Origin of the sequence: Nocardia sp. NPDC059154, assembly GCF_042755705.1 — a bacterium.
Classification (GTDB): Bacteria; Actinomycetota; Actinomycetes; order Mycobacteriales; family Mycobacteriaceae; genus Nocardia.
Genome location: NZ_JBHZCS010000041.1, coordinates 1 through 56,392, shown reverse-complemented (window position 1 = coordinate 56,392; position 56,392 = coordinate 1). Strand labels below are relative to the sequence as shown.

Below are 56,392 nucleotides of genomic sequence, written 5' to 3'. Positions count from 1 at the left end.
GAGTATGAGCGCTCACTCGCACGAACAGGCAGGCACGCACGGACATCCGCATTCCCACGGTCACGGACATGGGCACGGTCACGGACATGGGCACGGCCACACCCACGACGGGATCGACTGGGCGGCCATGGTCGACGATCTCCGGCGCGATGACGCCATGTCGGCCGACGCCAATGCCGAGATCGCGCGGCGGCTGGTCGCCCTGATTCCGGCCGGCGCGGAAGCGACCGTGCTGGACATCGGCGCGGGAGCGGGCGGCCAGAGTGTCGCGTTCGCGCGGGAACTGCTGGCCCGCGGCGGCGGGAGTCTGGTGATCGTGGACGCGGTGCCGGAGCTGCTCGAGGCGGCCCAGCAGGCGGTGAAGGTCGCGCTGGACGGGGACGATCGGGTGCGGGTGCGGACCGTGCACGCCGACGCCGCGGCCGCGGACTTCGGCGCCGGGATCCCGGCCGCGGATCTGGTGTGGGCCTCACGCATGGTGCACCACCTGCCCGATCAGCAGGCGGGCACCGCGCGCCTGGCCGGGCTGCTGCGGCCGGGGGGCTGGCTGGCGCTGGCCGAGGGCGGGCTGTCGATGCGCTGCCTGCCTTGGGAACTCGGCGTCGGCGCGCCCGGACTCCAGGACCGGCTGCTGGCCCTGCGCGACGCGGGCTTCGCCCAGATGCGGGCCGACATCACCGCCGCGACGCCCATGCCCTACGGCTGGAATGTGGCGCTGAGCCGGGCCGGGCTGGCCGACGCGACCTCCTTCAGCGTGCTGATCGATCACCCCGCGCCGCCCGCGCCGGCCGTGCGCGAGAGCGTCGTCGCCTGGCTGGGCGGCTTGAGCGAGCGGGTCGGCGAACGCATCGGCGATGATGATCGGGCCACCCTGGCGGCGCTGCTGGATCCGGCCGCCGACACGTTCATCGGTGCGCGCGAGGACATTTACATTCTCGGCGCCACCACGGTCTTCCTCGGCCGCCGCTAGCCGTCACCGCGACCGCACGCGGGGCGGGACCGCGTTCGGGCACGATCGTGATCTGGCCGTGCCCGAACCGACACCGTGTTGTGGCCGCAGCGGCCGCTCCGACCTCCCGAAATGCCCTGCTATGCGGCATAATTCGAGCTCCCATGGCATAACCCACAAGATCGTTTCACATGCCGGGGGAGGAGTTTCGGTGACCCGTACCAAGGAGCAGCGGCACACGCCCGCGACCCGTGTCGACGATATCGAGCGCAGGTTCGGCGCCCGCCGATATCAGCCCACCGCCGACACCCCTGCCATGGAACTACAGGTGACGAGCGGCACCAAACGCACCGACGACGACTGGATCGTCCCCAAACAGCTGGTGGCCGACTGTGTTTCGGGCAAGCTGGTGCTCGACTTCACCCGGGCCCGGTGCTCACGGCGGGAAATCGACATCCGGGTCGAGGCCGATGCCGGGACGATCGTGCTGATCGTGCCGCGCGGCTGGCGGGTCGACACGGACGGCGTGCAGCCGGGCGCCGGCTCAGTGGCCAACCGGGTCAAGCTGCCGCGATTTCCGGGCGCGCCGCTGATCCGGGTCACGGGTGAGGTGGATACCGGTGCGGTGAGGGCGCGTTACGCCTACCGCTCGCCGCTCAGGTGGTTGCGCCGCTCCCGCTGACCGTTTCCGCAGTTCCCGGCATTTCGGGAGACCATGCGGTATGACGGAGGAGTGACGCGCTGGCTGCTGCACGTCGACCTCGACCAATTCCAGGCCGCGGTCGAGTTCCGGCGGCATCCGGAGCTGCGCGGGCAGCCGATCATCGTAGGCGGCAATGGCGATCCGGCCGAACCCCGCAAGGTGGTGTCCTGCGCGTCCTATCCCGCCCGGGCCTTCGGGGTGCGGGCGGGCATGCCGCTGCGCACGGCCGCGCGGGTCTGCCCCGACGGCGTCTTCCTGCCCCAGGACCTCGCCGGCTACGCCGAGGCGTCCGAGGAGATCATGGCGCTGCTGCGCACCTTCCCCGGCCGGGTCGAGGTGCTCGGTTTCGACGAGGCGTTCCTGGCGGTGGACACCGAGGATCCCGGGGAACTGGCGCGTGAGATCCGGTCCGCCATCGCGGAATTGGAGCTGACCTGCGCGGTCGGCATCGGGGACAACAAGACCCGGGCCAAGCTGGCCACCGGCTTCGCCAAGGCGGTCGGCAAGTCGGTTCGGTCGGCCGACGAGCCGCCGGCGGCGGACACCGGAACCGGAATCTTCCGGCTGACCAGGGACAACTGGGTCGAGCTGATGGCGCACCGGCCCACCTCCGCGCTCTGGGGCATCGGCGCGCGCATCGCGAAACGCCTGAGCGGCTTGGGGATCGAGACCGTGGCCGACCTGGCCGCCGCCGACCGGAAGGTGCTCGCGGCGGAGTTCGGCCCCAATACCGGGCCGTATCTGTGGGTGCTCGGGCACGGCGCGGGCGACACGGACATCGCCGAGCCGCGAGAACCGGTGGGCCACAGCCGATCCGAGACCTTCCCGCAGGATCTCACCGAACGCGCCGAGATCGATGCCGCGGTGGTGCGGCTGGCCACCCAGGTGGCCGAGGAGACCCTCGCGGCCAGGCGGGCCGTCGGGCGGGTCAGTGTCACGGTGCGTACCAAGACCTTCTTCACCCGGAGCAAGCAGCGGAAACTATCCACACCGACCACCGATGTCGACGAGATCGTGCGGACGGCGCTGGAAGTGCTGCACACCTTCGAGCTGGATCGGCCCATCCGGCTGCTCGGGGTCCGGGTCGAATACGCCATGCTGTGATCAGGTTCCACCCGACGGAAGGCACTCGAATGAACTCAGCATCGCGCAGCGATTCCCACAGGGGTGGCGGCGGGGCGACGGGCGGGCGCGACTACGAGAACATCCTGTTCGAGCACGACGGCCCGATCGCCCGCATCACGCTGAACCGGCCCAATGCCGCCAATGGCATCGATCAGGCGCTCGCGGACGAGCTGGAGCGCGCGGCCACCTACTGCTCGGAGGATCCCACGGTGAAGGTCGTGGTGCTGACCGCGGCCGGACGGTTCTTCTCCGCGGGCGGCGACGTGCGGGCCATGGCCGCCAGCGCGGACACCGGGGCATTCATCGAGCAGCTGGCCGGGACCCTGCACCGGGCGGTGTCGGCGCTGGCGCGGATGGACGCGCTGCTCATCGTGGGCGTGAACGGCACCGCGGCGGGCGCGGGCATGAGCCTCGCGGTGGCCGGCGATCTGGTGGTCGCCGCCGAATCCGCCGCCTTCACCATGGCGTACACCAAGGTCGGCCTGAGCCCCGACGGCGGCGCGTCCTACTACCTGCCGCGGATCATCGGCCTGCGCAAGACCCAGGAGCTGATGCTCACCAACCGCACCCTGTCCGCCGCGGAGGCGCTGGAGTGGGGTCTGCTGCACCGGGTGGTGCCCGATGCCGAGCTGACCGGCGCCGTCGAGGCTCTGGCGCAGGAATTCGCCACCGGCCCCAAGGGATCCAACGCCAATGTGAAGAAGCTGCTGCTGGTGTCCTCGCGGCACACCCTCGAGGAGCAGCTGGACACCGAGGCGGCCTTCATCACCCGCTGCGCCGATTCCGCCGACGGGCAGGAGGGCATCGCCGCGTTCACCGGCAAGCGCGCACCGAAGTTCGCCTGAGGACAACGGGTTTCGCCCCCGGCCGAGGTCGGGGGCGAGTCATGCCTGGGCTCTCGGTACTCGAGTTCGCCGTCAGCCCTTGATGAAGTCGAGGATCTCGGCATTCACCTCGGCCGCGTGGGTGATGTAGAGACCGTGCCCGGCATCCGGGTACTCCTTCAGCACCGCGTGCGGGGCCAGCTTCACGACCTGGCGGCTCGCGACATCGATCAGGATGGACTGGTCCGGAATGCCGTGCAGCAGCAGCGTCGGGACCGTCAGCGCGGCCACATCGGGGCGGTGATCGGTGGTGAACGCTTCGCGCTGCATGACCTGGATCGCGTACGGCGAGGCCGACAGGCAGCGCCTGATCTCCTCGTCGATGACCGCCTGCGTGACGCCCGGACGCAGGTGCGTGGCGAAATAGCCCTGGGACCGCTCGACGAACCACTTGGGCCGGTCGGTACGCAGCTGTTCCAGCAGGCCCTCCAGCGCCTCGATCGGGATGCCGATCGGATTGTCGTCGGTGTGCATCATGAACGGAATCGCCGGGGCCAGCAGCGCGATTCGCGCCACCCGATCGGAACCGTGCCGGCTCAGGTAGCGCACCGTCTCGCCGCCACCCGCCGAGTGCGCCACGATGGTGAGATCCCGCAGGTCGAGGTGCTCGATCAGGGCGGCGACATCGTCGGCGCGGGTATCGACGTCGTAGCCGGTGGCCGGGGTGTCCGAGCGGCCGTGGCCGCGGCGGTCCATCATGACGCAGCGGTAACCCTGCGCCAGGAAGTAGTGCATCTGGTATTCCCACTGGTCGCTGTTCAGCGTCCAGCCCGACACGAACAGGATCGGGGTGCCGGAGCCGAAGTCCTGGTAGTAGAGGGTGGTGCCGTCGGTGGTGGTCTGGAAAGTCGGCATATCTGCTGCGCTCCTTCGCAATTCGATCGCTGATTCGACAATCGCAAAGCGCGGGAACGAAAGCGATTACCTGCCGGGTAATGGGTGCGATCGGTCCGGAAGGTCACGCGTCCGCGCAGGTGGCGACCTATGCTCTGGACATGGAGTTCCAGGCGATGGTGGCACACGAAACGGACAGTGGGATCGCCCTCATCCGGGAGGAGGTCGCCGACGACTTCCTCATGCCGGGCGACGTGACGATCAAGGTGCACTTCTCGAGCGCCAACTACAAGGACGGGCTGGCCATCACCCCGCGCGGCGGCGTGGTGCGGCAGTATCCGCTCATCCCCGGCATCGACCTCACCGGTGAGGTGGTGGCCTCCACCGATCCGGAATTCGCGCCCGGCGACCTGGTCGTCGCGCACGGCTACGACATCGGCGTGGCCCACCACGGCGGTTTCGCCGAGTACGCACGAATTCCGGCCGGGTGGGTGGTGAAGCTGGACGGACTGACCCCGCGCGAGGCGGCGGCCATCGGCACCGCGGGCTACACCGCGGCCATGAGTGTGCAGGCGCTGCTCGACCGCGGTCTCACCCCCGACTCCGGCCCGGTGCTGGTCACCGGCGCGACCGGCGGCGTCGGCAGTGTGGCGGTGGACATCCTGGCCGGGCTCGGATTCGAGGTGGTGGCCTCCACCGGCAAACTCGGTGCGGGCGAACTGCTCTCGGCGCTCGGCGCCGCCTCGGTCATCGGCCGGCAGCCCGGCGAGGGGGAGAAACTGCGCGCGCTCGGCAAGGCGCAGTGGGCGGGCGCCGTCGACAGCGTGGGCGGTGCCTCGCTGGCCCACATTCTGAGCACCGTCAAATACGGTGGGGCGGTGGCGGTCTCGGGCCTGACCGGCGGCTCCGACCTGCCCACCACGGTCATGCCCTTCATCCTGCGCGGCGTGTCCCTGATCGGTATCGACTCCGCGCACTTCCCGATCGCCCAGCGCCGTGAACTGTGGGCGCGGCTGGCCAAGGACCTGAAGCCCCGGCATCTGTCGCTGCTGGAGAATTTCGCACCCATCACCGAGGCGGAGTCGGTGCTGCGCTCCATCCTGGACGGAACCCACTCCGGCCGAACGATTCTCGGGGTCGTGGGCGAGTTCTAGCCGACGATCGCGCGCACGAGGTTGTGGTCGGACGCCCCGGCCACATCCTCGACCGCGACACCGCGCACCGGCACACCGCGCGCGACCACATGATCGATGAACTGGGATTTCGAACCGGCCGTCCGGGGCCGGGTGGGAACGGAATCCGGCGGGAATCCGGGGATGGTGAAGCCGGCGCCGAGCGCGGCGGCGAGATCGTCCCGGCCGATATTGAAGTCACCGAGCAGAACTGCCGGGCCGTCGCCGGCGACGGCGGCCAGGCGCTCGAGCTGGCCGGCCCGGCGCCGGTCCCCGCTCACATGGGTGGCGATGATCAGAATGCCGTCGATCTCGGCCGCCAGCAGGCCTTTTCCCGGATCGACCGCGTGCGGCTCCGCGGTGACGAACCGGCTCGGCCCGCGCACGATCAGCACGAGATGCTCGGAGCGATCCGCCAGGGTGTTCGGCACCCGGCGCGGGCTCGGAATGCGCGGGTAGTCGAGGACGTGAAAAGTCCGGTCGGGCAGCGCCTCCCACAGGCTCGCCAGCTGATCGCCGCTGACCTCCTGGAGCGCGATGACCGCTTCGGGCCGGGCCGCGACGGCGGCGGTCACGACCGCGATCCGCTTCGCCTCCTGCGGCCAGCGCGCGGCCACCTCGCTGTCCCAGTTGTCGGCGTGAACGCGGTGCAGGACATTCCAGGTGGCAATGGTGATCACCTACGCACCCTACGAGAAACCAACTGACCGTGCGGGTTTCGTTTCATGTGAAACAAGGGATATTCGCCGGTTGGTTGCCAACCGGCCCGCTCTCGATGGTCGGTTCGGCGCTTGTTCGACATTCGGCTCAGCCCGGACCCGCGAGAACGTCCAGCGCCGCCGAGAGGTGGGGCAGCGCGGTCGGACCGTACGAGGCGGCGATCTCGGCGAGCGCCCGGGCCAGGTGCGGGGCGATGGTGGCGGCCGGCAGCAGCTCCTCGGCCAGCACGATGCCGCCCACCACGTGGGCCGCGCGAATCCGCTCGTCGGAGGTGACCTCGTAACGCCACGAACCGATCTGGACCCGCTCCGGCTCGGAGCGGAAGAGAGATTTGCGGGGCGGTGTCCGGGTCACCCCGGGGACGCCCGCGAAGACGGTGAAGACCAGTCCGAGGCCGCCCGGGCCGCCGAGCGCGGCATCGATGGCGCGGGTGGCGGCCCCGGTATCGAAATCGCTCACGAGTTCATGCCGAGGGTGAACTGCGGAATGATCGGGTCGCCGTCGCCGATGCGGCGGATGGCCGTGCCGGATGCATAGAACTCGACCGTGTGATATCCCCACGCGTAGTTGGAGATATCGACGCTGACGCCGGTGACGCCGTTCGCGCCGTCCCGTTCGGCCTCGGCCTGCATGCGGGACATGGCCAGCTCCCGGGCCTGATAGTTGCCCTGGGTCCACTGCGGCATCTCCATATTGCGGCCCATCTGGCTGAGCATCTGCCGGAAGCCCTGCACCGCCACGTGGAACACGCAGTTGCCCATGACGAAGGCGATCGGGGCGTAGCCGGTGCGCATCAGCGTCACCATGTCCTGCCCCGAGAGGTGACTGGTGAAGGCCTGCCCGTTCGGCCGCCGATAGCTGCCCGGCGATTTCGCGAACCGCACCGCGGTCCCCACCGCGATGAACTCCAGATGCTCCATCGACTCCCCGTGCTGCCGCCACTCCAGCCGGACCCCCACCACCCCGTCGGCCTGGAGCGAGTCCGCCTCGGCCTGCATGCGCGACATGGCATTCCACCGCGCCCGATAGGTGGCCTCGGTCAGCACCGGCAGCTCCTGCTGCTGCCGGATCCCGGTGAACTGGAACCCGACGTGATAGACGGACACGCCCATCACCAGGTCGATGGGTTCGAAGCCCGCCCCGTGCAGCAGCGCGAACTCGTTGACCGACAGATCCGAGGTGAAGATCCGGTTCGCGTGCGAAAGCCGCTCACCCGCGACCTGATCGAGCTGGTTCGGTTGATTCGGCTGACTGGGCTGGTTCGGTTGCATGTCGTTCGCCCTCCGTCGGATCCCCGGTGGATCCCTAACGAGGGTACGACCCGGTCTGGTTCGGGGACTGCCGAAATGGCCGGGAGCCGTGCGTGTTTACAGAACACGCACGGCTCCCGTTCTCGATACCTCAGGCGGTGGCGCTCAGCGCGCGGCCGTCGTAAGCCGGTTCGGCGACCGGCTCGATGGCGTAGGCCAGGATCTCGGCCACGTCGGCGACGGGGCGGACATCCAGCGCGGCCAGCACCTCGGCGGGGACCTCGTCCAGATCCGGCTCGTTGCGGGCCGGGATGAACACGGTCTTCAGGCCGGCGCGCTGGGCGGCGAGCAGCTTCTGCTTCACGCCGCCGATCGGCAGCACCCGTCCGTTCAGCGTGACCTCGCCGGTCATGCCGACATCCGCGCGGACCTGGCGGCCCAGGGCCAGCGACACCAGGGCGGTGACCATGGTGACGCCCGCCGACGGACCGTCCTTCGGGACCGCGCCCGCCGGGAAGTGGATGTGGATATTGCGATCCAGCACCCTCGGCTCGATGCCGATCTCCTCCAGGTGGGAGCGGACGTAGGTCAGGGCGATCTGCGCGGATTCCTTCATGACGTCGCCCAGCTGACCGGTCAGGGTCAGCGAGCGGTCGCCCTCGGCGGCATTGGCCTCGATGTAGAGGACGTCGCCGCCCGCGCCGGTCACGGCCAGACCCGTCGCGACACCGGGGACCGCGGTGCGCTCGACCCCGTCGGGGGTGAAGCGCGGACGGCCCAGGTAGTCCTTCAGGTCACCCAGTCCGATCACCAGCTTGCCGGAACCGACTGCGGCCGGACCGGATTCGGCGTCGTAGCCCAGCTCGCGGTCGTAGCCCAGGCCCTCCGGCACGAATTCGCCCTTGCTGACCAGGCTTTCGGTCGCGGCGATGTCCGCCGACTCCGACAGCTTGGTCGCCGCCTTGCGCAGCGCCTTGGCGATCAGCCGCTCCATCTGCCGCACCCCGGCTTCCCGGGTGTAGTTCGCGGCGACCTCACGCAGCGCCTCGTCCGTGATCGAGACCTCCTCGGCGGTCAGGGCATTGCGCTCCAGCTGCCGGGGGATCAGGAAGTCGCGGGCGATGGCCACCTTGTCGGCCTCTGTGTAGCCGTCCACGGTGATCAGTTCCATGCGGTCCAGCAGCGGGCCGGGAATCGTCTCCATGACGTTCGCGGTCGCGATGAACAGCACGTCCGACAGGTCCAGATCCAGGTCCAGGTAGTGGTCGCGGAAGGTGTGGTTCTGCGCCGGGTCCAGGACCTCCAGCAGGGCCGCCGCGGGATCGCCGCGGAAGTCCGAGCCGACCTTGTCGATCTCGTCCAGCAGGACAACGGGATTCATCGATCCCGCCTCCTTCATGGCGCGTACGATACGGCCGGGCAGCGCGCCCACGTAGGTGCGCCGGTGACCGCGGATCTCGGCCTCGTCGCGCACGCCGCCCAGGGCGACGCGAACGAACTTGCGGCCCAGGGCCCGTGCCACCGATTCACCCAGCGAGGTCTTGCCGACGCCGGGCGGACCGACCAGCACCAGCACCGCGCCGGAACCGCGACCGCCGACGACCTCCAGGCCGCGCGCGGCCCGCCGGGAACGGACGGCCAGGTACTCGACCATGCGGTCCTTGACCTCGTCCAGGCCGTGGTGGTCGGCGTCCAGCACCGCGCGAGCGGCCGAAACATCGGTGGAGTCAGTGGTTTTCACGCTCCACGGCAGTTCCAGGACGGTGTCCAGCCAGGTGCGGATCCAGCCTGTCTCCGGGCTCTGATCGCTGGAACGCTCCAGACGCCCCACCTCGCGGAGGGCGGCTTCCTTCACGTCCGCGGGCAGGTCGGCGTTCTCGACGCGGGTGCGGTAGTCCTCCGCGCCGTCCGGCTCGTCCTCGCCCAGCTCCTTGCGAATGGCGTTGAGCTGCTGGCGCAGCAGGAATTCCCGCTGCTGCTTCTCCACGCCCTCGCGGACATCCTCGCTGATCTTCTCGGTGATCTCGGTCTCGGCGATGTGCTGAGTGGTCCACTCGATCAGCTTGCGCAGCCGCGCGGTGGTATCCGGGGTGTCCAGGATCTCGCGCTTCTGCTCATTGCTCAGGTACGACGCCCAGCCGGCCGCGTCGGCCAGGGTGGACGGATCGTTCATCTGATTGACCGCGTCGATGACCTGCCAGGCCTCACGGCGCTGCAGGACCGACACGACCAGCTTCTTGTATTCGGCCGCAAGCTCTTTGGTGCGTCCGTCGGCAGCCGGAATCTCGACCGGTTCGGCCTCGACCCAGAGCGCCGCACCCGGCCCGGTCACGCCGTGGCCGATCTTGGCCCGGCTCTCCGCCTTCAGCACCGCCGCGGGAGCGCCGCCGCGCATCCGGCCGACCTGTTCGATGGTGGCCACGACGCCGTAGGTGGCGTACCCCTCATCGAGGCGCGGCGCGACCAGCACCTGGTTGACCTTGCCCGCGCGGGCGGCATCGATGGCGGCCTGCGACGACTCGTCCAGCTCGATCGGCACGACCATGCCGGGGAGCACGATCGGATCGGTCAGGAACAGGACCGGCAGGTTCGTTGGTGTAGTCACGTCTTCGACCCCTTCCAAGGTTGAGCGTTACCTACTCAACCCGGGGGGTATACCGATTGTTCCGGACCGATGTTCGCCGGGGGCGAACATGCCTCGAGTTGCGGATCGGAATCGGGAACGGCGGCATATGAGCCGGTCAGAGCGCTATCAGGGAGTCGAGCTCGGCGGCGAACAGGTCGGCGGGGTCGAAATCCATGCCGTTGAAGTGGCCGGCGAGTTCGAGGGAGAGGACGCCGTGCAGGCGGGTCCAGAAGGACAGGGCGCGGCGGGCGGCCAGAGGGAGATCGGCGGCGAGCGGTGTCGTCGAATTGGCTTGGGGCAGTGCGGAGAAGGCTTCGACCAGCAAGGTCATGATCTCGTCGGAGATCTCGGTGGTGTCCGCGGGGGCGTGGTAGCCGGGGACGGGGGTGCCGTAGATGACGAAGTATCGCTGGGGATCGGTCAGGGCCCACTCCCGGATGGCGTGTGCGAGTCCGGTCACACCGGAGTCGCGCACGGCTCCGAGGGTGTCGGCGAGGCTTCGGTAGGCGTCCCGGACCAGTGCGGTGATCAATTCGTCGCGGCCGGCGAAGTAGCGGTAGAGGGCGGGGCCGCTCATGCCGACCTGCTTGGCGATCGCATTGAGTGAGAGCGCCGACGCTCCCGCCGTAGCGATCTGCCGCCAGGCACACTCCTTGATCTCGGCCCGCATCTGCTCGGGATCGCCCTCACCGCCGGAATCGGTTGCGCCACAGTGGCGCCCGCGCTCGCCGATGGACCTGCGGCGGATACCTCACCGCTGACCTGCGCGGGGCAGAGCATCGATACCGCCGCGCCGATCCACTACCGCACCGAGGCGCTGATCAAGGCACCGCTGGACACCATCTGGAATCTGCAGACCGACGTCGAGGGGTGGCCGTCCTGGCAGCAGCCCGTGACCAGCATGCGGCGCTTGGATTCGGGACCACTGCAGCCGGGCTCGCAATTCCGTTGGACCACACCGGCTCCCGCCACCGCCGCCACCCCCGCGACCACGCTGACCATCACCTCCACGGTCCAGCAGATGCAGACCGGCCGGTGCATCCGCTGGAGCGGGCCGGCGGACGGCGACGGGATGAGCATCGACGGCGGCATTCACGTCTGGACCTTCACCCCGGTCGACGGCGGCGTGCTGGTGCGCACCGAGGAGAACTGGAACGGGACCCAGGTCGAGACGGATGTGCCGACCTCGACCCGGTTCCTGGGCGCCGGACTGGAGGCCTGGCTGGCCGACCTGCGGACCGCGGCCGAACGCTAGAACGCGATGCGCCACGCCGGTCGGACCGATTTTCCGGATAGGGGTTGACGGCTCCAGCTAAAGCGATTAGCTTTATGGCTATCGCAGTTAGCTACTCCCAGAGAGTGAAAGACCATGACGCAGTACGTGGACATCGACGGTGGCCGGATCGCTTACGACGAGATGGGTGAGGGTCCGCTGGTCGTGCTGTCGCACGGCATGGGGGTCGATCGCAATGCCTACCGGCACCTGATGCCGCTGCTGGCGGCGGCGGGGTACCGGGTCGTCAACACCGATATGCGCGGCCACGGCGAGTCGAGCATGGGCTGGGCGTCGGTCACCGGCAAGGAGGCCATCAGCCGCACCGATGTCGCCAATGATCTGCTGGCGGTCATCGAGAAGCTGGGCGGCGGACCGGCCATCGTGGTGGGCCACTCGCTCTCGGGCGGGTCGGCCACCATCGCGGCGGCGCAGCGGCCGGACCTGGTGCGGGCCATTGTCGAGATCAACCCGTTCACGCTGACCCAGAAGGTCGACATCGCAGCGCTTTTCACCAACTCCCGCCACCGCAGCGGCATGATCCCGCTGATGGCCACCATGATGTTCAAGAGCCTCGGCCAGTGGCTGAAGTACCTGAAGGTGGCCATCCCGACCAAGCCCGCCGACCTCGACGAGTACCTGGCCGAGGTCGCGGCCAAGCTGCGCGAGCCCGGCCGGTTCGCCGAATTCATGAAGACCGGGCAGTCGACCCCCGCGGACGCGGAAGCCCAGGTGCCCAACGTGACCCAGCCCGCGCTCATCATCATGGGCACCGCCGACCCGGACTTCCCGAGCCCCGAGGCCGAGGGCCAGCGCATCGTCGCCGCCATGCCGGCCGGACTGGGCAGCCTGGGCCTGGTCGAGGGCACCGGCCACTACCCGCAGTTCGAGGCCGCCGACCGGGTGGCCGAGCTGATCCTGCCGTTCCTGAAGGAACATCATGCCTAGGGTGGGCTTGAGCCGGACCGACGTCGTCGCCGCGGGGGCCGCCCTCGCCGACGAGGTCGGTTTCGGCAATCTGGCGCTCGGGGCCCTCGCGCAGCGACTCGGTGTGCGAACCCCCTCGCTGTACAAGCACATCGAGAGCCTGGCCGACCTGCAGCACGGCATCGCCGCGCTCGCCATGGCCGAAGTCGACCAGCGGGTCCGCGACGCCATGCACGGGCTTTCCGGCAGTGCGGCCCTGGCCGCCTTCGCGAATGCCTTCCGCGACTACGTGGTCGAGCATCCGGGCCGGTACACCGCGACCGTCGGCGCCACCTTCACCGGGCCGGATGATCCACTGCTGCAGTCGGGTGCACGGGTGCTGGAATCCATGGCGGCGGTGCTGCGCGGCTACGGGGTCGGCGAGCAGGAGATGGTGCACGCCCAGCGCACGCTGCGCTGCCTCTTCCACGGCTTCGCCACCCTGCAGGCGTCGGACGGCTTCCAATGGAGCAACGACTCCGAGGACAGTTTCGAGTGGATGATCCGCTTCCTCGACCGCGGGCTCACCGAAATCGGCTCGCACTGAACCGGTTTGCGGGACCATGAATCCAACACTGGCAACGAAGGTGTTGGAGTGTCATGGAAGACTTCACATTCGAGGGCACCCGGATGGCGTATGTGCGGCAGGGGGAATCCGGTCCGCCGGTGGTGATGTTGCACAGCGCGGGGTCCTCCCATCTGATCTGGACGCCCCAGATCGCGGCGCTGTCCCGTGCATACCGGGTCTACGCGGTCGATCTGCCCGGTTACGGCGCCTCCTCCCGGCCCGCCGACGGCTACACGCTCGAGCGCTACACCGAACTGATCCGCGCGTTCATCGAACACCACGAGCTCACCGAGGTCGGACTGGTCGGCAACTGCGTCGGTTCGGCGGTCGGCCTGACGCTGGCCCGGCGGCATCCCGAGCTGATCCGGGCGGTGGTGGCGATCAACCCGCTCACCGAATCCACTGCCATGCACGGTGATTGGCGGCAGGCGGCACGCCTGGCCCGAGCGCTGCCGGACGACTCCGCCCGGAAGCTGAGCGGCTGGCACACCCCGCGCTGGGTCGCCCGCCGCACCGCCCGATCCTGGTTCACCACCCGGCGCGCCTACCGCGAATGCCCGTACGTGGCGCCCCTGTCCTCCGGCTTCCCGGCGCGGGCACTGATCTACCTGGTCCGCGACCTGTCTTCCTTTGCGACACTCGACGATTGGCCCGATCGCGACGGCTTGCCACCGATCTGCGTCATCTGGGGCAACCAGAACCGCGTCCTCTCCGCCGCGGCCGGGCGAACGGTCAATGCGCGACTGCGCCCCGACCGCGCCGAATACCTCGACGGCTGCGGCCACGTCCCCATGCTCGAACGCGCCCCCGACGTCACCGCCATCATCACCGAATTCCTCACCGCCCACCTGCCCGCCGACAGCGTGCACTGAGCACCACACCGACTCGGCGGTTCGGGCAAACCGCCCGAGCAGGCGCGGGTGCGGCCTACCATGGCGCCGGGGAGGGGGCCGCCCGAATCGGATACCGCGAGGAGTCATCGATGACCATGCTGGCCGCACGACTACACCTGGGGCCGAACCGCCGACTGGAGCTCGAGGAGGTGCCGATTCCGGAGCCGGGACCGGACCATGTGCTGGTCAAGGTGGAGGCAGCGGGAGTGTGCCTCTCCGACGTGCACCTCATCGACGGCACGCTGACGCCGCTGTTCCTGCGCGACGATGCGGTGACGCTCGGGCACGAGGTCGCCGGGACCGTGCACACGCTCGGGCCGGGAGTGACCACCGCGAAGGTGGGGGATCGCGTAGTGCTGCAGGCCGGGGAGCTTCGCAACGGGGCCACCTTCACCCGCGGCGTGGACTACGACGGCGGCTGGGCCGAATACACCCTGGCACGGGTCGACACCCTGGTGCCGATACCGGACGACCTGCCGTTCGAGCAGGCCTGTTTCATTCCCGACGCGGTGTCCACGCCGTGGGCGGCCATCACCGCTACCGCCGAGGTGAAACCCGGTGAGGCCGTGGGCGTCTGGGGCGTCGGCGGGCTGGGCGCGCACGGGGTGCAGCTGCTGCGCCTGGTCGGCGCCGCACCGATCATCGCGGTGGATCCGCTGCCCGCCGCCCGGGAGCGGGCGCTGTCCTTCGGCGCGGACCTGGCCTTCGATCCGGCCGATCCCGACCTGCGGCGCAAGGTGTTCGAGGCCACCGGCACCGGGCTGAACGCCGCCTTCGACTTCGCGGGCGTGGCGCCGGTGCGCGAGCAGGTAGTGGTCTGTCTGGCGCCGCAGGGCCGCCTGGTGCTGGTCGGCCTCACCGACAAGCCGATCACCATCACCGGCGGCACCGCCTTCAGTTTCTTCCAGCAGCAGTTGCGCGGGCACTACGGGTCCACGCCCGAGCACGTCACCCAGCTGGTGAAACTGCAAGGGCTGCACCGGGTCGACTTCTCGCGCTCCGTGAGTGCCGTGGTCCCGCTGGCCGATGCCGCCAAGGCCGTGCACTCCCTGGAATCCAAGGAAGGCAACCCGATTCGGATCGTCCTGAAGCCCTAGGCCGCTCACGCACCCGGCACGGTTCGCGGATTACGCGAGCCGGCGCTGGAAGACGTTGGCGGACCGGCCGTTCGAGAGATCGACCGTGTAGACCCCCAGGTCGGCGGACGTGGGGGTCAGGTCCAGGACCATGAAACCGAGGTCGGTGTAGTTCTCGTACAGCGCACCGTTCGCGGTGTGCCTGCCGCCGGTGGACGGTTCGCCGTGCACCGATTTCGCGGCCGCACCGGAGATGATCTGCCGGGTGCCCTTGGCGGCCGCATTGGGTTCCAGCACCTGCAGCGAGTGGTCGTGGCCCGACAGCAGGAACTGGCACCGGCCCAGCACGTGCGCCTCGAAGAAGTCCTTCACATAGCGGCCGTCGATCGGCTCGATGCTCAATCCCTCGTATTCCCCGGCGTTTCCGTGCGGCCCGTTGTTGAGGTACGGGTGGTGGGTGCAGGCGATCTTCCACTTCGCCGGCGACTCGTCGATGGCCCGGTCCAGCCAGGCGGCCTGCTCGGTCATGAACTGGCCGTCGGCCGCCCAGTAGGGCTGGAAGAGCGGCGGCAGGTAGGCGGCGATGGGATTGAGGTCCAGCACGAAGAATTCGACGATCGGCTGCTCCTGCGGAATCCGCACCGAGTAATAGCGGGACGGCATGAACCAGCGGGCCGAGCGCGTGTGATAGGCCACCTCGTGATCGCCGCGCAGCAGCCAGCCGCCGTCGCCGGGCAGGATCGAGGAGTTGTCGTGATTGCCCTGCACCATGAGCCAGGGGAAGTCGAGGTCGTGGTTGGGGTCCTCGAACTTGGCGGCGAACTGGGCGTCGTCATCGGACCACGGGCCCTGTTCGTAGACATTGTCGCCGAGGCCGAGGGCAAAGGAGAACGGCTCGCGCGCATGCAGTTCCCGCATGGCGTCGGCGACCTGCCACTGCGGCCGCGCACCGGTGCCCGCGTCACCGGTGACGAGAATGCGCAGGCGGTCGGCGTCGGGAAGCGGGAATTTGCCGGTGGCCGGGGCATTCTCGGCGCGGGCGGGCGCACCGGTGGCCGCGAGCGCGGCGACGCCGGCGGTAGTGGCGGCCGTGCCGGTCAAAAACCCACGACGGTCGAGCGACATGTTGATCTCCTGCCTGTATCTGCTGGTCGATTGACCAGTATTCCCACTTCCGCACCCCGCCGCAGACCACGTCGGCATGACCTTGCCAACAGCCCCGCGACACGACGCGTTCTTCCAGGCCAGGACCTTTTGACAGCGCCTCGGACCGATGAGAGTGTTGGGAGTCCGTTTTCTCACCATCAGCTAGGCCACAGGGGGAAGCTGCTATGACGACACTGGCCTCGGGTCTGTTCCTCGACTGGGAACAGCTGACCGGCCAGCCCAAACTCGTCGTCGATCTGATCAGCTTCCCGATCTTCAGCGCCATCGCCGGCTGGCTCACCAACTGGACCGGCGTGCTGATGTTGTTCTGGCCGGTCTACTTCCAGGGCTTCCGGGTGCCCGGCCTGGAGATCCTCTACCCCTACCTCCCGCGCCGCGTGCAGGTGCTGCCCACCTTCTCCGGCGACGGAAAGCGGCTCGGCTTCCAGGGTTTCATCCCGGCGCGCGCCGAGAAGATGGCCAGCATCTGCGTGGACGTGGCCATCATGCGAATCGGCAGTCCCAAGGACTTCATTCGCGAACTCGACCTCGAGGGCATTGCCGACTACATCGCCGAGGTGGGCCGCAAGCAGGTGCCGGACATGGTCGACGAGATCATGAGCAAGGAGAACCCGGACCTGTGGGGCGCGGTGCCCAAGTCGGTGCGCAATGTGCTCTACCAGCGCATCGAACGCGAACTGCCGACGCTGGCCCGGCGCGCCTTCGAACAGCTCGGCGACAATGTCGACCAGCTCATCGACATCAAGGACTTCGTCATCCGGTATCTGCGGGACAACCCGGAGATCCTCAAGGACCTGACCACCACCATCGCCGCGCCGGAGCTGAAGTTCATGGTGCGCGTCGGCCTGCTGGGCGCGCCCTTCGGCCTGCTGCTGGCGCTGTACATGCATGTGCACCAGAGCATTCCGGTGCTGGGCTGGATTCCGCCGTGGCTGATCATCCTGGCCGCGGCCGCGGCCATCGGTGTGACCGTCAATGTCATCGCCATCAAGATGGTGTTCGAGCCGGGCGACCCGCAGCCGCGCTACCGGTACCTGTGGAAGCAGGCGCTGCTGGCCAAGCGGCAGCCGGAGGCCGCGGCCGATCTCGCCAATATCCTGGCCTACCAGGTGCTGACGCTGCCCAACCTGGCCCGTGAACTGCTCGACGGCCCGAACGGCGACAAGACCCGGCAGCTGCTGGAACGGCTCATCTCGCAGGAGATCCACCGCCAGCTCGGGCCCACCCACTCGGTGGTGCGGACGGTCTTCGGCAAGCGGCAGTTCGACAATCTGACGGTCGGCGCGACCACCGCCGCGGTGGGCCTGGCCCCGAGCCTGGCCGACGATCCGGAATTCGCGGCCGCCCAGGCCAAGAAGATCGACGAGTTCGCGGCCCGCAAGCTGCAGCAGCTCACGCCCGGTGAGTTCATGGAGATGTTCTACGCCTCGGTCGAGCAGGACGCGTGGCTGCTGTACCTGCACGGCGCGGCGCTGGGCCTGGTGGTCGGGGCCGTGCATCTGATCCTTTTCGGCTGGTAGACGGCACTTTTTCAGGCAGGAACGAGAGCCGCCAGAAATCAAGCACGCATGCTTGCATTTTTTCGGCGGGGCTGCGATGCTGGCCCGGTGGCCGACCTCGAGGCATTGCTCGCCGACTTCACCGCCGAATGCGCCGATCTCGATCGGCTGATCGCGGACCTGGATCCGGACGGCTGGCAGCGCGACACCCCCGCCGCCGGCTGGACCATCGCCCACCAGATCGCCCACCTGAACTGGACCGATCAGGTCGCCACGGTGTCCGCTACCGACCCGGTCGAGTTCGACAAGCTGGTGCAGGCGGCGCTGCCCAAGGCCCTCACCTTCGTCGACGAGGCCGCCGAGGAGGGCGCGAAAACCCCTGCGCCGCAACTGCTCGCGACCTGGCGGCAGGATCGCGCGGCCCTGGTCGAGGCGCTGCGCACGGTTCCGGCGGGCACCAAGCTGCCCTGGTTCGGGCCGCCCATGAGCCCGGCCTCCATGGTCACCGCCCGCCTGATGGAGACCTGGGCGCACGGGCACGACGTGGCCGACACGCTCGGCGTCACCCGCGAACCCACGGCACGCCTGCGGCATATCGCGCACATCGGCGTGCGGACCCGCAACTTCGCCTACCTGACGCATGGCAGGACCGTGCCCGCCGAGGAGTTCCGGATCGAACTGACCGCGCCCGACGGCAGCGCCTGGACCTGGGGCCCGGCCGAGGCCGCGCAGCGAATCAGCGGTCCCGCCCTGGACTTCTGCCAGCTGGTCACCCAGCGGCGGCATCTCGACGATCTCGGGCTGGACGTGGTGGGCGCCGATGCTCGCGAATGGCTGGGCCTGGCACAGGCTTTCGCCGGTCCCCCCGGAAGCGGCCGAACGGCGGGTCAGTTCGACTGACCCGCCGCCTATCCCGGCCTCCGACCAGAAATCCCCAATTCCCACAGGGGCTTCGTTCTCGGCGGAACGGGTTTCCAAGGGTTCGACCCTTGGGATCACCACTGCTCCCCGAGGAGGAGCGAGCGAGCGCCAGCCTGGGTGCGCCGTGCCTGGTGCCGACCGGACGCCGTTGGCCGGAGGTCTCTTCGATGGCAGTCGAGTTGGCGCTCGCCGCTACCAGGTTTTTACCCAGTCTTTCGGCGGGGAAAACCTGTTGATGCCCAACCTTTCCCCGATGTGATCCTGCTCTCACCCGGGCCGTGTGTTACCCGCCGCCACCGTAACCTGGACGCGCGTACGACTTTCAATGGTGCGGGTCGTCGCGCCGTCCATACACAAGGGACGGACGGGCGCAGGGGGCCAGGGGAGAGGGAAAGGAACGCACCAGTCATGTCGCATGAACTCGCGACACAGGCCGCCCGGTCGACCCGGCGTACGGCCCAGGTGTTCCGCTACAGCGCCATTGTCACCGCCAGCATGGCCAGCATCGGGCTGACCGTCGCCGCCGGTTCGTACATCGCCAATGAAATGGCCCAGCAGCCGGGCAGACTCGCCACGGCCGCGCCGGGCAACCATCCGGCGCTCGTCGAGCTCGGCCCGCGCGGAGCCGATCAGCCGGGCGTCCAGTCCGCTGAGCCGATTGCCGAGAAGGTCACCCTGACTTCACTTTTCACCAACCGGGGCACGGAACCCGCGTTCGTGCAGGTGATTCCGGCCCGCACCCCGGGTACCGGCGCCGCCACCGCGGCCGAGGCGCCCCGCCCGCTGGGCGGTCAGTTCCGGCTCGGCACCGCCTACGTGGGCGCGCAGGTGGCCGCGGCCCAGCACACGGCGACGCTCACCGTCGACACCAATGTCTTCGCCACGTTCGCCGATATCCTGCTGAACACGCCGCTGGGGCACCAGCTGGGCATCAACGGCGATCCGGGCGCCACCACCCGGCTGCGCACCGATGTGGACAGTAGCGGCGACGTGACGCTGACCCTGTCGGACCCCGCGATCGGCAACTACGGCCTGCAGATCGCGCGCCATCCGGTCCCGGCCGCCGCGACCGGCACTCCCGTGCACGACACCACCGACACGCACGCACACGAGAAGGACGGCCGCACGGCAGGGGAAGACTCGGCCACCGTCGCTGTGTGAGACTTCCGGTGTGTACGACTACTGCGTGATCGGCGGCGGCATCGTCGGGGTGGCCACCGCGCATCGCATGCTCGAACGCCATCCGGGGGCGAGCCTGCTGCTGCTGGAGAAGGCCGGGCAGCTGGGCCTGCACCAGACCGGGCACAACAGCGGGGTCATCCACTCGGGCATCTACTACGAGCCCGGCAGCCTGAAGGCGCGGCTGTGCGTGCGCGGCGCGCAGCTCACCAAGGAATTCGCCGCGGCGCACGACATTCCGTTCCGGGTGTGCGGAAAACTGCTGGTGGCCACCGATACCGCCGAGCACGCGCGGATGCTGGCGCTCTACGAGCGGTCCGTCGCCAATGGCGTCGAGGTGGAGTTGCTCGACGCCGCCGAGCTGATGCTGCGGGAGCCGCGCATCACCGGGGTCGGGGCGCTGTTCGTGGCGAGCACCGGCATCATCGACTACGGCCGGGTGACACGGGCGCTGGCGCAGGAGGTGCGCACGGCCGGTGGTGAGATCGTGCTCGGCGCGGAGGTCACCGCCATTACCGAAACCGACTCGGCGGTAACCGTTTCCGGTCCGGCCGGCACCTGGCAGGCCCGGCGGCTGGTGGTGTGCGCGGGCCTGCAGGCGGACCGGATGGCCCGGCTGGCGGGCCTGGACATCGATCTGCGCATCGTGCCCTTCCGCGGCGAGTACTACCAGCTGCCGCCCGAGCGCAACGATCTGGTGAACACCCTGATCTATCCGATCCCCGATCCCGAACTGCCGTTCCTGGGCGTCCATCTCAGTCCGACCATCGACGGCGGGCTGACCGTCGGGCCCAATGCGGTGCTGGGCCTGGCCCGCGAGGGCTACCGCAAGGGCAGCGTGAATATCCGCGACGCCCGGGAGATCCTGGGCTACCGCGGTTTTCACCGGGTGGCCGCCGCCAATGTCCGGACCGGGCTGCGGGAAATGCGCAACTCCCTGTTCAAGCGCGGCTACCTGGCCGAATGCCGTCGCTACTGCCCCGAGCTAACCGTCGCCGATCTGTTGCCGCGGGAGGCGGGCATTCGCGCCCAGGCGGTACTGCGCGACGGCGCGCTGGCCCACGATTTCCTGCTCGAGCACACGCCGCGCTCGGTTCACGTGCTCAATGCCCCCTCCCCGGCGGCCACCTCCGCCCTGCCCATCGCCGAGTACATCACGGACCGATTGGACGAGTTCGCTCAATAAATAGGATTGCTGTAGTACTTTTAAGGCAGCCGTGGGACAGGGAGCAGCCTATGGGCCATTTCAAGTACGCGAGTGATGTCGGCGCACCGGTGGAAGTCGCGTTCACATACACGGACAACCATCAGTTCGTGCCGGACTGGGCATTCGGCGTGGTCGCCTTCGAACCGATCGGGGATTCCGATCACGGTGCCGGAGCCGTCTTCGCCGCGACCCTCCGGGTCGGCCTGTGGCATCCCACGATCGAGTGTGAGATCACCGACTACCGCCGCAACGCGGTCATCGAATACACACTCCGCCGACGCCGGAAGGGGAAGCCGGCGTCGGCGTGCTCCAACTTCTGTGTCATCACCCTGCGTTTCGACCCCCTCGGGTACGGCCGCGCGGTGCTGACCTCGGAAACCGAGTACTGGGCCCCGCGCGGGCTCACCGGCAAGTTGCTCTCGAAGATGCTGGCCGCGATGGTGCAGGCCACCGTCCGCCGGACCGAATCGCAATTACGTAGGGAGATAGAGGAATTCCACGGCACCGATCTTGTCGGCCGGATCGCGTAGGGTAGGCCGCATGATCATCGTGAGCACCGACGGATCATGCCTGCGCAACCCGGGCGGCGCGATCGGCTGGGCCTGGGTCAATCATGCGGGTGGCGCGGCCAGCGGCGGTGCGCCCTCGGGCACCAATCAGATCGCGGAGCTACACGCCCTCCTCGAGGCCGTCCGGGCCCATCCGGACGCCGAACCCCTGCTCATCGAGAGCGATTCGCTCTATGCCATCAAGTGCGCCTCCGAGTGGATCCATGGCTGGCGCACCAATGGCTGGAAGACCTCCACCGGCGGCGCGGTCAAGAATCTCGAGCTGATCCAGCAGATCGACCGCGCCATCGCCACCCGGCCCGGCCCGGTCCGGTTCCGCTGGGTGCGCGGGCACGTCGGCAACTACTTCAACGAGCAGGCGGACGCGCTGGCCGGCCAGGCCGCGCGGAAGGTGGCCGCCACCGGTGTCGCCACCGAGCCCGACGGCAACGAACCGGTGCCCTTCGATCCGCCCACAGCGCCGATCCCGATCGTGGAACCCAAGACCGAGCCGCTCCCGGTGACCGCACCCAGCGGGTTGGAACGAGCCGAGCCGGAACAGGCCGAGAAGGTCGGCGCCACCATGCATTCCGCGGCCGCGACCCCGCGCCGCCGGGCGACGGCCGCCAAAGCGGCTGCCGCCGAGGCACTCACGTTGTTCTGAGCGCCCCCGCACAGGCCCTTTCACCTGCGAAGACATGAAAAAGGGCCCGCCTCCGGAAGTACCGGAGGCGGGCCCTTTTTCGTGCCCGGGATATCCCGATCAGTTACCCGGCTTGGGCGCCGCGGTGGTGGCGGGCGCGGGCTGACCGGACGGGGCGGGCTGACCCGAGGGAGCCGGCTGACCGGAGGGCTGGGCGCCCTGCTGATCGCCGCCGCCGGTTCCGCCCGGGAACAGCGGGTTCTCGTCACCGGCGTAGACCGGCTGGAACTTCGACACCAGCCACTTGCCGTCGTGCTTCTCCAGCTCGACGTAGGTCGGGATGGTGAGCACGATCGGCTTGGCGTGGAAGTCGTTGGTGGAGGTCTGGGTCAGGCTCACCAGGACCGAGGCCTTGTTGGCATCGCCGGACTCCCAGCCGCAGCGCAGCACGTTCAGCGAGGACTTGGCGTGCGCGCTGGACAGGATGTCCTTCACGTCGCCGGCCATCGGGTCGAACATCTGCTTGAACTCACCGGTGATGAGCGCCTGCACGCGCGGGGCGAAATCGTTCCATGAGGACTGGTCGTAGACCGAGACCGCGCGCGCGAAATCGCAGGCGGCCTTGGCCGCGGAGTCACGGTCGGCGAGTTCGTTGCTCTTGGTGTGCGATTGCCACCAGAACGCGCCCAGACCCGCCAGCGAGGCGACCAGCAGCACGCCGAGCGCGATGAGCGCGACCATCGGCAGCGCGACCTTGGAGACCAGCGCGGACTCGGACTTCGCCGGCGGCGCGGCGGCCGCCGGTTCCGGCTTCGCGGCCGGTGCGGCCGAATCCGCTTCCGGCTCGGCAGCCTTGGCTTCCGGCTCGGCCTTCGCTTCCGGCTCGGGCTGGGCCGCCTCGGCGTCCTTCGTCAACTCCGGCTTCTCGGCGGCCTGTTCGGCGCTGCTCTGGGCATCGGCCTCGGCGATGGAATCGTCTTCGGTTTTCTTGTCCTGGGCAGCGTCGTCCGACATGTATTCGATCACTTTCCCGGTGCGCTGCGGACGCACCGTCTAGGTTTCGTCAGCGAGTATGCCCGCTGCTCCTGAGAGCGGCGGGCGGCACTCACTTGACCGGCGGCAGAGTCCGCTCGTTCGGATCCGAACCCGCGGGCGGGAGCGCGCCATTGTTGGGCACGTCCGGTCGCGGTGCGTTGCCCGAGCCGCGGATCTGCTGGTCCTGGGGTGGGTTCTGGCAGTAGCTCGCCCATTTGGGGAAGGTGTTCTCGGTCGCTACGGCGGGGTTCACCTTCTTGGTGACGTAGTCGCAGAAGGACCGCGGCCAGATGTCGACGATGGTGTAGAACTCACCGTCGTGTGCCGGCACACCCATGGCGGAGGTGCCGACCACCAGCGACGGGAACAGTGCCCGCAGCGCCGGGGTGCGCAGCTGCGCGGCCTTGGTGATGGCCGCGAAGTTGGTGGCCAGGCTGGTCATCGGGTCGGCGGTCTTATCCAGCACCGCGCCGAGGGCCTGCATCTGGCCGGGCGCCTGCTCCAGGATCTTCTGGAGTTCGGCATTCGCGTCGTTGAACTGCTTGAACAACGCACTCGAATTACGGGTCAGCGTACCCAGATCCGGCTGCGCCAGCGACGTGGTGCCGGAAATGATCTGGAGGTTCTTGATCAGGTTGGTGGTCTGGGGGAGCAGGTTGTCCAGGCCGTTGGTGGCCAGGCTGAGGCCGTCGACGAGCGAGCGCAGCTGGTCCGGGCCGCCGGACAGGGCGGTGTCCAGCTCGGTCAGGATGACGCTGAACTTGTCCGGATCCACCTGGGCGATGAGCGCGCTGGCATTGTCGAGCACCGACCACACGGGGGTGGGGGTCTTGACCTTGTTGGCGTCGAACTGGATCACCGAACCGCTGCGCAGGAACGGGCCCTGATCGGTGTTCGGGCGGAAGTCGATGTACTGCTCGCCCGCGCCCGACAGCGCGCCCACCGACACCTGGGTGTCGGCCGGGATCGAGTACTTCTTGTCGATCTCGGCGGTGGCCGCGATGGCCGCGCCGTTGTCGATAAGCTTGATGTCGAGCACCTTGCCGACGCGGTAGCCGCGCAGGGTCACGTCATTGCCGCTCTGCAGCCCGCCGGATCGGTCCAGATTGACCGTCACCGTATAGGTTTCGCGCAGCGGATTCACCCGCATCACGCTGATCAGCAGGTAGGACGCGCCCACCAGCAGGATCAGCACCAGCGCGGAATTGGACACCAGGTTCTTGTGTCGCGATACCCAGTTCATCGGTGTCCCCCGTTGATCCGGCCGTAGATGATCTGCAGCACCTGGATCAGGCTGCCCCCGAAGTCGTTGAGGTCCTTGAGGTCCGGGAACTTGCTGTTGGCCGGATCGGTGAGCAGGCCGATGTCGAGCATGGAAAGGGTGGCGGCCACGGCCAGGGTGTCGCCCTTGAACGAGGCGTCGGCCTTGGGCCGGATGTCGTGCAGGGCGTCCAGGGCGGGACCGAGGGTCTGATCGGTCCGGGACAGCGCGGTCATCAGCTGGTTCACATTGTCGAGCAGGCTGCTGAGCGAGTCCGAGGTGGTGTTGGCGTAATCGCCCAGTGCCGCACTGGTTGTCGAGATCTTGGTGAGCAGATCACCGAGGGCCTGGTTGTTCTCGGCGATGGCGCCGATCATGCCCGGCAGGCTGTCGGCCACCTGGCCCAGCTGCTGGTGGTTGGCCTCGATGGTGTTGGCCAGCGCGCTGAATCCGGCCAGCACATTGTCGATGCGCGAGCTGTTGGTGTTGAGGCTGGTCATCACGCTGGTCAGCTGGGTGATGACGTGACCCACCTGGTCGCCGCGTCCGCCGACGATGGAGTCCAGCTCCGAGGTCAGCTTGGACAGGCTGGCGATACCACCGCCGTTGAACAGCAACGAAACCGACATCAGCAGTTCTTCGACGGTCGCGCCGGCCGAGGTGTTGGTGAGCCGGTCACCGTTCTTCAGCAGCTGCATGCCGGGCTCGGCCTTGGGGATGGACACCGCCACGAAGACGTCGCCGAGCGGAGTGGCCTGGCGCAGTTCCGCGGTGCTGCCGGCCGGCAGCTCGATGTCCTGGCGGATGGCCAGGTCCACATTGGCCTTGAAGTCCTTGGTCGTGATCTTGGTGACCACGCCGACGTCGGAGCCGCCGACCTTGACCTTGGCCTGGTCGGGCAGGTTCAGCGCATTGTCGAAGGTCGCGTGAATGGTGTAGGTGTTGGCACCCGGACCGGGTTTGGGCAGCGGCAGGCTCTCCACCGTGATGCCGCAGCCGGAGGCGACGACGGCGGTCGCGGAGACCGCGATGGCGACGACCGCCCGCCGGGCCGAGCGGCCCGCGCGCAGATCCTTCCAGAAGCGATTACTCATTTGGTCATCCCCAGCATCGCCGCCATCAGACCGAAGTCGGGTCCGAAGTCCTCCATTTTCCCGGTGCGGCAGCCATCCGATTTCATCTGGATGCGTTCGCAGAACAGGCTCACGATCTCCCCGGAGAGCGCGGTACCGATCAGGCCGTGCAGGCGAATGAAGTTGCCCTGCCGGTTGACCGAGCGGTCCAGGTTCTGCATGAGCAGCGGGGCCACGTCGACCACCTCGGTCACGCCGGCCGCGTTGGCGCGCAGCTGGTTGGTGACATTGGTGAGCCCGGTGAGCGTGCCGTTGAGCTGATCGGAGTACTGCGAGAACGCGCCACTGGTGTTGGCCAGGAACGCATTCAGCTGATCGAGCGTGCCCTGCAGACCGGGCGCCTGATCGGCCAGCAGACCGGTCATCTGGGTGATCTTGTTGCTGAATCCGCGCACCGAGTCGTCGTTGTCGGCCAGCATGGTGGTCAGCTCGTTGAGCTTGATGATGATGGTGGAGATGGCGTCCTTGTTGTCGACGCCGGTCTTCAACGCACCCGAGAGCGCGTTGAGCACATCGCGCATCTTCTCGCCGTTGCCGTTCATCATCGGGTACAGCACGCGACCCGAGAGCGGGCCGATGCCTTCCTGTCCCGGCTCGGGCTCGAGCGCGGCCGCGAAGCTGTCGATGGTCTTGATCATGGTGTCCAGCTCGACCGGGGTCTTGGTCTGCTGGGTGGTCAGGTGCGAGCCGTCGGCCAGGGTGTCACCGCCGGTGTAGCGCGGGGTGAGCTCGATGTGCCGGTCGGTCACGATGGACGGCGAAACCAGTGCCGCCTGAACGTTCTTCGGGATCTTGACGCCCTTGTCCACGGTCATGTGGACCTCGACGTACTGACCCTTGGGAATGATCTTGTCGACCCGGCCCACCTCGAGCCCGAGCACGGTGATCGGGTTGCCCTCGAACATGCCCGCGATATTGAGGAAGTCCGCGGTGAAGTGCTGGGTCTGCCCCGCGGCGTCCTTCACCCCGAGCGGCACGATGGAGCAGGAGCCCACGGCCCACGCCGCGGCGCCGATCATGGCCGCCTTGGCGATTCGGCCGAGCAGGCGCTTCTTTTGTTCTGCAACAGTCGATGTCATTGGTGGCACCCCTCGTTCACCTGCGCGAAGCACAACCAGTTGTCCGGGAACAGCCATGGCAGCGCGACCTCACCGTAGTTGCCGTTGCCGAAGGCATTGTTGAACTGCCGGATGGCCGGCGGCATGATCGACAGCAGCCGATCCAGGTTGTCCTTGTTCTTCTGCAGACCGTCGGCCATGGTGTTGAGCTGCTGCAGGGTCGGGCCGAACTTGTTGTCGTTGTCCGCGCCGATCCGCTGCAGCTGCCCGGTGAGCGTTGCGATGTTGTCCAGCAACGTCTTCAACAGGTTCTGACGCTGCATCACCCGGTCGGCGATGGCCTGGCCCTGGGTGATGACCAGCAACACGCTGTTGCGGTTGTCGCCGAGGATCCTGGTGACCTTGTCCAGATCCTTGAGCAGCTGGTCGACCTGATCCTTGCGGTTGTTCATGGTCTTGGCCAGCGCGCCGATGGCGTCGAGCGCCTGCACCGTCATCTGCGGGGTGTCGCCCATCTGCTGGTTGATCATATTCAGCGAATCCGCCAGCTTCTTGGTGTCGAGCTCCTCGAACTTGGGCGTGCCCTCCTGCACCACGTCGGCCAGGTTGTAGGGAACCACGGTGTTGGACTTGGAAATCCGGTTGTCCTTCAACCCGGAACCGTCGCCGGGCATCAGGTCGACGTAGCGCGCGCCCAGCAGGGTCGCCATCTTGATCGACGCCTTGGCATCGGGGCCGAGCTTCACGTCCTTGTCGACATTCAGGGTCAGCAGCACGTGGTCGCCCTCGAGCTCGGCGCCCGAGATGGTGCCGACCGGAACGCCCGAGACGTCCACCTTGTCACCGACTTTGACGCCGGCGGTCTGCACGAACTCGGCCTTGATGCTCTGTGTGCCGACACCCACCGTCTTGTAGAGGGTGGAGCCCAGCAGCAGCGCGACGATGACCGCCACGCCGAGCACGCCGAGCCAGAAATTGCGATTGGTACTGAAGCGGTTCCTGAGTTTCGAGATCATGGCCGGCACACCGCCGAGTGGGAGTTGCCGCCGACCTGCGAGAACAGACCGCGCGGGAAGAGGATGCCGTACAGCGAGACGTCCAAGCTGCACAGGTAGGCATTGGCGTAGGCGCCGTTCTGGGTGAACTTGCCGACGTCGGAGAGAATGCCGGGCAGGTCCACCGCCGCCTGGTCGAGCTTGGCGCCATTGGACAGCAGCAGCGCCAGCGCGTCGTGGGTGGCGTTCTGCGCCAGCACCAGCTTGGGCTGGATGGAACCGAACATCCCCACCAGAGCCGTTGTGGCATCGGCGATCTGGACCGTCGACGCCTGCAGCGACTGGCCCTGCGCGTACAGGCCGCCGATCAGGGCGCGGGTCTGGGTGACCAGCGTCTCCAGCTCGTCGCCCCGCTTGGCCAGCCCCGACATCACGCCGGACAGGTTGGTGATCACGTCGGAGAGGATGCCGTCGCGGCGTTCGAAGTCCGAGGCCACCGACGCGGCCTGGGTGATGAAGGCGCTCAGCGACACATTGTCACCCTGCAGCGCCTGGATGAAGGTGTTGGACAGGTTGTTCACCTGCTCGGGCTGCAGCACCTGGAACAGCGGCTGGAAACCGTTGAGCAGCGCCGAGATATCGAACGACGGCTCGGTCCGCTCCAGCGGGATGGCGCCGTTGTTCTTCAGCACCACATGGTCACCGGTGTGCGGCTTGCCCGCGGCGGGCGGGTTCAGCGCGACATACCGCTGCCCGATCAGGTTCTGGTACCGGACCAGCGCCTTGGTGTCCCCGAACAGCGTCTGATCACGCTGCACGATGAAGGTCACCATGGCCTGGTTCTTCTTGTCCAGCTCGATCTTCTCGACCTTGCCGACCCGCACACCGGCCATCCGGACGTCATCGCCCGCACGCAGGCCCAGGACATCGCTGAAGGTCGCGGTGTAGGTGTTGGTATCGCCTTTCACGGTGCGCGCGAGCGTATTCCAGATGACCGCGGTCACCAGGATGGACACGATCGCGAAGATGCCGAAACCGATCAGCGGCTTACGAACGCTCATCGGCCGGCCTCGCTCTGGCTCAGTTGCAAGGTCGCACCCTTCAGGATCGGGCTCAACAGCAGGTACTCGGCCGCGGTCGGACGCCGGCCCAGCAGGGCGGTGATGGCGTCGTCACCGGCCAGGGCGATGTTCCCACCGGTGGGCACCGAACCCGGCTGGCTCGCCGGGGCGGCCGGCGCCAGGTTCGGGAACAGCCCCTGCAGCGGCGTGCCCGCGAGCGGGTCGGTACCCGGCTTCGCAGCACCGTCGCTCGGCGTGTCGGTGGGTGTGCCGGTGGCGGTGAGACCCGGGATCAGCGGGAAGCCCGGCGGCGGCGCGGTGACCGGCAGGTCCTTGGCGGCGTCGATGGCCCTGGGCCGCATGGCTTCCGGCAGCGTGCCCGGATCCGAGGTGAGCGGCGCGGTGCCACAGCTCGGAGCGGCCAGGTCGCCGTAGCGCGGGCAGTCGTCGCGGGTATAGGGCTTGTAGGGCGTGAAGGTGATGCCCATGTTCCAGATCATCTGGTTCTGCGGACCCCAGTGGAACGTCGAACCCAGCTTGCGCACCGAATCGTTCAGGTTCGCGATGGCCTGCGGAATGGCGTCCGGGTTGTCCGACAGCGCGCCGAACATGGCGCTGGTCCCCGTGGTCAGATCCTTACCGACATTGGGGTTGCGGGCGAAGAGCCCGTTCACCTTGTCGATGGTGTTCTCACTGCCGGAGATGAGCGCGGTGAGCTCGGCCCGGCGGTCGGAGATGGTCTGCGCGGTCTTCACCGAATCCGACAGCACGCCCATCAGTTCCGGCGCGGACTGGTTGAGCGCGTGGAAGGAGGAGGAGAAGTCGTCGAGGAAGCCGCCGACATTCGGCACCGCCCCGCGCACCCCCTCGAGCCAGCGGTCGACGCGCTCGATGGTGGAGCCGGGCATGCGGCTGCTGCCGTCCAGCGCGTAGGACAGCGTGCCCAGCACGCGGCCCAGCTGTACCGGATCGATCTTGCTCAGGATATTGCGCACCGTGGTGAGGGTGTCCTGCAGCGCGATGGTGCCCTTGGAGGTGTCCTCCGCGATCTGCGAGCCCTCCTTCAGATGCGTGGAATCCGGTCCGTTGTAGACGAGTTCGACCGAGGTGACGGCGAACAGGTTGGAGGGCACCACGCGCGCGGTGACATTGGCCGGGACGCCGCCGGCGTACTCCGGCTTCATCTCGATGTGCACCTCCTGCTTCGTCCCCTTGGCCGCGACCGACACGTCCTTGACGGCGCCGACCAGCACGCCGCGGAACTTCACGTCGGCATTGGCCGGCAGGCCGTCACCGGTGGTGGTCAGATTCGCTGTGACATTGACCTTTTCGACGAAATAACCGCGGTACCGGGCGAACAGGAAGCCCAGCACGACCGCGATGACGGTGAGGCCGCAGGCACCGGCGATGAGCAACTGCCGCATCGTCGGTCCGCGCCCGCTCGGATCGATGATCATCGTGTGCGCCCCCTATCCCGAGATCCGGATGCCAGGGTTCACGCCCCAGATCGCCAACGTCATGAACAGGTCGGCGAAGACGACCGCGATGATGCACAGCTTGATCGCGCGACCGGCCGCCACACCCACGCCCTCCGGGCCGCCGGAGGCGAAATACCCGTAGTAGCACTGGATGAACGTGGTGATCGCGACGAAGAGGATCGCCTTCAGCAGTGAGTACAGCACATCGTGCGGCACCAGGAACTGATAGAAGTAGTGCTGGAAGGTGCCTGTCGCGGTGCCGCCGACCAGGGACACGGTCAGCGAGCAGGAGATGTAGGCCAGCGGCAGCGCCACGCAGTACAGCGGCACGATGGCGATCATGGCCGCGATCATGCGGGTGCTGACCAGATACGGAAGCGGCCGGATGGCAACCGATTCCAGCGCGTCGATCTCCTCGGAGATGCGCATGGCGCCCAGCTGCGCGGTGAACCGGCAGCCCGCCTGCGCCGCGAAGGCGACCGTCGCCAGCATGGGCCCGAGCTCGCGCGTGGTGGCGAAGGCCGAGATGGCGCCGGTGAGCGGGCTCAGGCCGAGCAGGTTCAGCGAGGTGTAGCCCTGGATGGCGACGGTCATGCCGCCGAACGCCGACAGGATCAGCACCACGCCGATGGTGCCGCCACCGACGATGAGATTGCCGTTGCCCCAGGTGACGTCGGACAGCAGCCGCCACACCTCTTTGGGGTAGTGCTTGAATGCGAGCGGCATGGAGCCGACCGAGCGCAGGAAGAAGAACACCTGGTGGCCGATGCGCGCCAGCCAGTCACGCGGCGAGTTGGCCGCGCCCTTGATCCGTTGGAACGGCCGCAGCAGCGGCGGTACGTACGTAGCTGACACGACTCAGACCACCTGCGGGGGGAAAAGGGTGTTGTACAGCTGCGTCATCATCAGGTTGACGCCGAAGAGCATGACCGCGGACATGACCACGGCGGTGTTCACCGCGTTCGCCACGCCACCGGGACCGCCCTTGGCGTTGAGCCCCGAGTCACAGGCGATGACGGCCGCGAACAGGCCGTAGATGAGCGACTTCAGCAGGGCCACAGCCAGATCCGCCGTGATCGCGAACGACGAGAACGTACTGATGTAGGAGCCCGGCGTGCCGTTCTGGACGAAGATGTTGAACATGTAGCCGGTCAGGAAGCCGACGAAAACCACGAAACCACACAGCAATACCGAAACCAGCATGGCCGCGCCGAGACGCGGAGCGACCAGACGCCGCATGGGATCGACGCCCATGACCTTCATGGCGTCGATCTCCTCGCGGATGGTGCGGGAGCCGAGGTCGGCACAGATGGCGGAACCGACAGCGCCGGAGATCATGAGCGCGGTGACCAGCGGCGCGCCCTGCTGAATGATGCCCAGGCCGTTGGCCGCGCCGATGAAGGACGTTGCGCCGACCTGCCCGGCCACCGATCCGACCTGAATCGAAACGATGACGGCGATCGGAATGGCGACCAGCAGGGTGGGCGCCGCGGCGACATTCGCCATGAACGCGCACTGCCGGATGAACTCACGATAGGGGAAGCGCCGGCGGAAGATCGCGATGAAAAGCTCGGCGACCGCGGCGACACCCATCGACATCATCCGGCCACCGGTTTCCAGCGACCGTTTCGGATGATCCTGCCAGTACGCCTTGGCCCAATCCACGGCCACATTCATCCGTGATGGTGACGGTGGGCTTCCCTGGTCCCCCGGGCTCTTGGTCAACTGCACTGACTACCCCTCTCGACGCCGGAGTTACCCGTCTCCGGCGACTGTTGCTGGACGCACCCTACTACGGAGTTAGGAAAAACACACCACCGATTGTGGTTCCGGTCATAGAGGCGGATCACTTTCGATGTATTGCTGTGAACAGCCACATCAGGGTCGGTTTACGGGGCAAAAAACCTGGCAGAGATCTAGAACTTGTTCTAGTTTTGAACTATCCGCCGGTGTATGCAGACATCGACCGGGTAACAATTTGTAGGAACAAATTTATCGGAATTCGATAGCTATTGCGTATTGTCCCGTAATCCACATCCAACTAGGTATCGGCCGCGAACCGCGGCAGGACACGGCTACGCAACATGTGGCAGTACAACGAGCAACCGGGCTCGAATACTGACAGGATGAGTAACCGCAGGTTGAGATTCGTGCGGCTTCCGACGTCTGGAGGGACATGATCAAGAAACTCGCCGGGGCGACCGGCGCATTCGCCATCGCCCTGAGCACCGCGCTCTTCGGAATCGGAGCCGCTCACGCCGATGCAGCGCCCGCCGTCATCGGTGGCGGCTCCGGGATCATCATCGATGATCAGTACGAGTGCACGGTGACCACCATCGGTCACGACGGCGCCGGACGGCTGGTCGGCCTGACCGCCGGGCACTGCGGCGACGCCGGGTCCCGGGTCTGGGCCGAAAAGGATCGCGCCGCAGGACAGATCGGTCAGTTCGTCTACTCCAACCACGATCTCGACTACGCCGTCATCCAGTTCGATCCGGACCGCGTCATCCCGGTCAACCACATCGGCAATGTCACCATCACCGGGATCGGCGGCCCGCCCGGATTCCCCATGATCGTCTGCAAGGAGGGCCGCACCACCGGCAATACCTGCGGCATCTCCTGGGGCGACGTCTTCGACACCAACGTCGAGACCTGGAGTCAGATGTGCGTGGTGGAGGGCGATTCCGGCGCGCCGGTCGTCGTCGGCACCACCCTCGTCGGCATGGTCAACGCCTACCTGGCGGTGGCCTGCTTCGGCCCCGAGGTCGGCACCAACATGAGCTCGATCATGGCCGACCTCAACGGCCGGGGCAGCATCGGCTCCGGCTACATGGTGATCTGATCCCCGAACAATGCTGACCGGGGCGGTGATTCGGGAATCACCGCCCCGGTTGCTATTTGAGGGTGTTGACGCAGACGACGAAATTGCGTTCGTCGTAGACGTAGCCCTGGTCGCCGTCGGGACAGTCGTCGACGCTCCTGCTGTTCTGCACGATCGACACCACCTTCACACCCTCGGTGGCCGTGGTGGCGGTGCAGGGAATGCGGTGGGCCGCGTCGTTGCCGACGTCCATGCAGTCGCCGACCACCCAGTCGATGGTCAGGCAGAGGGCGCCGGTCTCCATACCATTGAGGGTTTCGTAGTAGACCTGGTCGGAATCCTTGCCGCACTGGGCATTGCGCGGGGCCTTGCCGGTCACCTTGTAGTTGGAGTCCTGGCTGCCGCAGCTCGCCTTCTGGATGCTGGCGTTGTCGGTGGTGCCACCGAGCTGCACGCAGTCGCCGATCGAGGCCTGGAAGTCGGTGTTGCCGCCGCGGTCCGCGCGCGGGGTGGTGGTGGGCGCACCCGAACCGGGCTTGCCGGAGGGTTTGCCTGGGGTGGCGCCGGGGGTCTTGGTGGGGAGCACGATGTCGCCGGGGGCGGCCTGGGGATGGCCGGAAACGGTGCTCCCGCAGCCGGCGAGCAGCAGGGCGGCGGCGGAGATCGCGGGCAGGGCGATCCGGGCGGAAAGCTGCTGACGCAACACGGGCGAGTCCTATATTTCGAAACAAACAGATTTGACTTCTGTGCCCATGCATACACCACGGACACCGGGAAGATCGAACCGAGGCGGTCCGGCATTTCGTATAGGAAGCCATGAGCACCGACATCCTGGAGCGCTATCTCTCCTGGCGGCGCGGGCGCGACGGTGACCCCTTCCGGGTGCGGATGCCGGCCCTGGGACCGGTGCTCTTCACCGGCACTCCCGAGGGCGCGCGCGAGTTCTTCCGGGCCCCGGTGGACCTGCTGGAACCGCCGCTGCCCAATCCCATCGAGCCCATGGTGGGCGCAGCCTCGCTCATCCTGGCCCGCGACGGCCGGCACCGGCGCGAGCGGGCGCTGCTCGCGCCGGCATTGCACCGCAATCGAATCAGCGCCTACGGCAACACCATTCGGGAGGCGGCCCGGGCCGAGCTGAGCGGGGAGCGGACCGGGGACCCGTGGCGGCCCGGCACCCGCATCGATGCCCGGGCGGCGGCGCGGGCACTGACGCTGCGGGTCATCCTGGCGGCGGTGTTCGGCATCGACGATGCGGCGCGCCGAGCCGAATACACCACCGTCACAAAGGAATTCCTGGAGTCCTTCGGCAGCACGCTGTTCATGGTTCCGGCGTTGCGGCGCAAGCTGTTCGGGCTGTCCGGCTGGGAGCGGTTCAGCACGGCGCGAGATCGGCTCGACGAACTCATCGACGCCGAGGTGGCGCGGCGGCGCGCGGACGGGGGCGGCGGGGCGGATCTGCTGGCGCTCATGCTGGACACTCGCTACGAGGACGGCGGCGCCATCACCGACACCGACCTGCGCGAGCAATTGCGCACCCTGCTGGTGGCGGGGCACGAGACCACGGCGACCGCGCTGGTGTGGGCGCTGTACCGGCTGCACCGGGAACCGGAGGCGCTGGCCCGGCTGCGCACCGAATTGGCCGCCGCCGGAAGCGATCCCGGCCCGGCCGAACTGATGGCGCTGCCCTACCTGGATGCGGTATGCCAGGAGACGCTGCGGTTGCATCCGCCGGTGCCGATCGTATTGCGCAGGCTCACCGGTGATTTCATGCTGCGCGGGGTGCCGCTGTCGGCGGGGGACACCATGGGGATCTCGGTGCACCTGCTGCACACCGATCCCGCGCTGTGGCCGCAGCCGCGGCGGTTCCGGCCCGAGCGGTTTCTGGAGCGCCGCTACAGCCCGTTCGAGTACGCCCCGTTCGGCGGCGGGCACCGGCGTTGCGTCGGTGCGGCGCTGGCCGATTACGAACTTCGCATTGTGCTGGCTACTGTATTGACCGATGTGCGGCTGCGGTTGTCGCCGCGGTTCGCGCGTGGGCCCGCGCCGATGTCGGTGCCGCACACCATCACGGTCGGGCCGCGCAGCGCCATCACGTTCGAGGTCGCCGGGTCCTGAAGGGACCTCAGTGATTTCGATCACAAGCAGGTTTCGGGAAGTGGGCACTCCGAAAGCGGCCGCGCCGGTGTCACTTTCGGGGAATCGCCGATGTCATCGGCGCATTCGCGCCAGTCGAGTAACCAACCCGCAGACCCGTGACGCAGTGCACACCAGTTAGTCGGTATGCATAACTGGCAGAAGCCAATTGGCTTGCCGGACGGATCGCTGTAGTAATGGACGCGGGTTGGGACCTGCGCGGGTGAAGTGTGCCCGCAATCTGCGTGTGAACGAGGATCTGAGAGGACCGAGCTGTGCGCCATACCCGGTATCGGAAAACGGGACTGATCGCCCTCGCCGCCGTCGCGGCGACCGGAGCAGTGGTGGCAGCACCCGCCTCAGCGACTCCGCTATGGCCGGGCGGACCGGACGTACCTGGCGTGCCCTCCGCGGTCATGCCGCAGCCCGAGCCGGGCTCGCTGCCCACCGACCCGAACGCCAAGGCGCCGATTCCGCCCGCCAACTTCGCGGCCCCGAACGTCAGCCCCGGTGACGGGGATGTGGTCGGCGTGGCCATGCCGATCATCATCAACTTCAAGGACCCGGTCGGCGATCACGCGGCCGCCGAGAAGTCGATTCGCATCACCTCCACCAACAAGGTGAGCGGCCACTTCTACTGGATGGGCGACAAGCAGGTGCGCTGGCGGCCCGAGGACTTCTGGCCGGCCGGCTCCAAGGTGACCGTCCAGGCGGGCGGCACCGACGTCGCCTACCAGATCGGCGACGAGTTCATCACCACCGCCGACGACACCACCCACGAGATCACCGTGACCCACAACGGCGAGGTCGTGAAGACCATGCCGACCTCCATGGGCAAGAAGGATCACGAGACCCCGAACGGCACCTACATCATCAGCGAGAAGAACCGCAAGATGATCATGGATTCCTCCACCTACGGTGTGCCGGTGACCGATCCGCAGGGCTACAAGCTCGAGGTCGAGTACGCCACCCGCATGTCCAACAGCGGCATCTTCGTGCACGCCGCCCCGTGGAGCGTTGCGCAGCAGGGCGTTTCGGACACCTCGCACGGCTGCCTGAACGTCTCCACCGAGGACGCCAAGTGGTTCCAGGAGAACGTGAAGAAGGGTGACCCGGTGATCGTCAAGAACACCAACGGCGGCACCTTCTCCACCAGCGACGGCTGGGGCGACTGGAACTGACGCCTCCCCCGCCTCTCCGAGCCTTCAGCGCACGGCAGAGAGCCGCTAACTCTCATGCACGCGTGCCGGCGGTTGAGAAGCGAACCGATTTCGGGGGTACCCGGTGAGTTACCCGGACACTTGCGAAATCAGTTGTCACCTTTATGGCGAGCGTCCCGCCCATTTGGGCGCGACGCTCGCCCGTTCTTGCTGTTGGCCGGCCGTTCACATGAATTCGGTCTCGAAACAAGTTGGGCGGTCGTACGATTCGGCGCATGTCCGCGCCGCTCGAAGGTGTGACCGGTGAACAGTCGGTGGCGCGCGCCGATCGACAGTTCAGCGATCTTCCATCCGGAATTAACCAGTCGGTAGCCCCGAACCGCAAGGCTGCGCGGGTGCGATCTTGGCCCGAACGAGTACTCCCGACGCCCCCGGGGCGCGGGTGGCGAAGCAGACCCTGGCAGGACCATGCGCTCTTCGTGGTCCTGGTCGCGCCGAACCTGATTCTGCTGGGGCTGTTCGTCTATCGGCCGCTGGTCGACAATATCCGCCTGTCGTTCACCGACTGGAACATCTCGGCGACCAGCCTGAACTGGGTCGGTTTCGACAACTACACCGAGTGGTTCGGCCGCGACGACTCCTGGCAGATCGTCGGCAATACGGTGATCTTCACCGTCGCCGCCGTACTCGGCAGCATGGTGCTGGGACTGGCGCTGGCCCTGCTGCTGGATCGCAAACTGTTCGGGCGCAATGTGGTTCGATCCGCTATCTTCGCGCCCTACGTCATCTCCGGCGCGGCCATCGGCGTCGGCTTCCAGTTCATCTTCGACCCCGGCTTCGGCCTGGTCCCGGATCTGCTGGAGCGAATGGGGATGCACTCACCCGACTTCGCGCAGAACCCGCACTGGGCGCTGTTCATGATCACGGTCACCTATATCTGGAAGAACCTGGGCTACAGCTTCGTCATCTATCTGGCGGCGCTGCAAGGGGTTCGGGCCGACCTCATGGAGGCCGCCGAGATCGACGGCGCGAGCCGCTGGACCACCTTCACCCGGGTGTTGCTGCCGCAGCTGCGACCCACCACCTACTTCCTGTCGATCACGGTGCTGCTCAACTCACTTCAGGTCTTCGACCTCATCAATGTGATGACCCGTGGCGGGCCCATCGGCACCGGCACCACCACCATGATCTATCAGGTCTATCGCGAATCCTGGGTGAACCAGCGGGCCGGATACGGGGCGGCCGTCGCCACCATCATGTTCCTGGTGCTGCTCATCGTGACGCTGGTGCAGGTGCGCATCATGGACCGAGGGGACGAGAAGTGAACCGGCTCGACGCGCTGAGCGCTTTCCGCGACCGGGAACTGTGGGCCAAGGTGTTCGGCTACGCCGCCATGGCGTGCGTGCTGATCATCGTCGGCGTCCCGCTGTACTACATCCTCACCCGCTCCTTCATGGCGCACGGGGAGGTCTACTCCCAGCCGGTCAGCTACTGGCCCGAGCGCTGGCTGGCGTCGAACTACCACGACGCCACCACCACGCTGCCGTTCTGGCAGTTCCTGCGGAACTCGATCATCGTGACCGGCATCGTCTCGGCGGTGAAGTTCGTGCTGGGCGTGCTCAGCGCCTACGGCCTGGTGTTCCTGCGCTTCCCCGGCAAGAACATCGTGTTCCTGGTGATCATCGCGGCGCTCATGGTGCCCAACCAGATCACCATCATCTCCAACTACGCGCTCATCGCCCAGCTGGGCTGGCGAAACACCTTCCAGGGCATCATCGTTCCGCTCTGCGGCGTCGCCTTCGGCACCTTCCTGATGCGCAATCACTTCCTGTCGCTGCCGAGCGAGGTCATCGAGGCCGCGCGGATGGACGGCGCGGGCTGGTGGCGGCTGCTGACCCGGGTGGTGCTGCCCATGTCCGGACCCACCATGGTGGCGTTCGCGGTGGTCACGCTGGTGAACGAGTGGAACGAATACCTGTGGCCGTTCCTGATGGCCGACGACGCGCGGGTGGCCACGCTGCCGGTCGGCCTGACCCTGCTGCAGAACACCGAGAACCCGAGCGTCACCAACTGGGGTCCGGTCATGGCCGGGGTCATCCTGACCATGCTCCCCATCCTCATCGTCTTCCTGGTGCTCCAGCGCCAGATGATCAAGGGCCTCACCTCAGGTGCGGTCAAGGGTTAAGTCCCAGAAGGAGATTCCTGTGTCGGATTCACGTTTTCCCGCTCTTTCACGACGCGGGTTTCTCGGCTTGGCGGGCGCGGCCGCGGGTGCGGCGGCGCTGACCGCGTGCGCCGGATCCGGTGGCGGCGGCACGCAGGGCGGTGACTCGAAGACCATCACCTTCTGGTCCAACCACCCCGGCACCTCCAAGGACCAGGAGACCGAGCTGATCAACCGGTTCCAGGCCAAGTACCCGGACCTGAAGGTCAATCTGGTGGACGCGGGCAAGAACTACGAGGAGGTCGCGACCAAGTTCAACGCCGCGCTCTCCGGTGGTGAACTGCCCGACGTGGTCATCCTGTCCGACGTGTGGTGGTTCAACTACGCGCTCAACGGCACCATCGAGCCGCTGGACAGCCACTTCTCCGCGGCCGGGGTGAACGTGTCCGACTACGTGGACACCTTCGTCGGCGACTACAAGTTCAACGGCAAGACCTGGGCGCTGCCGTACTCGCGCTCGACGCAGATCTTCTACTACAACAAGGACGTCTGGGCCAAGGCCGGACTGCCCGACCGCACGCCGAACAGCTGGGACGAGTTCGACGAGTGGGGCCCGAAGATCCAGAGCGTGATGGGCGACGGCAAGTGGGCGCACGGCTGGGGCGACGCCAAGAACTACCTGGCCTGGACCTTCCAGGGTCCGTGCTGGACCTTCGGCGGCGCGTACTCGGACGAGTGGAAGCTGAAGTTCAACGACCCGGCCACCATCAAGGCCGGAAACTACCTGCGCGACTCCATCAATACCAAGAAGTACGCCAGCATCCGGCCCACCTACGCCGTGGACTTCGGCAACGGCATCATCGCCTCGGCCATCGGCTCCACCGGAGACCTGAAGAGCATCAACACCAATGCCGCGGGCAAGACCCAGTTCGGCACCGGCTTCCTGCCGCACCCGAACGGGCTGGCGGGCTGCACCACCGGCGGCGCCGGCCTGGCGATCCCGTCGCGGATCAGCGACGCCCGCAAGGAGAACGCGCTGAAGTTCATCGAGTTCATCACCAATGCGGCCAACACCTCGTACTTCTCGCAGGCCACCGGCTATGTGCCGGTGCGCAAGTCGGCGCAGCAGGATCCGGGCATGCAGGACTTCCTGGCCAAGAACCCGAACTTCAAGACCGCGATCGACCAGCTGCCGCTGACCAAGCCGCAGAACTACGCGCGCGTGTTCGTGCCCGGCGGCGACCAGATCATCGGCACCGGGCTCGAACAGATCGGCCTGCAGAACCGGGACACCGCAGCGGCTTTCGGCGATATCGCCAACCAGCTGCAGACGATCATCGACCGGCAGATCACGCCCAAGCTGCCCAAGTAAGAGACGCACCCGCACGCTGACGTCAGGGGCCGGAGGCCGCAGCGCCTACGTAACCACGGCGGCCCCGGCAGCGTGAGCATTGGACAAGGAGAGCGCCGGCATGGCGACTGTGCAGTTCGAGGGAGTTTCCCTCACCTATCCGGGTGCGCCCGGCCCCGCGGTCGACGACCTGAACCTGGACATCGCCGACGGCGAATTCCTGGTGCTGGTCGGGCCTTCGGGCTGCGGCAAGTCCACCAGTCTGCGCATGCTGGCGGGTCTCGAAGCGGTGACCGCCGGGCACATTCGGATCGGCGGACTCGACGTGACCGGCCTGCCGCCGCGTTCACGCGACGTGGCCATGGTGTTCCAGAGCTACGCGCTCTACCCGAATATGACCGTGGCCGAGAACATGGGATTCGCGCTGCGCAATGCGGGTATGAGCAAGGCCGACACCAGGGTTCGCGTCACCGAGGCGGCGGCCATGCTGGAGCTGGTGGACCTGCTCGACCGCAAGCCCGCACGGCTGTCGGGCGGCCAGCGCCAGCGCGTCGCCATGGGCCGGGCCATCGTGCGGCGGCCGCAGGTGTTCTGCATGGACGAGCCGCTGTCGAATCTCGATGCCAAGCTGCGGGTTTCGACCCGCTCGCAGATCGCGGCCCTACAGAAGCGGCTGGGCACCACCACCGTGTACGTAACCCATGATCAGGTCGAGGCCATGACCATGGGGCACCGGGTCGCGGTGATGAAGGACGGGAAGCTGCAGCAGATCGCCGCTCCCCGTGAGCTTTACGACGATCCGGTCAATACCTTCGTCGCCGGATTCATCGGCTCGCCCGGCATGAACCTGCTGACCGCGCCGGTCCGCGACGGTGCGGCTGTATTGAACGACCTGCGAATTCCCCTGCCGCACAATATCGACGGCAAGAACGTGATCGTCGGCATCCGGCCCGAATCCTGGGAGGTCACCACCGATGCGGGCAATGCGCTCGCGGTCGAGGTGGAACTGCTCGAGGAGCTCGGCTCGGAGTCGTTCGTCTACTCGCACGGCGTGGCCGACGAATGGTCCAGCCGCTCCGGCCGGGTGGTCGCGCGGGTGGATCGGCGCTTCCAGGTCGCGCTGGGCGACCGTCTGCTCCTGACGCCCAAGCAGGACGAACTCTTCTTCTTCGACGCGGAAACCGAAGAGCGCCTGCGCTAGCCGGCCGGGGCCCCCGCCACCTCGGCGAGGGCCCGGTCCGGGCTACCAGATCTTCACGCGCTCAGCGGGATCCAGATAGAGCTCGTCACCCGGCCGCACATCGAAGGCCTGGTGGAAGCTGTCGAGGTTGCGGACCACGCCATTGCAACGGAACTCCGGCGGCGAGTGCGGGTCCACGGCGAGGCGGCGGATGGCCTCCTCGGTGCGCGCCTTGGTGCGCCACACCTGTGCCCAGCCGAAGAACACCCGCTGCAGGCCGGTGAGTTCGTCGAGGACGGGGGAGTCCTGGCCCTCGATGGCGATCCGGTACGCCTCCAGGGCGATCGAGAGACCGCCCAGGTCGCCGATGTTCTCACCGATGGTGAACTCGCCATTGACCTTGTGGTCCGCCGACAGGTCCTTGGGGGAGAACTGGTTGTACTGGTCGATCAAAGCCTTGGTGCGCTTGCCGAATTCGGTGCGGTCCGACTCGGTCCACCAGTCGACCATATTGCCGTCGCCGTCGTACTTGGAGCCCTGATCGTCGAAGCCGTGGCCGATCTCGTGCCCGATGACCGCGCCGATACCGCCGTAGTTGGCGGCGTCGTCGGCATTCATGTCGAAGAACGGGGGCTGCAGAATGGCCGCCGGGAAGACGATCTCGTTCATGCCCGGGTTGTAGTAGGCGTTCACCGTCTGCGGGGTCATGAACCATTCGCCGCGGTCCACCGAGCCGCCCAGCTTGTTCAGGTCGCGGTCGTGCTCGGCGGCGTAGCCGCTGCGGTAGTTGCCCACCACGTCGGCCGGATCCACGGTGACCGCGGCGTAGTCACGCCACTCCTCCGGGTAGCCGATCTTGGGGGTGAACTTCTCCAGCTTGGCCAGTGCGGCCTGCCGGGTGTCCGGGCCCATCCACTCCAGCTCGGAGATATTGCGGCGGTAGGCCTCCTGCAGGTTCGCCACCAGCTCGACCATGCGGGCCTTGGCCTCCGGCGGGAAGTGCCGGGCCACATAGAGCTTGCCCACGGCCTCGCCCAGCAGGTCCTGCACCAGGGAGACGCCGCGCTTCCAGCGCTCCCGATTCTCCTGCGCGCCGGTCAGGGTGCGGCCGTAGAAGTCGAAGTTGGCCTCCACCAGATCCGCGGTCAGGTACGGCGCGCGGGCCTTCACCACCCGCCAGGCCGCCCAGGCCTTCCAGTCCGCCAGCGATTCCGAGGCCCACAGCTGGGCGAAGGTGCGCACGTAATCGGGCTGGCGCACGACGAGTTCCGCGAACAGCTCTGCACCGGAGCGATCCAGTCCCGCGGCCAGCGCGGAAGTCCAGGCGGTCCAGTCGAATTCCGGGTTCTCGGCGGCCAGCGCGTCGAAAGTGGTGAGGTTGTAGCTCAATTCGGCATCGCGGCGGCGCACCACGTCCCAGTGACCCGCGGCCAGCTTGGTCTCCAACTCGAAAACCCGCTGGGCGTCATGGTCCAGCCCGGCCAGCTCGAACATGCGGCGGATGTGGGCGACGTACTTCTCGCGGATCTCCGCGTATTCGTCCTTGTGGTAGTACGACTCGTCGGGCAGGCCGATACCGGACTGGGTGGCGTGCACCAGATACCGGGCGGAGTTCTTGTCGTCGGTGTCGACGTAGAAGGCCAGCGCGCCGCCCACGCCGGTGCGCTGCAGGCGGCCGATGAGCGCGGCGAAGTCCGAACGGTCGGCGACGCCGGCCACGGCGGCCAGCTCCTCGGCGATCGGGGTCAGGCCCGCCGCCTCGATGGCCTCGTCGGCCATGAAGCTGTTGTAGAGATCGCCGATCTTGCGCTCTTCGGTGCCGGGCGCGGCATCGGCCGCCGAGGCGTCCTGGATGATCTTCTGCACATCCAGTTCCGCCTGGTCGTAGAGCGTGCGGAAGGCACCGTCCACCGCCCGGTCGGCCGGTATCTCGTAGCTCTCCAGCCATTTGCCGTTGACGTGCGCGAACAGGTCGTCCTGCACCCGTACGTCCGCGTCACGGAAGGACAGGTCGATACCGGAGGGAGGCGTCAGCTGCGAAGTCACGCAAACCAGTATGCACAGATCCGCCTCCCCGCGACTTGGGCGCAGGCAGCTCAAGCGGGCACTGGTATCCGGTCGAACTCCCCGTCGCGGGCCCCGGCGACGAAGGCGCGCCATTCGCCGGGGGTGTAGACCAGGGTGGTGTCGCGGTGCCGGAGGGTGGTGTGGCCGTCCGCACCGGTCTCCGCGCTGAGCGCGGTGCGGAGGGAGTGGCGGCCCAGCACAGCGGCCAGGAATGTCATCCATTCGGTCGCGGCGACGGTGATGATGGGCTCGTCTTCAGGGCGATGTTCCGGATTGCGCCGGTACTTGCTGTCGCGAATGAGCACCGCATCACCGTCGAATCGAACCTCCACGCACTGATTTCCGTTATTGGTACGGGACGACGTGAACCAGCCGCGGGTTACCGGCTGATAGTTCGCGGTGTTTAGCATGGGCAGCATTTTACCGTTACGCATGCGTATCCTACCCTTGCGAATAGCGTTTGATGAGCTCCAAAGATTCTGCGCGACCGAGAGATTGGTCGAGCGCACGCACAAATGCGAACCGCAGATCGCGAATCTGCGACGAATCCTCCACCGCCCCACCGAAAACCGCGCTCTCCACCCAGGTGAACGTCGGAAGATTCTCGGAAGCGAAATCCAGCAGATGGAAACTCGACCCGCCCAGCAGTGCGCCGCGGGTCGCGGTGAACGGAATCACCCGCACCGAAATGGAATCCAGCTCGTCCAGCAGTGTTGCCAGATGTTCCAGTTGCCCGCGCAATACTTTCGGGCCGCCGATCTGCTGTAGCAGCGTGGCCTCGCCGATCACCGCGGTGAGTTCCACCCGGTCGTCGCCGCGCAGCCGTTCCTGCCGCTTCAGCCGCACCGCCACCAGCTGTTCCACCTGGACGGGACGGATCATGACGTCGGCGCTGATGAGCGCCCGCGCGTATTCCTCGGTCTGCAACAACCCGGGCACCACCAGGCTGTCGTAGCTGCGGATGCTCTCCGCGCCCAGCTCCATGCCGTAATACCGTTGCAGCTCCGGCCCGATCAGCGCCGAGGACCTGGCCCACCAGCCGCGCTCCTTGCTCAGCGCCAGCAGTTCCAGCAGTTCCGCGCGTTCCTCGCCCTCCACCTCGAGCAGCTCCAGCACCGGGCCGATGGTGGTGGCCGTGAGAACGCGCCGGCCCTTCTCCACGTGCGACCAGTTGGCGGGGGTGAAGCCGACACGCTTGGCGAAGGTCGCCGAATCGAAGCCGCACTGCTCACGCAGTTCGCGCAATCGCAGGACCAGCTCCCACCGGGCGACGGTGGGCGAGACGGGAGCCATGAGCAGTGATGCTACGCTGGGGAACTCGCTGGCGTGTGACTATTGTCATACCGATAGCCCGGACCTAAGGTCGGTAGCAGGAGGTTCGCCATGAGCGCGCTGGACCCGTCCTCGTATACCGCCACCCAGGAAGCGCTGGCCCGGTGCCGGCACTATCGCAAGGAGCACGGCCTCTACGGCGTGGTGGACTCGACACTGAGCCGAATCATGTTGGAGGTCGGGGCCGTCGGGGCCGTAACCATGCCCGCCGACCTGGGCCACCGGGTCCGCGACCACCTGGTCGCCCGCCGCCGCTGCGGGCCCGTCATCGCCCACCCGCGCTCGGGCCGCTGGACCTTCCTGACCGGCCCCACGGACGACTCGTATCACGACACCGCTTTGTTCTCAGACCTTTTCCGCGATTGCGCGTCCGTAGCGCAGCCGGGCAGCACCATCGTGCTGCCGTCTCCCGCGGACGAGCACAGCGCCTACCGGACGTGGATTCACCCACCGGAAGGGGACTTTCGCCCCGAACTGGCCGAGGTGCTGGCCGCCACCCGCGAGTGCCATCCGGTCAGCGGGTAGGCGCGGGCGTCAGCGTAACGCTGAACTTGTCCTCGACCCGCTTGTTGAATTCCTCCTGGCACTGCTGAACCTTGGAGCTGTCGCCGCCGGCCTTGTTCAGGCAGTCGATCAGGTCGGTGCCGCCGGTGTCCTTGAAGACGACCCACACCAGCACGCCGACCAGAATGCCGCCGATCAGGCTGATGGCTCCCATGATCGCGCCCGCCAGCGCCATTCCGAAGCCGCCGGACGTACCGCGGCGCGCCTTCGTCGCGGCGATCACGCCGAGAATGATCGCGAGCACGCCGCACAGGACGCCGACGATGGTGAGCAGCACCGTCCAGAAGGTGAGCAGACCCAGGATGCCGAAGACCATCGCGGTGATCGCCATGCCCTTGCGCTGCGGCGATTCCTGCCAGTACTGCGGTCCGCCGGGCGGCGGATAGTTTCCGGGCGGAGGCGGCGGGTACTGGCCGTACTGCCCCGGTGGCGGGTACTGGTTCATGCGTCGATGCTATTGCCCGCCGAGTCGGGCATGCATTTCCCACACCAGAATCTCCGACGGCATGTTCGCGGTGACCCGCTGACCTCCGCTGCGCGTCAACCGCACCGCGTCGCCCTCGTACAGGGTGCCCGCCCCCTCCATCTCGACCTCGCCGCGCGCGATGAAGACATGCAGGTAGGGGGCTTCCGGCAGGCGGATCTCAGCGGCGTCGCCGGACATCCGGGCCACGTGCAGGGCGGAGTGGCTGCTGGCGATGGCGATGGCGGTGCGGTCGCGGTAGCGGGGCAGGCCCGAGGCCACCGTGATCAGGCCGCCGCCGGCCAGCTCGTCGTCGATCTCCAGCTGCTGATAGCCGGGGGTCAGCCCGGAATCGTCGGGCACCACCCACATCTGGACGAAATGCACCGGCTCCTGGTGTTCGGGCGCATTGCTGAACCGCCAGGAATCGTTCTTCTCCGAATGCAGGATGCCGGTACCGGCGCTCATGCGCTGGGCCAGGCCGGGATAGATGACCCCGCTGTGCCCCAGCGAATCCTGATGGACCAGGCTGCCGCTCAGCACCCAGGTGACGATTTCCATGTCCCGGTGCGGATGGGTCTCGAAGCCCTCGCCGGGCAGGACGATGTCCTCATTGTTGACCAGCAGCAGGCCATGGTGGGTGTTGTCGGGATCGTAGTGTTCCCCGAACGAGAACGAATGCTTCGAATCCAGCCACGACACACGGGTTTTCATGCGGTCGCCGCCACGATGGATATCGATGTGTGGTGTCGTGAGGGTGGACACCGCCGTACTCCTCTCACCGGCGAGCACCGATCGGATTCCAGGGTAGGGGCCGATACGGCGGCCCAACCTGAATTCCGGGTTAAATTCTAGCGTGAGAGCAGCGCTGCTCCGCACGCCGCCGACCAGGTACTACGCTCTCGGCAACCGGTCCGGGCAAATGCCCGGCGATTGTGAGTGCGCGGCGGTGACGCCCGCCCGCACACCGTCGTACCCGCCAGCGGGTTTCGGTCGGCGACCGTATCATGATGTGCCGCAAGCGAAACGGGAGGGAGAGCAGGGGGATGCGACCCGAGGCACTCGCGGGCATCGAACGCGAGCTCCGACAACAGGCCGAGAGCGAGGGGATCGCTCATTTCGTGGTGGGCGTGGCCGTATTCCGGGACGGCAAACTGCTGGTCGTGCGGCGTGTCGCCGAAGGTTCGCACGGGGGGATGTGGGAACTGCCCGGCGGCGGCGTGGAATCCGGCGAGTCCTTCGCCGACTGCGTGGCCCGCGAACTGTTCGAGGAGACCGGGCTGAGCGTCGTGCGGATCACCGACGTGCTGGGCGGATTCGACTACGCCACCCGCACCAAGTCCCGGGTACGCAAATACAGCTTCGTGGTCGAGACCGAGGCCGCCGAGATCCGGCTGGACCCCCTCGAGCACGACCGCTTCCAGTGGATCGACGCCGACACCGTCGACAACCTGCCCATGGCCGACGATATGCGCGCGGCCGTCTTCGCGCTGGTGACCACGCACCCGTCCCGGTGACCGCGGCGCCGCCGCCGGCCACCCTGCGCGCCCGGCTGGCCGCGGTCGCGACCGGGCTCCGCGAGAATCCCGGCACCCTGCGGCTGACGCTGGTCCGGCTGTCCGGACAGTTCGGCGACGGGATGTTCCAGGCCGCGCTCTCGGGCGCGATTCTGTTCAATCCCGAACGCCAGACCGATCCGCTGGCCATCGCCGGCGGCTTCGCGGCCCTGCTGCTGCCGTACTCGATCATCGGCCCGTACGCGGGCGCGCTGCTCGACCGGTGGGATCGCCGCCGGGTGCTGCTCTACGCGAACGTGCTGCGCGGGCTGCTCATCGTGGCGACCGCGGCGGGCCTGCTGGCCGGGGTGCACGCCACCCCGCTGCTGCTGGGCGCGCTGTCCGTGGTCGGGGTGAGCCGGTTCGTGGGCGCCGGTGTGTCCGCGTCGCTGCCCAAGGTGCTGGCCCAGCGCTGGCTGGTCCCGATGAATTCGGTGCTGGCGACGGTGGCCTCGGGGTGCGCGATCCTGGGCGCGGGCCTGGCCTTCTCGATCATCGGGCTGATCGGGGCGGGCGACTTCGCCTCGGCGGTAGCGGCGGCCGGCAGCGCCTCCGGTTCGATCGCCGGCGGGCTGGTGGTGGCCGGATTCCAGCCCCGCGCACTGGGACCCGACCGCGGCGAGCAGGCCGCGGCGCGGGGCGGGTGGAGCACGGTGCGGGCCATCGCCGCCGGACTGCGCGAGGGCGCCACCGCGGCCTGGCGGTCCCGGGAGGTGACCACGACCTTCCTGGGGATCGGCGCGCACCGCATCGTCTTCGGCGCGGACACCCTGCTGATGGTGCTGGTGCTGCGCCGCGGCGACGAGGCCGCGGTGGGGACCCACCTCGCGAAATTCAGTGCGGCCATCACCGCGACCGGGGCGGGCATGCTCACGGCGGCCGTGGTCGCGCCGGTGCTGATTCCCCGGCTCGGCCGGCCGCGGACGGTGGTGACCGGCCTGGTGACGGCGATCGCGGTACAGCTGGGCCTGGTCACGCCCATCACCGTCGCCACCGGGCACGCCGAGCGGCGGGCGGAGCTGCTGTTGCTGGCGGCGGCCTACCTGCTCGGGCTGGTGGGCCAGGTCATCAAGCTGACCGGGGACGCGGCCATGCAGATCGATATCGACGACGCGCACCGCGGGCAGGTCTTCGCCCTGCAGGACACGGTCTTCAACATGACCTTCGTGCTGGCGCTGGCGGGTACCGCGGTGCTGATTCCGGCGGACGGCCGCTCACCGGCGGTGGTGGTGGCCGCGGCGGCGGTCTACGCGGGCGGCGTCCTGGCCATTGCGGCCAATTCACGCCGACGGGTCGGTACGTAGCCGAAGTAGGTATCGGCTCGGTCACACCCCTCCGGCGACACGGCGAGACGGCTCCGCGGATGCGGCCCGGACGACTACGGTGAGGTGGATCCGATCACGGACGAGGAGACGCACCACGGATGACTGCGCGGCGCTCCGAAGCACCTGCGGCCCTGGCGCTCTCGAGCCTGGCGATGGCCGCGGTCATGCTGCTGCCCGCCACACCCGCCACCGCCGGACCCTCGGCCCCGTGGGCCCCGCCGCCGTTGAACGCCTGCGGCGAAACGGGATTCGATCCGCTGGCCCGCGAACCCGACCCGGATGTGCCACTGCCGCAACCGCAGCCGCAGCCGCCCGACAACACCATCCACATTCAGGTTCCGGTCCCGCAGTTCACGCCGGTCCCCATTCCGGGTCCGCGGCAGGACAACACCCGCATCGATCCCGCGCCACTGCCCGCGGACCCGTGCGTCAATCCGTGCCCGGACCTGCGCAACGACCAGAGTCCCAAGCCGGAAAACCTTGCGCCCGAGAGTGATCCGGCCGACCCGCCGGGCGACCCGGCCGACACCTCCGGAGATCCCGGCACCGGCGATGACCAGCCTGCCCCGGAAGCGGCGCCCGAGCCCACCCCCGCACCGCAGGCCGGCAGCGGCTCCGGCGGGATTCAGCTGCCGCACATCCAGATAGACCAGATTCCGGAGACCGTTCCGATCCCGGTGCCCGGCGGCGATCCCGAGCCACCGCAGCCCCGGCCCGCGCCGGCCGTGCCGCCCCTGGTTCCCGCGCCGGTCGCCGCACCCGTGACCCCGGCCGAACTCGGCTCGCTGGCGCTGGTGAACCAGGTGACCGGGCACGGCTCCACCAATCGCACCGATATGCGCTGGTCGGTGGACGGCACCGACCTCGGCATCATGTGGGAGTCCGAACCCGGGCAGATCGCCGTCGCCTTCGGCGACACCTTCGGCAAGGGCTGGGGACCGATCGGCGCGGGCACCGGGGACCAGGACTGGCGCAGCAACTCCATCGCGTTCAGCAGCAATCGCGATCTCTCCCAGGGCCTGCGGCTGGACGCCTTCGCCCAGGACAGCCGCTGTCACGCCGCCGAGATCCTGAGCAGCCGCAAGGTCGACAACTTCGAGATCACCACCATCCCGACCTCCGGCTTCGCGCTGAACGGGCGGCAGTACCTGACGTACATGTCGGTGGCCCGGTGGAGTCGCCACAAGCCGGGCATGTGGTGGACCAATCTGGGCGGGCTGGCCTGGTCCGACGACAACGGCGCGACCTGGACCAAATCCGATCGGGCGCGCTGGGACAACTTCTTCGGGCTGGGACGGTTCCAGGTCATGGGCATGGCGCCGCACGACGGGTACGTGTACATGTTCGGCACACCCAATGGGCGGTTCGGCACCATCGGGCTGGCCCGGGTGCCCACCGACCAGGTGCTCAACAAGTCGGCCTACCAGTACTGGATCGCCGATACCTGGGTGCCTGCCCTGGGGCCCGACGAACAGCTGGCCACGCCGATCCTGTCCGGGACCGCCGGTGAGCTGTCGGTGCGCTACGACGAGTCGACCGGGCAGTGGCAGATGGTCTACCTGGATCTGGACCACCACGCCATCGTGCTGCGCACCGCCGCCGAACCGCAGGGCACCTGGACCGATCCGGTGACCCTGGTCGACACCGACGACTATCCGACGACCTACGGCGGGTACATCCATCCGTGGTCGAGCGGGAAGGACCTGTACTTCACCATGTCGGCGTGGAACAGCTACAACGTGTACCTCATGCACGCGACGCTGAAGTAGCGACTCCGGCTATCCTCCGGCAGCGCAACGGAATCCGCGTCAGTCGATCTTCCGGAAGCGCAGGGCCTGACCCGGGCGGGCCTGCGCCACGCAGTCCACATCGGCGTCCACCACCACCGCGATCACCGGATAACCGCCGGTGATCGGATGATCCGCCAGGAAGACGACGGGCTGACCGCTGGGCGGCACCTGCACCGAGCCCAAAGCCATGCCCTCCGTGGGTAATTCGCTCGGTACGCTGCGCCGCAGGGCGGGACCGCTGCGCCGGTCCAGCCGCGCGCCGATCCGGTCGGTGTCCGGGGATACCGTCCACTCGCCCGCGAAGAGGGCGGTGGCGTCGGTGAACCAGTCGGCCCGCGGACCGGGCACGGCCCGCACCGTGAGCAGGTCGTTGCCCAGCGCCGGCACCGGCGCGACATCCACGATGGGCAGCGCCCGCGGCGGCTTTCCCACCGGGAGCAGGTCGCCCGGATGCAGCGGGTCGGGGCCGATGCCGGAGAGGGTGTCGCGGCTGCGGGAGCCCAGCACCGGCGCGACCTCGATGCCGCCGCGCACCGCCACATAGGTGCGCAGACCCGTGTCGGCGATACCGAGCCGCAGCCGTTGCCCCTCCTCGATCTCCAGCACGCTGGCCGCGCCCATGCGGCGATCGTCGACGGTGACCGGGGCCGGGGCGCCGGTCACCGCCACCGTGACGTGCTGATCGGCGAGCAGTTCCAGACCGCCCAGCAGCACCTCGATGCCCGCCGCGCCCTCCGGATTCCCGACCAGGCGATTGGCCAGCCGCAGCGAAGCGCGGTCCGCCGCGCCCGCGGTGCCCACCCCGGAGTCGAACCAGCCCGGGCGGCCCAGGTCCTGAATGGTGGCCAGGGGGCCGACCCGGACGACACGTAATCCGCTCATGAGCCTGTCCCCACATCCACGAATCGGACCCGGGCACCGGCGCGCACCAGGGCGGGCGGTTCCCGATCCACATCCCACATCGAGAGGTCGGTGGTCCCGATCAGCTGCCACCCGCCCGGACTGCGGCGGGGGTAGACGGCCGAATAGCCGCCCGCCAGCGCCACCGCGCCCGCGGGGATGGCGGTGCGGGCTCGCGCGCGCCGCGGCACGGTCAAGCGGCCGTCCGGTGATTCGAGATAGCCGAAGCCGGGCGCGAAACCCACGAAGGCACAACGCCATACGGTGCCGGTGTGCTGGGCGACGACCTCGGCCGCGGTCAGGCCGAGCAGGCGCGCGACCTCGGGCAGGTCCTCGCCGTCGTAGCGGACCGGGATCACGAGGGGTTCGACGGGGGCGCCGTTGCCGGCCACCTCATCGAACGGATGGCCGGTCCGGCCCGGCCACCCACCGGGCCGGCCGCGGTCACCGGCGGTGACCCGGGCCGCCGCGTCGAGCCGGACCAGCAAGACCCGCAGCTGCTTTCGCACCGAGATCGCCGACCGCGGCGAATCCAGCGTCACCAGTACGGTTTCCGCGGCGGGCAGGACATCGACCACCCCCGTCGGACGCGGCTGCAGGGCGGACACCAGATCGGCCACCATGGCGCGCAGCGGTGGAATCACCAGCAGCGCACGGTCACCCGCCGCCCGCACCTCGCCGACGTCGTCGAATTCCCCGGGACCGGTCATGGTCATCCACCCCGGATCACGCGAAAGCCCGGACAGGCGTACCGGATTCGTCGAACGCGGCGCGAATCCGGCGGGCCATCTCGACCGCCGCCGGCGTATCGCCGTGCACGCAGATGCTGGCCGCCGTCACCGCCACCGTGCCGCCATCCACGCTGGTCGCCTTGCCGTCCCGCGCGATCGAAAGCGCCTGCGTCACCGCCGCATCCGCACCGAGCACCGCACCCGGCAGTCCGCGCGGCGCGAGCAGACCCTCCGGGGTATAGGCGCGATCGGCGAAACCCTCACCGACGAACGGGGTTCCGGCGGCCAGCGCCGCCCGCTCGAGCTCGGTGCCGGCCGGGCCCAGCAGGGCCAGCCGCGCATCGAACTCCCGCAGGGCCAGGACGATGGCGTCGGCGAGCGCACGGTCGGCGGCGGCCTGGTGATACAGCGCGCCATGGGGTTTCACGTAGCGCACCCGGTCTCCGGCAGCGCGGGCGAAGGCGTCGAGGCTGCCGATCTGATACAGCGTCTCGTCGCGCAGCGCGGCCGGGGCGATCGCGATGGCGCGGCGACCGAACCCGGGCAGATCACGATGGCCGACGTGCGCGCCGATGCGGACGTCCTTCTCGACGGCCAGCGCGCAGGTGCGGCGCATGATGGCCGGATCCCCGGCGTGGAATCCGCACGCGATATTGGCGCTGGTGACCACGTCCAGCATGGCGGCGTCGTCACCCATGGTGTAGTCGCCGAAACCCTCGCCGAGGTCGCTGTTCAGATCCAGCGTCATATGCGTCCTCCAGCTGTTCGTCGTGATCCGATTGTGGGCGCGCCCGCATCCGGCGACAAGGATGTCACGCCAGAAACTGTGTCATGGATCACAGATGTGTGCTGTCACTTCCGGCGGGCATTCCTTGTCCCATGGACATGAACGACACCAAGAACATCCTCCTGGCCGGTGCGAGCGGCGTCCTCGGCGGGCACATCACCCGCGCCCTGCAGGAGCACGGCTACACGGTCCTGTCCCTCGGACGGGGCGCCGGCAACGACGTGGTCGCCGACCTGATGGACCGCGACCGGTTGCTGCGCGCGGTCGAGGGGTTGACCGTCGACACGGTCGTGCACGCGGCCACCGCGCTGCGCAAGGCGCCCATGCGGCACCGGGACATGTACGCCACCGACGACCTGCGCGTCACCGGCACCGCCAACCTGGTGGCGGCCGCACAGCTGGTCGGGGCCCGGCGCATGATCGCCGAATCGATGGTCTTCGGCTACGGCTACCGCGACTTCGGCGACCATGTCCTCACCGAGACCGACGAATTCGGCCGGGGCGGAAAGGGATCGGACGTCCGGCACCTGAAGGGCATGCGCGTGAAGGAGGAGCTCATGCTGAACACCCCTGGCATCGAGGGGATTTCACTGCGCTACGGCTTGTTCTACGGGCAGGGCGGCACCGAATCGATCGTGGAGATGCTGCGCAAGCGGCAGCTGCCCGCGGTGAACGACCACGGGCGCGTGCTGCCCTGGATCAACCTCGCCGACGCGGGCGCGGCCATGGCGTACGCCGTCGAGGGCGGAACCCCCGGCTCGGCCTACAACATCGTCGACGACGGCCCGCTCGGCTTCGGGGCGCACGTGCGGCTGGTGGCCGAAACCTTCGGCACGCCCAGGCCGTTCACCGTGCCCGGCGCGCTGCTGCGGCCCATGGCGTACCTGTACGAGATGACACGGGCGAGCATGCGGGTCTCGAATGCCAAGGCCGAGGCCGAACTCGGCTGGAAGCCACGGTATTCGAACTGCGCCGAGGGCCTGCGCGCCCTGGCTGCCGCCTGAATGGCATCGACGACAGGTCAATACGGGTAGACCTCTACTTCGGTCGCCTTCACCGCGAAGTACACCTCCATCCCGGGGACCACACCGAGCTGGGCCACCGCGGCCGGAGTCAGATCCGCCGCCAGGCCCCCGGCCGCCCCCGGACCGTCCACCCCGCGCACCCGCACCAGACCGCCGCGATCCTCCAGCTCCGCCACCCGCACCCGGAACACATTGCGGGGACTGCCCTCCGGATGCTCCAGGTGCACCGCCACGGCCACCGGCGAGAACACCGCCGCCGCCCGCCCGGCGGCCGTCCACTCGCCCTCGGACCTGCCGAAGACCTCGACCGTCCCGTCCGTGACCGCACCCAGCCCGGCGCTGCCGCCGCTCACGGCCGCACCCATGATCAGGTTGACTCCGGCGATCCGGGCAGCGAACCGGCTGCGGGGCCGCGCCAATACCGCAGCCACCGAACCGGACTCGATCACCCGCCCGGCCTCGAGGACCGCGACCCGATCGGCCAGGGTCACCGCGTCGATGATGTCGTGCGTCACCAGAATCGTGGCGCTGGGCCGGGCATCCGGCAGCGTCACGGGATGCGCGGCGATATCCTGTGCAGTGGCCATCAACTCGCCATTTTCATCCTCCGCACTGCCGGAGGCAGGTTCCCGCAGGACTCTCCGCAGCAGCGCCCGCATGGCGGGCGCCGCAGTCACATCCAACGCGGCCATCGGCTCGTCCAGCAGCAGTACCCGCGGGTGCACGGCCAGCGCGCGGGCCAGGGCCACGCGCTGCGCCTGACCGCCGGACAATGACCCGGGCGACCGGTCCGCGAATTCCTCGGCATCGACGGCCCGCAGCCATTCCCGCGCGAGAGCGGCGGCGGCCCGGCCGCGCACACCCCGGCTGCGCGGCCCGAAGGCCACATTCCCGGCCACCGACAGATGCGGGAAGAGCAGGGCATCCTGCGCCAGCAACGAGACGGCCCGCCGATGCGGCGCCACCGCAATGCCTTTCGCGACATCCGTCAGCACCCGCTCGCCCAGCCGGACCTCCCCCTCGTCCGGAATCACCAGTCCGGCAACCACATCCAGCAGTGTCGACTTTCCCGCACCGTTCGGTCCCAGCACGGCCAGCACTTCCCCGGGCGGAATGTCCAGCCGCACCTCGAAATCCCGGTCCGCCAGGCGCGCGGAGACCGCCAGCCCGCTGGTCATCGAATCAGCTCCCGTCGATCCCGAGCAAGGTGCGCAGATGGCGCGGGGCGGGGGAGCCGTGGGAGAGCATGGCGTCGTGCCAGTCACGCAGGGGAGTGGCGGCCGGGCGAGCCGCAGCCACGGCGGCGACCTCGGTATAACCGACGAAATAGGTCGAGAGCTGGGTGGAGCTGAGCAGGGTGCGGCGCCACTTGCCGGCGGCCTCGCCCTCCTCCTGGAGGCCGCGGTCCCGCATCAGCCGCAGGGCCTCGGCTTCGGTCATGCCGTCGCAGTGCACCGACTTGTCGAGGATGGCGTTGATGGTCATGCGCAGGTGGGACTTCAGCTGCTGCAACCGCACCGGCAGGCCGCCGAAACCGGTGTCGGCCATGAGCTTCTCGGTGTAGACCGCCCAGCCCTCGATGAAGGTGCCGCTCCAGCACAGCGCGCGCACGGGGGTGGAGCCGCGGAAGCGGCGCGACCGGGCGAGTTGCAGGTAGTGGCCGGGCATGGCCTCGTGCACGGTCAGATTGCGCATCATGTGGTTGTTGTATTCGCGATAGAACGAGGTCACCCGCTCGGGCGACCAGTCCGCCGGGGTCGGTGCGATGGCGAAAAAGGTCGGCAGCTCGGCGGTTTCGAGCGGGCCGACCGGATCGCAGTACGCCACCGCCACCCCGCGCGCGAACTCCGGCATCTTCTGGATGACCAGCGGATCCTCGACCAGGGTGGCCAGGTCGTGGTCGCGGACGAAGGCGGTGGCCTCCGCCAGCGCCGCGGCCGCCACCGCGACCACCGTGTCATCGGCCGGTCGGTCCGCCGACAATTGCGCCAGCGCCCGGCGGACGGTCTCCGCATCCGGATTCGCGACACCGAGCAGTTCGCCTGCCGCGGAGCGGATCTCGCCGGTCAGCTGATCCAGGTGCCGGTGCGCGCGGTCCAGGATCTCCCGCGCGCCCAGCTCGGTGTCGAGGGTGTGCCAGAGCTTGGCCTCCCACAGCCTGCGGCCCAGACGCGGATCGCGGTCCGCGCTCTCGACCTGGCCGGTGAGCCACGCGGTGAAGTCGGTCAGCGCCGACATCGCCGCGGTGGCAGCGGGTTCGATCTCGAAGCCGGGCACCTCGGCGGCCAGCGCGGGCACCTGGTCGCGCACCAGCGCGGTTACGCCGCCGAACTGCCCGATGGCGGTCTCGACGTGCACGCGCGGCATCTCGCCGAGCAGCGCGCGGGCGGTGGCCAGCGCGTCGGGCACGGCCGTCAGCCGGTCGCGCAGCGCCGCCAGCCGCACCTCGGCGGGCGCGAACGGGCGCGCCAGCAGGTGGTGGAGCAGCGGTCCGGGATTGTGCACCAGCGGATTCCACTCGTGCTCGCGGATTTCGGTGAGCTCGAACAACAGGCCGTCGACCCGCTGCTGCAGGAGCGCGAGATCGACGCCGTCCGCGGGGGCCAGGTCGTCCGGATCGACCTCGGCCAGGGTGTGCGAGGCCTCGCGCAGCAGCTCGGCGTGCCCGCGCACCGCCTCCGCCGACCAGTCCGGGAGCCGATGATCGGCGCGGTGGTCGCCCACCGAGGCGGCCAGCTGCGGGCCGGCGGTCAGCAGCGCTTCGACGATGCGCTCGGCACGGGAGACGAATATCGGCGACATGGCAGCCACGCTAGCGC

Annotated in this window: 54 protein-coding genes and 1 pseudogene; 28 read left to right on the top strand and 27 right to left on the bottom strand. The window is 68.2% G+C overall.

The window, feature by feature from the left end:
- The first annotated feature begins 4 nt into the window (after positions 1-4).
- The 4 genes from ACFXN1_RS30950 (at position 5) to ACFXN1_RS30935 (ending at position 3,622) form a co-directional block, all read left to right on the top strand.
- On the top strand, positions 5-970 hold the full coding sequence (locus ACFXN1_RS30950; protein WP_379435921.1) for a class I SAM-dependent methyltransferase: 966 nt from the start codon (positions 5-7) through the stop codon (positions 968-970).
- A gap of 190 nt (positions 971-1,160) precedes the next feature.
- Entirely contained in the window at positions 1,161-1,631 is a 471-nt protein-coding gene (locus tag ACFXN1_RS30945; protein ID WP_379400734.1) for a hypothetical protein, read from the top strand.
- Between the two features lie 51 nt (positions 1,632-1,682).
- Entirely contained in the window at positions 1,683-2,756 is a 1,074-nt protein-coding gene (locus ACFXN1_RS30940; protein ID WP_379435920.1) for a DNA polymerase IV, read from the top strand.
- 29 nt (positions 2,757-2,785) lie between these two features.
- Positions 2,786-3,622 carry an enoyl-CoA hydratase/isomerase family protein gene (locus tag ACFXN1_RS30935; RefSeq protein WP_379400736.1) on the top strand — a complete coding sequence of 279 codons (837 nt, stop codon included), beginning with the start codon at positions 2,786-2,788 and terminating at the stop codon, positions 3,620-3,622.
- Positions 3,623-3,694: 72 nt separating this feature from the next.
- Here ACFXN1_RS30935 and ACFXN1_RS30930 read toward each other — a convergent pair whose 3' ends face one another.
- Positions 3,695-4,516, bottom strand: coding sequence for an alpha/beta fold hydrolase (locus tag ACFXN1_RS30930; RefSeq protein WP_379400737.1), 822 nt, complete (start codon positions 4,514-4,516; stop codon positions 3,695-3,697).
- A gap of 140 nt (positions 4,517-4,656) precedes the next feature.
- Between ACFXN1_RS30930 and ACFXN1_RS30925 the strand changes: the two genes are divergently transcribed.
- Positions 4,657-5,649 carry an oxidoreductase gene (locus ACFXN1_RS30925; protein WP_379435919.1) on the top strand — a complete coding sequence of 331 codons (993 nt, stop codon included), beginning with the start codon at positions 4,657-4,659 and terminating at the stop codon, positions 5,647-5,649.
- Here the strand turns inward: ACFXN1_RS30925 and ACFXN1_RS30920 are convergent.
- The 5 genes from ACFXN1_RS30920 to ACFXN1_RS30900 form a co-directional block, all read right to left on the bottom strand.
- Positions 5,646-6,347 carry an endonuclease/exonuclease/phosphatase family protein gene (locus tag ACFXN1_RS30920; protein ID WP_379435918.1) on the bottom strand — a complete coding sequence of 234 codons (702 nt, stop codon included), beginning with the start codon at positions 6,345-6,347 and terminating at the stop codon, positions 5,646-5,648. The two genes, ACFXN1_RS30925 and ACFXN1_RS30920, sit on opposite strands and share 4 nt — an antisense overlap.
- 127 nt (positions 6,348-6,474) lie before the next feature.
- The gene (locus ACFXN1_RS30915) at positions 6,475-6,846 is read right to left on the bottom strand and encodes a DUF5073 family protein (protein WP_379400739.1); all 372 of its coding nucleotides are present in this window, start codon (positions 6,844-6,846) and stop codon (positions 6,475-6,477) included.
- A complete protein-coding gene (locus ACFXN1_RS30910) occupies positions 6,843-7,658 on the bottom strand; it encodes a heavy metal-binding domain-containing protein (RefSeq protein ID WP_379384447.1) in 816 nt (271 codons plus the stop codon). The genes ACFXN1_RS30915 and ACFXN1_RS30910 overlap by 4 nt, the downstream gene beginning before the upstream one ends.
- A 130-nt stretch (positions 7,659-7,788) precedes the next feature.
- Entirely contained in the window at positions 7,789-10,182 is a 2,394-nt protein-coding gene (gene lon / locus ACFXN1_RS30905; protein ID WP_379435986.1) for an endopeptidase La, read from the bottom strand.
- Positions 10,183-10,378: 196 nt separating this feature from the next.
- The gene (locus tag ACFXN1_RS30900) at positions 10,379-10,933 is read right to left on the bottom strand and encodes a TetR/AcrR family transcriptional regulator (protein WP_379435917.1); all 555 of its coding nucleotides are present in this window, start codon (positions 10,931-10,933) and stop codon (positions 10,379-10,381) included.
- Positions 10,934-10,975: 42 nt separating this feature from the next.
- Here ACFXN1_RS30900 and ACFXN1_RS30895 point away from each other — a divergent pair, with 42 nt between their 5' ends.
- From ACFXN1_RS30895 to ACFXN1_RS30875, 5 genes are all read left to right on the top strand, one after another.
- A complete protein-coding gene (locus tag ACFXN1_RS30895) occupies positions 10,976-11,518 on the top strand; it encodes an SRPBCC family protein (protein ID WP_379435916.1) in 543 nt (180 codons plus the stop codon).
- A gap of 114 nt (positions 11,519-11,632) precedes the next feature.
- The gene (locus ACFXN1_RS30890) at positions 11,633-12,484 is read left to right on the top strand and encodes an alpha/beta fold hydrolase (protein WP_379435915.1); all 852 of its coding nucleotides are present in this window, start codon (positions 11,633-11,635) and stop codon (positions 12,482-12,484) included.
- Positions 12,477-13,049 carry a TetR/AcrR family transcriptional regulator gene (locus ACFXN1_RS30885; RefSeq protein WP_379435914.1) on the top strand — a complete coding sequence of 191 codons (573 nt, stop codon included), beginning with the start codon at positions 12,477-12,479 and terminating at the stop codon, positions 13,047-13,049. The genes ACFXN1_RS30890 and ACFXN1_RS30885 overlap by 8 nt, the downstream gene beginning before the upstream one ends.
- Positions 13,050-13,102: 53 nt before the next feature.
- Positions 13,103-13,942, top strand: coding sequence for an alpha/beta fold hydrolase (locus tag ACFXN1_RS30880; protein ID WP_379435913.1), 840 nt, complete (start codon positions 13,103-13,105; stop codon positions 13,940-13,942).
- A 110-nt stretch (positions 13,943-14,052) separates the two neighbouring features.
- Positions 14,053-15,060 carry a zinc-binding dehydrogenase gene (locus ACFXN1_RS30875; RefSeq protein ID WP_379435912.1) on the top strand — a complete coding sequence of 336 codons (1,008 nt, stop codon included), beginning with the start codon at positions 14,053-14,055 and terminating at the stop codon, positions 15,058-15,060.
- 30 nt (positions 15,061-15,090) lie between these two features.
- On the opposite strand, the gene ACFXN1_RS30870 is transcribed toward ACFXN1_RS30875, so the two are convergent.
- Entirely contained in the window at positions 15,091-16,164 is a 1,074-nt protein-coding gene (locus ACFXN1_RS30870; RefSeq protein WP_379435911.1) for a metallophosphoesterase, read from the bottom strand.
- 206 nt (positions 16,165-16,370) lie between these two features.
- On the opposite strand from ACFXN1_RS30870, the gene ACFXN1_RS30865 reads away from it, so the two are divergent.
- From ACFXN1_RS30865 to ACFXN1_RS30840, 6 genes and pseudogenes are all read left to right on the top strand, one after another.
- On the top strand, positions 16,371-17,726 hold the full coding sequence (locus ACFXN1_RS30865; protein WP_379400745.1) for a hypothetical protein: 1,356 nt from the start codon (positions 16,371-16,373) through the stop codon (positions 17,724-17,726).
- 87 nt (positions 17,727-17,813) lie between these two features.
- The gene (locus tag ACFXN1_RS30860; RefSeq protein WP_379400746.1) at positions 17,814-18,605 is read left to right on the top strand and encodes a TIGR03084 family metal-binding protein; all 792 of its coding nucleotides are present in this window, start codon (positions 17,814-17,816) and stop codon (positions 18,603-18,605) included.
- A 429-nt stretch (positions 18,606-19,034) separates the two neighbouring features.
- Positions 19,035-19,787: a hypothetical protein gene (locus ACFXN1_RS30855; RefSeq protein ID WP_379435909.1), complete on the top strand. Its 753-nt coding sequence runs from the start codon at positions 19,035-19,037 to the stop codon at positions 19,785-19,787.
- Between the two features lie 10 nt (positions 19,788-19,797).
- On the top strand, positions 19,798-20,991 hold the full coding sequence (gene lhgO / locus ACFXN1_RS30850) for an L-2-hydroxyglutarate oxidase (RefSeq protein ID WP_379435908.1): 1,194 nt from the start codon (positions 19,798-19,800) through the stop codon (positions 20,989-20,991).
- A 50-nt stretch (positions 20,992-21,041) separates the two neighbouring features.
- A complete protein-coding gene (locus ACFXN1_RS30845; RefSeq protein WP_364609136.1) occupies positions 21,042-21,542 on the top strand; it encodes an SRPBCC family protein in 501 nt (166 codons plus the stop codon).
- Positions 21,543-21,552: 10 nt separating this feature from the next.
- Positions 21,553-22,062 (top strand): annotated as a pseudogene (locus ACFXN1_RS30840) (ribonuclease H); the annotation flags it as partial.
- 261 nt (positions 22,063-22,323) lie between these two features.
- On the opposite strand, the gene ACFXN1_RS30835 reads toward ACFXN1_RS30840, so the two are convergent.
- From ACFXN1_RS30835 to ACFXN1_RS30795, 9 genes are all read right to left on the bottom strand, one after another.
- A complete protein-coding gene (locus tag ACFXN1_RS30835; protein ID WP_379435906.1) occupies positions 22,324-23,217 on the bottom strand; it encodes a hypothetical protein in 894 nt (297 codons plus the stop codon).
- 91 nt (positions 23,218-23,308) lie between these two features.
- A complete protein-coding gene (locus tag ACFXN1_RS30830; protein ID WP_379435905.1) occupies positions 23,309-24,481 on the bottom strand; it encodes an MlaD family protein in 1,173 nt (390 codons plus the stop codon).
- A complete protein-coding gene (locus ACFXN1_RS30825; protein ID WP_379435903.1) occupies positions 24,478-25,593 on the bottom strand; it encodes an MCE family protein in 1,116 nt (371 codons plus the stop codon). The genes ACFXN1_RS30830 and ACFXN1_RS30825 overlap by 4 nt, the downstream gene beginning before the upstream one ends.
- Positions 25,590-26,711, bottom strand: a complete 1,122-nt coding sequence (locus tag ACFXN1_RS30820; RefSeq protein WP_379400754.1) for an MCE family protein — start codon at positions 26,709-26,711, stop codon at positions 25,590-25,592. Before ACFXN1_RS30820 ends, ACFXN1_RS30825 begins: the two co-directional genes overlap by 4 nt.
- A complete protein-coding gene (locus ACFXN1_RS30815; protein WP_379435902.1) occupies positions 26,708-27,706 on the bottom strand; it encodes an MCE family protein in 999 nt (332 codons plus the stop codon). Before ACFXN1_RS30815 ends, ACFXN1_RS30820 begins: the two co-directional genes overlap by 4 nt.
- The gene (locus ACFXN1_RS30810) at positions 27,703-28,746 is read right to left on the bottom strand and encodes an MCE family protein (RefSeq protein WP_379435900.1); all 1,044 of its coding nucleotides are present in this window, start codon (positions 28,744-28,746) and stop codon (positions 27,703-27,705) included. The genes ACFXN1_RS30815 and ACFXN1_RS30810 overlap by 4 nt, the downstream gene beginning before the upstream one ends.
- Positions 28,743-30,203, bottom strand: coding sequence for an MCE family protein (locus ACFXN1_RS30805; RefSeq protein ID WP_379435899.1), 1,461 nt, complete (start codon positions 30,201-30,203; stop codon positions 28,743-28,745). The genes ACFXN1_RS30810 and ACFXN1_RS30805 overlap by 4 nt, the downstream gene beginning before the upstream one ends.
- Positions 30,204-30,215: 12 nt before the next feature.
- On the bottom strand, positions 30,216-31,079 hold the full coding sequence (locus ACFXN1_RS30800; protein WP_379400759.1) for an ABC transporter permease: 864 nt from the start codon (positions 31,077-31,079) through the stop codon (positions 30,216-30,218).
- 3 nt (positions 31,080-31,082) lie between these two features.
- Positions 31,083-31,901 (bottom strand): ABC transporter permease, encoded by an 819-nt coding sequence (locus ACFXN1_RS30795; protein ID WP_364609113.1) that lies wholly within the window; start codon positions 31,899-31,901, stop codon positions 31,083-31,085.
- 499 nt (positions 31,902-32,400) lie between these two features.
- Here ACFXN1_RS30795 and ACFXN1_RS30790 point away from each other — a divergent pair, with 499 nt between their 5' ends.
- Positions 32,401-33,066 carry a serine protease gene (locus tag ACFXN1_RS30790; RefSeq protein WP_379435897.1) on the top strand — a complete coding sequence of 222 codons (666 nt, stop codon included), beginning with the start codon at positions 32,401-32,403 and terminating at the stop codon, positions 33,064-33,066.
- A 52-nt stretch (positions 33,067-33,118) separates the two neighbouring features.
- Here the strand turns inward: ACFXN1_RS30790 and ACFXN1_RS30785 are convergent, their stop codons facing one another.
- Entirely contained in the window at positions 33,119-33,751 is a 633-nt protein-coding gene (locus ACFXN1_RS30785; protein ID WP_379435896.1) for a hypothetical protein, read from the bottom strand.
- Between the two features lie 110 nt (positions 33,752-33,861).
- On the opposite strand from ACFXN1_RS30785, the gene ACFXN1_RS30780 reads away from it, so the two are divergent.
- The 6 genes from ACFXN1_RS30780 (at position 33,862) to ACFXN1_RS30755 (ending at position 41,054) form a co-directional block, all read left to right on the top strand.
- On the top strand, positions 33,862-35,160 hold the full coding sequence (locus ACFXN1_RS30780; protein ID WP_379435894.1) for a cytochrome P450: 1,299 nt from the start codon (positions 33,862-33,864) through the stop codon (positions 35,158-35,160).
- Positions 35,161-35,453: 293 nt separating this feature from the next.
- Positions 35,454-36,359, top strand: coding sequence for an Ig-like domain-containing protein (locus ACFXN1_RS30775; protein ID WP_379400763.1), 906 nt, complete (start codon positions 35,454-35,456; stop codon positions 36,357-36,359).
- Between the two features lie 374 nt (positions 36,360-36,733).
- Positions 36,734-37,663, top strand: a complete 930-nt coding sequence (locus ACFXN1_RS30770; RefSeq protein WP_379400819.1) for a carbohydrate ABC transporter permease — start codon at positions 36,734-36,736, stop codon at positions 37,661-37,663.
- Positions 37,664-37,731: 68 nt separating this feature from the next.
- Positions 37,732-38,523 (top strand): carbohydrate ABC transporter permease, encoded by a 792-nt coding sequence (locus ACFXN1_RS30765; protein ID WP_379435985.1) that lies wholly within the window; start codon positions 37,732-37,734, stop codon positions 38,521-38,523.
- Positions 38,524-38,542: 19 nt separating this feature from the next.
- Positions 38,543-39,874, top strand: a complete 1,332-nt coding sequence (locus ACFXN1_RS30760) for an ABC transporter substrate-binding protein (protein ID WP_379400764.1) — start codon at positions 38,543-38,545, stop codon at positions 39,872-39,874.
- 100 nt (positions 39,875-39,974) lie between these two features.
- A complete protein-coding gene (locus tag ACFXN1_RS30755) occupies positions 39,975-41,054 on the top strand; it encodes an ABC transporter ATP-binding protein (RefSeq protein WP_379435892.1) in 1,080 nt (359 codons plus the stop codon).
- 42 nt (positions 41,055-41,096) lie between these two features.
- Here ACFXN1_RS30755 and ACFXN1_RS30750 read toward each other — a convergent pair whose 3' ends face one another.
- From ACFXN1_RS30750 to ACFXN1_RS30740, 3 genes are read right to left on the bottom strand one after another with little or no spacing between them, the layout of a single operon-like run.
- Complete coding sequence (locus tag ACFXN1_RS30750) at positions 41,097-43,079, bottom strand: M13 family metallopeptidase (protein WP_379435891.1); 1,983 nt, start codon at positions 43,077-43,079, stop codon at positions 41,097-41,099.
- A gap of 50 nt (positions 43,080-43,129) precedes the next feature.
- A complete protein-coding gene (locus ACFXN1_RS30745; protein ID WP_379435889.1) occupies positions 43,130-43,510 on the bottom strand; it encodes a DUF397 domain-containing protein in 381 nt (126 codons plus the stop codon).
- Between the two features lie 31 nt (positions 43,511-43,541).
- Positions 43,542-44,393, bottom strand: a complete 852-nt coding sequence (locus ACFXN1_RS30740) for a Scr1 family TA system antitoxin-like transcriptional regulator (protein ID WP_354849086.1) — start codon at positions 44,391-44,393, stop codon at positions 43,542-43,544.
- A 90-nt stretch (positions 44,394-44,483) separates the two neighbouring features.
- Between ACFXN1_RS30740 and ACFXN1_RS30735 the strand changes: the two genes are divergently transcribed.
- Complete coding sequence (locus tag ACFXN1_RS30735) at positions 44,484-44,957, top strand: hypothetical protein (RefSeq protein ID WP_379400768.1); 474 nt, start codon at positions 44,484-44,486, stop codon at positions 44,955-44,957.
- Here ACFXN1_RS30735 and ACFXN1_RS30730 read toward each other — a convergent pair.
- Together ACFXN1_RS30730 and ACFXN1_RS30725 are read right to left on the bottom strand one after the other, a co-directional pair.
- Positions 44,947-45,441: a DUF4190 domain-containing protein gene (locus tag ACFXN1_RS30730; protein WP_379400769.1), complete on the bottom strand. Its 495-nt coding sequence runs from the start codon at positions 45,439-45,441 to the stop codon at positions 44,947-44,949. The genes ACFXN1_RS30735 and ACFXN1_RS30730 overlap by 11 nt on opposite strands.
- Positions 45,442-45,450: 9 nt before the next feature.
- On the bottom strand, positions 45,451-46,224 hold the full coding sequence (locus ACFXN1_RS30725) for a pirin family protein (protein ID WP_379400770.1): 774 nt from the start codon (positions 46,222-46,224) through the stop codon (positions 45,451-45,453).
- A 281-nt stretch (positions 46,225-46,505) separates the two neighbouring features.
- On the opposite strand from ACFXN1_RS30725, the gene ACFXN1_RS30720 reads away from it, so the two are divergent.
- The 3 genes from ACFXN1_RS30720 to ACFXN1_RS30710 all read left to right on the top strand — a co-directional run bounded on the left by ACFXN1_RS30720 (position 46,506) and on the right by ACFXN1_RS30710 (position 50,109).
- The gene (locus tag ACFXN1_RS30720) at positions 46,506-46,976 is read left to right on the top strand and encodes an NUDIX hydrolase (RefSeq protein ID WP_379400771.1); all 471 of its coding nucleotides are present in this window, start codon (positions 46,506-46,508) and stop codon (positions 46,974-46,976) included.
- Complete coding sequence (locus ACFXN1_RS30715) at positions 46,973-48,319, top strand: hypothetical protein (RefSeq protein ID WP_379435888.1); 1,347 nt, start codon at positions 46,973-46,975, stop codon at positions 48,317-48,319. Before ACFXN1_RS30720 ends, ACFXN1_RS30715 begins: the two co-directional genes overlap by 4 nt.
- A gap of 119 nt (positions 48,320-48,438) precedes the next feature.
- The gene (locus tag ACFXN1_RS30710) at positions 48,439-50,109 is read left to right on the top strand and encodes a DUF4185 domain-containing protein (RefSeq protein WP_379435886.1); all 1,671 of its coding nucleotides are present in this window, start codon (positions 48,439-48,441) and stop codon (positions 50,107-50,109) included.
- A gap of 39 nt (positions 50,110-50,148) precedes the next feature.
- On the opposite strand, the gene ACFXN1_RS30705 is transcribed toward ACFXN1_RS30710, so the two are convergent.
- From ACFXN1_RS30705 to ACFXN1_RS30695, 3 genes are read right to left on the bottom strand one after another with little or no spacing between them, the layout of a single operon-like run.
- Positions 50,149-51,012 (bottom strand): biotin-dependent carboxyltransferase family protein, encoded by an 864-nt coding sequence (locus tag ACFXN1_RS30705; protein ID WP_379400775.1) that lies wholly within the window; start codon positions 51,010-51,012, stop codon positions 50,149-50,151.
- Entirely contained in the window at positions 51,009-51,740 is a 732-nt protein-coding gene (locus tag ACFXN1_RS30700; protein ID WP_379435885.1) for an allophanate hydrolase subunit 1, read from the bottom strand. Before ACFXN1_RS30700 ends, ACFXN1_RS30705 begins: the two co-directional genes overlap by 4 nt.
- A 16-nt stretch (positions 51,741-51,756) precedes the next feature.
- Positions 51,757-52,509, bottom strand: coding sequence for a LamB/YcsF family protein (locus tag ACFXN1_RS30695; protein ID WP_379435883.1), 753 nt, complete (start codon positions 52,507-52,509; stop codon positions 51,757-51,759).
- 131 nt (positions 52,510-52,640) lie between these two features.
- On the opposite strand from ACFXN1_RS30695, the gene ACFXN1_RS30690 reads away from it, so the two are divergent.
- On the top strand, positions 52,641-53,552 hold the full coding sequence (locus ACFXN1_RS30690) for an NAD-dependent epimerase/dehydratase family protein (protein WP_379435882.1): 912 nt from the start codon (positions 52,641-52,643) through the stop codon (positions 53,550-53,552).
- A 17-nt stretch (positions 53,553-53,569) separates the two neighbouring features.
- Here the strand turns inward: ACFXN1_RS30690 and ACFXN1_RS30685 are convergent, their stop codons facing one another.
- Positions 53,570-54,751 (bottom strand): sulfate/molybdate ABC transporter ATP-binding protein, encoded by a 1,182-nt coding sequence (locus ACFXN1_RS30685; protein WP_379435880.1) that lies wholly within the window; start codon positions 54,749-54,751, stop codon positions 53,570-53,572.
- A 4-nt stretch (positions 54,752-54,755) separates the two neighbouring features.
- Positions 54,756-56,375 carry a DUF885 domain-containing protein gene (locus ACFXN1_RS30680; RefSeq protein WP_379435879.1) on the bottom strand — a complete coding sequence of 540 codons (1,620 nt, stop codon included), beginning with the start codon at positions 56,373-56,375 and terminating at the stop codon, positions 54,756-54,758.
- Between the last annotated feature and the right edge of the window lie 17 nt (positions 56,376-56,392).

What these genes read in the sequence shown, in the direction of transcription:
- ACFXN1_RS30720 (WP_379400771.1), top strand. Translation starts at nt 46,506, where the DNA reads ATGCGACCCGAGGCACTCGCGGGCATCGAACGCGAGCTCCGACAACAG.
- lon (WP_379435986.1), bottom strand. Translation starts at nt 10,182, where the DNA reads ATGGTCGTGCCGATCGAGCTGGACGAGTCGTCGCAGGCCGCCATCGAT.
- ACFXN1_RS30930 (WP_379400737.1), bottom strand. Translation starts at nt 4,516, where the DNA reads ATGCCGACTTTCCAGACCACCACCGACGGCACCACCCTCTACTACCAG.
- ACFXN1_RS30855 (WP_379435909.1), top strand. Translation starts at nt 19,035, where the DNA reads ATGTCGCATGAACTCGCGACACAGGCCGCCCGGTCGACCCGGCGTACG.
- ACFXN1_RS30680 (WP_379435879.1), bottom strand. Translation starts at nt 56,375, where the DNA reads ATGTCGCCGATATTCGTCTCCCGTGCCGAGCGCATCGTCGAAGCGCTG.
- ACFXN1_RS30820 (WP_379400754.1), bottom strand. Translation starts at nt 26,711, where the DNA reads ATGACATCGACTGTTGCAGAACAAAAGAAGCGCCTGCTCGGCCGAATC.
- ACFXN1_RS30730 (WP_379400769.1), bottom strand. Translation starts at nt 45,441, where the DNA reads ATGAACCAGTACCCGCCACCGGGGCAGTACGGCCAGTACCCGCCGCCT.
- ACFXN1_RS30830 (WP_379435905.1), bottom strand. Translation starts at nt 24,481, where the DNA reads ATGAACTGGGTATCGCGACACAAGAACCTGGTGTCCAATTCCGCGCTG.
- ACFXN1_RS30805 (WP_379435899.1), bottom strand. Translation starts at nt 30,203, where the DNA reads ATGATCATCGATCCGAGCGGGCGCGGACCGACGATGCGGCAGTTGCTC.
- ACFXN1_RS30745 (WP_379435889.1), bottom strand. Translation starts at nt 43,510, where the DNA reads ATGCTAAACACCGCGAACTATCAGCCGGTAACCCGCGGCTGGTTCACG.
- ACFXN1_RS30815 (WP_379435902.1), bottom strand. Translation starts at nt 27,706, where the DNA reads ATGATCTCGAAACTCAGGAACCGCTTCAGTACCAATCGCAATTTCTGG.
- ACFXN1_RS30740 (WP_354849086.1), bottom strand. Translation starts at nt 44,393, where the DNA reads ATGGCTCCCGTCTCGCCCACCGTCGCCCGGTGGGAGCTGGTCCTGCGA.
- ACFXN1_RS30755 (WP_379435892.1), top strand. Translation starts at nt 39,975, where the DNA reads ATGGCGACTGTGCAGTTCGAGGGAGTTTCCCTCACCTATCCGGGTGCG.
- ACFXN1_RS30880 (WP_379435913.1), top strand. Translation starts at nt 13,103, where the DNA reads ATGGAAGACTTCACATTCGAGGGCACCCGGATGGCGTATGTGCGGCAG.
- ACFXN1_RS30910 (WP_379384447.1), bottom strand. Translation starts at nt 7,658, where the DNA reads ATGCAACCGAACCAGCCCAGTCAGCCGAATCAACCGAACCAGCTCGAT.
- ACFXN1_RS30835 (WP_379435906.1), bottom strand. Translation starts at nt 23,217, where the DNA reads ATGTCGGACGACGCTGCCCAGGACAAGAAAACCGAAGACGATTCCATC.
- ACFXN1_RS30810 (WP_379435900.1), bottom strand. Translation starts at nt 28,746, where the DNA reads ATGAGCGTTCGTAAGCCGCTGATCGGTTTCGGCATCTTCGCGATCGTG.
- ACFXN1_RS30695 (WP_379435883.1), bottom strand. Translation starts at nt 52,509, where the DNA reads ATGACGCTGGATCTGAACAGCGACCTCGGCGAGGGTTTCGGCGACTAC.
- ACFXN1_RS30885 (WP_379435914.1), top strand. Translation starts at nt 12,477, where the DNA reads ATGCCTAGGGTGGGCTTGAGCCGGACCGACGTCGTCGCCGCGGGGGCC.
- ACFXN1_RS30925 (WP_379435919.1), top strand. Translation starts at nt 4,657, where the DNA reads ATGGAGTTCCAGGCGATGGTGGCACACGAAACGGACAGTGGGATCGCC.
- ACFXN1_RS30765 (WP_379435985.1), top strand. Translation starts at nt 37,732, where the DNA reads ATGGCGTGCGTGCTGATCATCGTCGGCGTCCCGCTGTACTACATCCTC.
- ACFXN1_RS30790 (WP_379435897.1), top strand. Translation starts at nt 32,401, where the DNA reads ATGATCAAGAAACTCGCCGGGGCGACCGGCGCATTCGCCATCGCCCTG.
- ACFXN1_RS30950 (WP_379435921.1), top strand. Translation starts at nt 5, where the DNA reads ATGAGCGCTCACTCGCACGAACAGGCAGGCACGCACGGACATCCGCAT.
- ACFXN1_RS30780 (WP_379435894.1), top strand. Translation starts at nt 33,862, where the DNA reads ATGAGCACCGACATCCTGGAGCGCTATCTCTCCTGGCGGCGCGGGCGC.
- ACFXN1_RS30870 (WP_379435911.1), bottom strand. Translation starts at nt 16,164, where the DNA reads ATGTCGCTCGACCGTCGTGGGTTTTTGACCGGCACGGCCGCCACTACC.
- ACFXN1_RS30690 (WP_379435882.1), top strand. Translation starts at nt 52,641, where the DNA reads ATGGACATGAACGACACCAAGAACATCCTCCTGGCCGGTGCGAGCGGC.
- ACFXN1_RS30890 (WP_379435915.1), top strand. Translation starts at nt 11,633, where the DNA reads ATGACGCAGTACGTGGACATCGACGGTGGCCGGATCGCTTACGACGAG.
- ACFXN1_RS30735 (WP_379400768.1), top strand. Translation starts at nt 44,484, where the DNA reads ATGAGCGCGCTGGACCCGTCCTCGTATACCGCCACCCAGGAAGCGCTG.
- ACFXN1_RS30935 (WP_379400736.1), top strand. Translation starts at nt 2,786, where the DNA reads ATGAACTCAGCATCGCGCAGCGATTCCCACAGGGGTGGCGGCGGGGCG.
- ACFXN1_RS30795 (WP_364609113.1), bottom strand. Translation starts at nt 31,901, where the DNA reads ATGAATGTGGCCGTGGATTGGGCCAAGGCGTACTGGCAGGATCATCCG.
- ACFXN1_RS30685 (WP_379435880.1), bottom strand. Translation starts at nt 54,751, where the DNA reads ATGACCAGCGGGCTGGCGGTCTCCGCGCGCCTGGCGGACCGGGATTTC.
- ACFXN1_RS30845 (WP_364609136.1), top strand. Translation starts at nt 21,042, where the DNA reads ATGGGCCATTTCAAGTACGCGAGTGATGTCGGCGCACCGGTGGAAGTC.
- ACFXN1_RS30710 (WP_379435886.1), top strand. Translation starts at nt 48,439, where the DNA reads ATGACTGCGCGGCGCTCCGAAGCACCTGCGGCCCTGGCGCTCTCGAGC.
- ACFXN1_RS30700 (WP_379435885.1), bottom strand. Translation starts at nt 51,740, where the DNA reads ATGACCGGTCCCGGGGAATTCGACGACGTCGGCGAGGTGCGGGCGGCG.
- ACFXN1_RS30865 (WP_379400745.1), top strand. Translation starts at nt 16,371, where the DNA reads ATGACGACACTGGCCTCGGGTCTGTTCCTCGACTGGGAACAGCTGACC.
- ACFXN1_RS30900 (WP_379435917.1), bottom strand. Translation starts at nt 10,933, where the DNA reads ATGCGGGCCGAGATCAAGGAGTGTGCCTGGCGGCAGATCGCTACGGCG.
- ACFXN1_RS30875 (WP_379435912.1), top strand. Translation starts at nt 14,053, where the DNA reads ATGACCATGCTGGCCGCACGACTACACCTGGGGCCGAACCGCCGACTG.
- ACFXN1_RS30825 (WP_379435903.1), bottom strand. Translation starts at nt 25,593, where the DNA reads ATGAGTAATCGCTTCTGGAAGGATCTGCGCGCGGGCCGCTCGGCCCGG.
- ACFXN1_RS30705 (WP_379400775.1), bottom strand. Translation starts at nt 51,012, where the DNA reads ATGAGCGGATTACGTGTCGTCCGGGTCGGCCCCCTGGCCACCATTCAG.